Raw genomic sequence first — 57,671 nt, forward strand, 5'->3', positions numbered from 1 at the left:
GAAAATCGGGACTATAGCGAATGGAAGGACCTTCGCCTCCAATGAAATACTGAAATTGCTTTTCTAAAAAAGATTAGCCAAACTGACTACTGATACCTGCTTACTGACAACTTAAACAATCCCTTCGATATCGAAAAGGTGTTTTTCTGCGTGATAAGAAGAACGAACCAACGGACCGCTTTCTACGTATTTTAAGCCTTTTGCCTCGCCAACTTCCTTGTATTTCGCAAATTGGTCTGGGTGTATCCAATCTACCACAGGGTGATGTGCTTTTGTAGGTTGCAAATACTGACCTAAAGTTAAGATATGAACACCGTTAGCAACCAAGTCATCCATTGCTTCGAAAACATCTTCCTCAGTTTCGCCCAAACCAAGCATAATGCCAGTTTTGGTACGCAAACCAAATTCCGAAATGCGTTTCAAACACTCCAAACTTCTGTCGTATTTAGCCTGGATACGCACCTGACGAGTTAAACGGCGCACCGTTTCCATGTTATGAGAAACCACCTCAGGTCTTTCCTCCAAAACACGATATAAATTATCCCACTGACCTTTAAAATCGGGGATTAAAGTCTCTAAAGTAGTAATTGGACTTTCCCTTCTGATGGCCTGCAAAGTCTCTGCCCAGATGATAGAACCGCCATCTTTCAAGTCATCGCGGTCTACCGAAGTGATAACGCAATGCTTAACGCCCATCAATTTTACCGAGTTGGCCACACGGTTAGGTTCATCGGTATCAACCGCCAAAGGGCGACCCGTTGCAACCGCACAGAAAGAACAAGAACGGGTACAAATGTTACCCAAAATCATGAAAGTTGCCGTGCCAGCACCCCAACATTCGCCCATATTCGGACAGTTTCCGCTTTCGCAAATGGTGTGCAATTTGTGCTCGTCAACCAAGCTTCGCACCTGCGCATACTCCTTACCAACAGGTAGTTTAACCCTTAACCAATCGGGTTTACGAGCTTTTTCGGTAACGGCGGCAACAACTGGAAGTTCAATCATAGCACAAAGTTAAGCAATATTGCCGAAATGTTATAAGGTTGAAATGTTTGGAAGTTGTAATGTTTTGGTTTTAGTTTTTTGGATGGTTGGTTTTTAGGATTTGAAAAGCAGGGTCATTGGCTGCGGTCAATGTTAGTCCTTCTTTCCGCTACAATCTTTTTGTTGGCACTGCCATTAACGCTTGTCATGCTGAGCTTGTAGAAGCATTTATTGGCAACAATCCTTCGACAAGCTCAGGATGACATCAACAAAAAGTATTTCCGCTGCAATAAGGTTTAAAATGCAACGTCTGTGCAGGTAACGTCTAGCCACCGCCTTAAAGCACCACTTCCGCTAATTTTTTTGGACTTTGCTAACTAACTTAAATTAACCCACAAGATTTACCGAAGTACGCCGTCAATCCCAAGAACCAGGAAATCAAAAAAACAGTTGTAGTGCAGAAAGCATAGCAGTACCGAACCTAAAACGCAGTGGTTTTGTGATGATGTTTGCAAAAGCCCGCCAACTAGCAGAAACTAACAAAACGAAGTGCCGCTGTTTTTTTGATGTGCGAGAGCTTGTGCGTAGGTTCCTAGCTGGATTGACAAGCAGTTTTGGATACTTTTGATGCTTCAAAAGTATCAAAGAAAATTACATAAGGCGTGTGAGGACACCCGCCTTTAGATTGAAGAGGACCAGCATTAGCAAAAAACTACTTCAACAAGCCCTTCGCACCATCCAAAAGCTCATTCCCTTTCTTCTTCAACTCATTTTTACCTTTCTCAACCGTTGCTTCGCTAGTATAAGAACTAACCGCATTAGACATTTGGCGAACCTTACCAACTGTCGTAAAAATCTCATCAGTATGTGGCACTTTATTATCCTTCAATACCTTTTCCCAATCTATTTTAGCCAATACCGAAATCATGTACTTCGTAGCAATCTTGCTCAAAAATACCTTGTCGTAAACTCCATTTAGTGCTTTGCCAGCTTCGCGGTCATTTACGTAAACAATGGTTTTTTCTATCGCTTCCTTCTCGCTATTAGACAACAGCTGACTTTGTTTTAACTTACTCAGCGCTAGAGTAGCTTTTTCTTTGTCTTCGCGTTTTAGGTATAAGTAACTTTCTACAGCTAACGTCAGTTCAGTTTCTAGACCAAGTTTCTTAGTGTCTTCCAAAAATTTCTCAAAATCGTCTAAGTCTCTTTCTTCATCAATTTTTCTTTCCATCCTTAACCTATCAAAACCTCTAAACAAATAATTTAAGCCGTGAAAAGCGGTATGCGTCTGACTGTCGCTCAAATTTCTCCAGCCAAAAAAAGCTTTGGTGTAAGGCAATGGAACATTTTCATTTTTATCCAACCATTTAATATTTCTACTCAGCCCATCTTCCGATAGGTAAAATAAATTATTGCTGAAAAACAGGAAACCTCGTACAAATTCCAACAAAGTTTTAGTTTCGTGGTCTGGCAAAAGTTCTGGTTGAGTTTTCGAACATTCGTAAAGCGCAAAAGGTTGCCCCATATCTCTAGTCGCCAAAACAATCATACTCAAAACGGCATGTTCAATATTCTGTGCTTCTGTTTTAGCATTTCCCGTTAGCAGTGCAAATCGGTTCTTCTTATCGCCGTAAACATGGTTGAAACCTTCCACTAGGGTAGGGAAAATATCTTCTTCGGTTTCCTTTACAAAACCTTTTACTGCCCGGTAATCTTTGTACAACAGCAATGCATCTATAGGAGAAATGCTTTCGCCAGAGTCTACGTTTACTTTACTTAACGAGTTTAGTACATTGTTTAAATGCTTGCTAAACTTTTGGTATTCTGGTTTGGTAGTATCCTGTACCGCCGATGACCTCACTGCTATTTTCGCAAACTTATAGAAGGTAATTTTATCGTAATCTAAATGTTCGGTCAGTTTTTCCTTATCCAATGCTAACAGTTCTTCATCGGTAGGTACGCTAGAACATCCAAAAAAGAACAAAAAGAACAATAAAAAGGCTGGGTTGTATTTCATGGCAATGCTTAATAGAGAGAAATATTCAATTAAGTTAAGCCTAAAAATATCTATTTAAATTGAGGGATTTGATATTTAGAAACGATTATTCCGTTAGGGAATGTTATTTGGTATGGCCTTAATAAATTGCTAGCCTTTGTAGATGGGCAAGGTGATATAAAACGTAGTTCCTATTCCCAATTCACTTTCTACTTGTAATTCTCCCTTGTTCTGGGCAACCATGTCTTGGCACAAAATCAATCCAATGTGGAAACCCTTTTCGCCAGATGTACCAGTATTTGGCTTGTGTGTTAAATTGAAAAGATTTTCTTTATCCACATCGCTAATTCCTGCGCCTGTATCTTTAATGGTGCAGATGATATTTTCACTTTCTTTTCGAGCATTAAAACTAATGCTATCGCCTGCTTTACAAAACTTCACTGCATTAGAAAGTAGGTTTCTAATCACTACGTGAACCATATTTAAATCTGCCAAAACAGCCAAATCTTCACTAATATTGTTCTCTACTTCAATAGATTTTAGCTTAATCTGCGATTCTACTAATTTAACATTATGGGCCACTACCTGTTGCATATTTACAGCTACAGGATTTACAACCATACCACCAAGTTGGCTCTTAGACCATTCCAATAAATTATCTAGAAAAGAAGCAGTGGTGTAGGTAGTATCTTCTAGTTTTGAAAACAATGCTGTAAGCTCTTCTTCATTTAAATCTCCTTGTCGGTACATTTCGAAAAGCATTCTAAGGTTGTTGATCGGACCTCGTAAATCGTGAGAAACAATAGAGAAAAACTTATTTTTTACCTGGTTAAGTTTTTCGAGCTCCAAATTTTGTGCAAACACAATTTCCATTTGTGTTTTTAGCTCTTCGTTTAATGCGCTTAGTTCTTCGTTTACTTCAGCAATTTCTTTTGATTGCGTTAGTAGTAAATCGTTCGCCGCTTTTTTCTCCGCATTTCTTTTGTAATAAAGAGCTAAAAGTATAGCGACTATAATGAGCAAAATCGAAAAAATACCAATAGCAATTACGTAATCGTTATTTTTTGCTGCAATTTTTTGGTTATGCTTCTCTAGATTTTTATTGTCAGTATTTACTCGTTTCAAGTCGTCTAATATGACCTCTTTTTTTATTTTAGTATTATTTAGACTGTCATTTATCGCCATGTAGTGTGTTTGGTGCTGTAAAGCTTCCTCAAACTTACTTTGTGCTTTTTCTACCCTTACCAAATATTCCAAAGCCTGTACAACTAAAGTCTTAGAACTGGCTTGGTTAGCTTTGGCGAGTGCCATATTCGCACTTTCCTCAGCTTTTTTGTAATCGTTTAAATGTAGATAAGCATAAGACATCGACATTAAAACAACAGCTTCTTGATAAACATTTTTAGTTTTTTGATTGTTCTCTAGTGCTATTTTAAGATGAGGTAGTGCTTTCTTATATTGCTTTAGATTGTTGTAGACCAATCCGATGCCCCAGTTACTTAAGGCGATACCATTTAAATCTCCTAGTTTTTCTCTAATTGCTAAACTTTGTCGGTAGTAATTTAAAGCTACCTTCTGATCGCCGATTTTTCTATTTGAACCACCTAAAGAAAAAAGTGCTGTTGCTAGCCCTGTTTGATCATTTGGCGTTTGCTTTACATTTTCATAAACCTGTCTAAAATAAATATCGGCTGTTTTATATTCGCCCAAATCGAAATAAAGCGAACCTAAATTCATGATACATTGATTTATACCTCGCTTGCTATTAAGTTTTCTAAATATTTTAAGAGATTCTTCATAGTTTTTTACGGATTCTTGTTTCCTGTCGAGCCGATCATTAACAAAACCCATATTGACCAAACTTCTGCCAACTCCATAAATGTAATTTGCAGCACGTGCTTTTTCGTTTCCTATTTTGAAATAGTACAGCCCAGTGTCCAGGATACTTCTAACAGCATAGGCCATTCCCATGTCTATATAAGCATCAGCAACGTTAGAATCTATATTGTTTTTTTCTGCTAACTGAAGGTACTGTTTAGCATAATAGAATTTTTTGATAGGATCTACAGAGGTGTAGGCGGCAGATAGCTTCTTTAGAACTTTAATTTGTACCGTATCTGGGTCTGTTGATTTGAGTTGTCCCAATAAATCATCTATACGAGAAGTTTGAGCTACAGCCAAAAAACTAATACACCATAGCAGTATGCAGCACAGTATATACTTCGTAAAGCGTTCGATGGCGTTGAGCATAACTGGATGGTTTTTATTCGTTTGGTAAAACACCAGTTAAATATAAAATTATTCTTTTAAAGAGTGAAACGCTAAGTGATAAATAGGTTGTTATGATTTATACCCTTAAAGATCCTCTAAACCCTCTAGCTCCGTAATAAGATTGAGCCCCGTTATGATATAGGAAAACAGTGTTGTAGCGGCGGTCGCAGAATAAAGCTCCATCTAATTTGCGTATACGCTCTGGAGTTTGTATCCAGCTGGAGGTTTTAAGATCAAATTCACCAAGTTCTTGCAAAGCCCTGTATTCTTCTTCAGTAAGAAGCTCAATGCCCATTTCTGATGCCATATTTACAGCGCTATCGTTTGGTTTATGTTCTTTCCTGGCTTCCAAAGCTTCGTGGTCGTAGCAAGTACTTCTTCTACCTTTTGGGCTTTCGGCAGCGCAATCGTAAAACAGAAACTCGCCAGTTTTTTGATCAAAAGCTATTACATCGGGTTCACCACCAGTAATGTCCATTTCATTTAGCGACCATAATTTTTCCGGTTTCGCAGCTAATTTTTCCTGCACCTTAGCCCATTCTATTCCTTCGTGGCGCTTCATATTCTTCTCAAAGCGGATTTTTAAAATGCTCAATAATTCTTCGCTTTGCTGTGCTGATAATTTTTTGCTCATAATATTAGTCGTTTATGCCTTTGCCTTTTAAAATCTGTGGGATATATTTCTCTACTCTTGCTGCTCGTGTTTTAGTTTGTTTAGCATCGGAGAAATGAAATAGGTAAGCTCGTTGTCGGCCCGGAGTAAGTGCTTTGAAAGCTATGCTTAAAGCCGGAAATTCTTCGAGTTTTTGTTTAAATTCTTCTGCAACCTCAAAATCTGAAGTTTTCTTCATTTCAACTTTTAAGCCAGCCTTTTCTACCTCAACAGCTTCAAAAATATAGTTTTTAATTTGTTGTTTAACTTCCCAAATTTCTTTTGAATTGGTAAAGCGTAGTTGTCTGGCCGATTGTACATAGTCGGTTTGTTGAATAAGTAAACCGTCTGCATTGCTAAGTAACACACCTTTGAAAAATAATAAGGCGCAGTAATCTTTAAACCCCTGTATAATTGCGATATTACTTTTGTAGATTGTGTAACAAGGTTGACCCCATTTAAGTTCTTCGGTTAGTCCACATTCTAAAACGATACTGCGCAGCGCTTCAAATTCTTCTCGCCATTTATCGGTTATACTTAAAAATTGATCTACTTTGGGATTCATTCTAACTTTACTAGTATTTAGTAAAGTTATAAATAGATTATCTAAATGGAAAATCTCCATAAATTCAACTCAAAACCTTTGATGATTTTTCACGAATAGCCAAACTGTTTTGTTAAGGTATTAGCCTTTTTTGCTAGGAAATCAATTTTAACATCTTTTCTATAAAGTTAGCTAGAGGTTTTCTGTCCTTTAACCAGTTGAACGAAAATATGCCAATAATTGAAGTGGTAACGCCTGCGAGCACATCGGCAACGTAATGGTGACTGGTATAAACGGCAGCAAACCAAATGCCTATCATTACGGTAATAAAGAAAACATTCGCTTTGCGGAACTTACCTTTAGCACCATAATAAACCACAATTAGCGGATAAGCAGAGTGTAAAGAAGGCATTGCCGCAAATACATTTGAACCCTTGCTATAGATAGATTTGAAGAGTTCTATGCCAAAGAAGTTATCGAAACGAACCAAGCCCGCTGTATTTCCAGGGGTATTGGCAATAAAGTTAAAACCATGCTCTTGCACATACCAAGGTGGAGCAGCAGGGTACAGGTAGTATACTACAAAGCCGAGCAAATTTACCCATACAAAAGTGAGGAGGAAATTAAGGAAATTGCGTCTTTCCTTCACGAAAAACAAAAATGCTGCGAATGCCAAAGGCACTGGTACCCACATCAAATAGAAGAAGCCGGTAAGCACATCTAAAAACGAGTTATGATGCAACAGCCAGTATTCGTTTGGTGTAATTTTTTGTCCGCCTTTTTCTATTCCAAACACACTTTTTTCAAATTGGTACAGATCGGCAATGTGTACTGGGTTATAGTTGTAATTGGGAAAAGCCTTCATGTAATCATAAATGATCCAATACACAATGAAGATGGAAAAGCCTATGATGAATTTTCGAGTAGTAGAAGTTAGGTAATAAAGTGCATTAAAGATAGCAATCAGTACCAATTGGTCGGTTTTAAAGCCAACCAAAAAGTAGGAAAGAATGAGATAGATTGCAGAAATGCCGAGCGTTAATGGCAGGTCTTTTTTTACATTTATTTTTTTCTCCTCAGCAGGAATTTCTGATATCATTTTATTCAATTTTGGCTTAATCTCGTCATTGCGAGATATGAAGCAATCTTAAAAGTTTTTTCATTCCAACATTAGGAGAGAATCTATGAGTTTAGTGTTGTTTTACTTATAGATTCTTCGCTGCGCTCAGAATGACAGAATAGAAAGATCGTTTTTTCAAAAAATTGGACCAATCTGCGCTTCGCAATGACGAACCAATTATTTTATGTCGTTCTTCTTCTCAAAACCAGATCTAAATACACCATCCCAAAACATCCAGCTTACGCCAAAACCTTTAGTAGCATCTTGATAATGGTGCAACATGTGATGATGCTTCAACTTCTTCCACAATCCGCTTTTAAAATTGGCATGATGTAGTGCGTAATGTACCATGTCGTAAAATAAATATCCACCAATAAAACCTATAAAAAACGAATAGATTTTAGCCTCTGGTAAAAGCCAATCGAATAAAAACCAAAATGCCAGCGCCAAAGGAATACTAGCAGATGGTGGCATTACCAAGCGATTTGCATCATTAGGATAATCGTGGTGTACGCCATGAAAAATAAAATGGATACGCTTTGCCCAAGCAGCAGTAGGGTAAAAATGGAAAACCCAACGGTGCATGATATATTCTGTAATCGTCCACACGAAAAGCCCGAAAGCTAACCACCCAAAAAACTCTAAAACCGGGGTTTCTAGGTCAAAAAGAGCTTTCCATACTAAGAAAGCTATAAGTGGGACAAATATAACTAAGGGTACGTAATATTTAACTTTAGATAGTGGTTCTAACAAGTCGCTTTTAAACATCCTTGTAGACTCGCTAGAATTTGAAATAAAATTCTTTGCCATGGTATTATACTTTTATTCTTTCGGTTATTGCTTTACTTGGATTGCCAGCTTCATAACCTTTAATTTCTACATATTTTACGTTCGGTACCCAAAAACTACCCCCTTCAATTCTTAAGAAAATTCGGTCTAGTAATATCTTTTTGTTGTTTGCTGTAGCATAAACGTGATATTTTTTATCAGTTGGCGATTTGGTAAGCAACAAAGGAAATTTCTTGTACGATACGAAACGTAATTCGTAATTACCATTACCGATATCCTTTGTTTGTATGCCGTACGCAAATTTACGTTGGATATAGTTTAAATCCTTCTTGCCTTCTTTATCTGCGTAGCGCATCCAAAACACATTCACCGGTTGCGATTTATTTAAATCACCTTTTTCATCGATATTTAACTGACAAATAATGGTATTAATATTTGGATCTCTTTGTACGTAAAATAACTGATTACTGATATTTTTTGGTGTTGGAAAAGTAAGTGGTGAAGGGTCGTCGCCATTTTGAGCTTTTAACACAGTTGAATTCGAAAGCCCCAAACCAGCAAATAAAATTAAGCCTGCTATTACAGCCGCTTTGTTATTTGTCTTAGGAAATTCCTTCGCGTCAAGTGCTTTTTTGGCATCTCTCAATCTGTTTACTGCCGTGATGTTAGTCATAATAGCCATCAACGTAATAGGCAATGTGAAAATACTCATGGTTTCAAATACATGGAACTTGATACCCGGAACGAAGATTTTATAATCATCGCCTAAAAAATTGTGAGCAACACCACAAGCTATTGCAAAAACACCAATAGTAACTACACGTTCTGGTCTTTGCATTAAACCACCTTTACACTCTACGCCCAAACCTTCAGCACGGGCACGTGTGTAACTTACCATCATAGAACCTATCAGGGCAATAAACGCGAACAACGAACTCAAAAAGTAATGGTGCGCCACCAAATAATAGCAGATGCCCAAGAACATTACCATTTCACTGTATCTATCCAAAACAGAATCGTACATGGCTCCAAATTTCGAGCTCATATTGCCCAAGCGTGCAACTTGTCCGTCTAACATATCGAATAGCCCTGCAAATAAAACCAAAGCACCAGCCCAGCCTACATAATCAAGCTCACCACGGTTAGATTTTTCTGCACCCACAATAAAAATTACAGCCACGCCAATATTTAACAACAAACCTATGGTGGTGACCATGTTCGGTGTTAAGCCAATTTTAATCAACCCTTTTACAAATGGGTTGATTACTTTGTAAATGCCCAATTGTAGGCTATCTCTTAATTTCATTTTTCGTTTACACTTTTGTTTGTCACTCGGAGCTTGTTATCGAAGACTGTTTATAGCAATGTTTTGACAAGCTCAACATAACACTAGCAATTTGCGATTTCTTAAAAATCTAATTTAACTCTAGCTCTAATTCCCCATTCGCTTACTTCTGGATTGTTTAGATAGTTAAATCTTTTTACCAAATCTACCCTTAGCAGTTTAAAAATATTACCTAAACCAACGCTACCTTCCATGTACGGCTCTTTACTTAGCGAGTAAGTTCTTTGAGCACCGCTGTCGAAAGTTGGCATTTTAAATGTGCCATCAGTCGTTTTTTCTGGGTTGTTCTCATCTCTTAGTCCACCGTAAATAGCTTTAAATGATACAATTTCTCTCAGTTTCAATTTATTTAACAAAGGTATCTTATTTAAAAAGAAACCGTTAAAATTATGATCGATATTTATTGCAGCGTATCTGTCACTTACAAACTCTAAAAAGTTCATTAAGTTGTAAGAGTTTAACTGATAAGCATAGGTTTGGTTGGCACGATGGATGGCTAGCAACGGAAAAGGCACTTTGCCTGCAATGTAGCCACCTTCTACTCTTACATCACTAAAACCTAATTGCGATAGATAAAAGCGCTTATCTACGCTACCCATAATGTTGTGGTAATTGTACTGGCCACCAAAAAATCCTTTAATACCTGCGGTGTATCTCAAGTTATAGATAGGGTAACGATCTATAATTGGAGTACGATAGATTTTCCCTTGATAAAACTTCTCATTTTTGGCGTATCGTAAACCTAAACTAAGTTCTGTGGTATGGATTCTGTTGATATCCATATTATTTGCAGCGCTCGTAAATAACAAACCACCGGCCGGACTTTGAGACCATTTTTTAAATCCAACAGTATAAGAAAATCTGTTTTCAAACTCTCTCACATAATCTAATCGGTAAAAATCGTTGTACAACAACATGTCGTTTACACCACGTTTAAACGATAGTAAAAAATTGTCTTCCTGCACAAACTGTAATTCTTGTCCCGGAATTTTAGTATCCCTTTGGAAACTAGCCCTTACATAATGTTGCGGGAATTTATAGATAGATTTATTGTTGATGGAATAAGTTCCTGACAAGAAAAATTTCCACTTTTCGTCTCTAAAACCATAAGCCGCATAGTTTTCAAAATAAAACCGCTGACTTAACGCTGGGGTAGTTCTACCGCCAACACGTAAACGGAAACCTTCTACATTATTAAAACTATAAAATGTATTGGTAGGTCCAACTTCGTAGGGGCGGAAATCCCAGTAACCGGCAACTAAAAACGTCACTAACTTAATGGTTTTTCTGAATGAAGGAAGCTTTTGTAAAGTATCTATATTGCTGTAGATCTTCTGTTGTTGTTCTCGAAGCGTATCCAAACGGTTTTGCGACCAAAAAGCATCGGTTTTTTTAGCAGCATCAGCCAACACCTCTATCTTTTTGCCCGAAAATACAGTATCAGGAATTTCCACATTCGTTTTGTAGCTGTCGTAGCTCACGCTGCGTTCGCCGGTAAAACCAATTCCCTTATTTTTGCTGATCCCGAAATCGGCGATAAGGTTACTTTTGCTCAAATAGTACCTGTTATCTATGTTTTTCTGGAAATCTAATTCAATCTCCATCCCTCTAACAAAGTTGAGGTTGATGTTCTTGTTCACACCGAATGCCGCTTTTTGAACTGCGTAGTTGCCATCCATTGTGATATAGATTTTGCCTTCGAACAACATATCGCCTTTGTTGCGTGGTGTAAAAGAAAGCTCAATTACATTAGGCGTTTGATTTTTCAGGGTATCGGTAATGAAAAACTTGTAAAAAGTTGGGGCCGAGTTAGCAATTGGACTTAAAAACTCATTGCTAATTACCGATATGTTATTATCGTAGATATTGATGTTTTGGTACATCCTATCGAAATAGGATTTCATCCCTTGGTTATCGATAAACCTATTGTCGAATTCTACTTGTTTCTCGGCCAAAACAACAGTTTTACTTCTGGTAGGATCAAAACTCAAATATTGGTCTGTAAGCTTTTCTTGGATATAGATTGGTAATAAATTTTTACCTCCAATTTTTGTAGAATCCTGCTCTTGAAACAAGAATTGATAATTTCTAAAAATACGTTTGTTCTTGAACTTCTCCGAAACGTTGCTCATCGAAAACAACATCTTTTCGTATTCTTTATACTGTACGGTTTCGTATGCCTTCGGCTGATTTTTATCTTTATTTTCGATAACCTGTCTAATCAGTTCTACTGCCGGATTGTTCTTGTTCGAATACCTAACTTTTTTGCCTGCAATGATTGTAACCTCGTTTAAGGATTGTGCATTAGATTTTAGTAGGATATCCATTTTTTGGGTTTGGCCTACTACAATTGTTTTGTACAAAACCTCGTAACCAACATAGTTAAACTTCAGTTTGTTGTAGTCTTCGTTGGTGCTTATCCTAAAATTTCCGTCAATATCCGTTTGCGTTCCTAAACGAGTTTCGTTAAAGAAAATAGAAACGTAAGGAAGGGTTTCTTTAGTAACGGCATCCCTCACCGTTCCGGTGATTACCGTTTTTTGCGCAAACGCCGATGATATGCCTAAAATGCTAGCACCAATTAGTGTTAGCGTTAAAATTATTGTTCTATATGTGTGTCTCATTTTACTGTGTGAAAATGAATTGCTTCTGCATGAAGTAATTATAAATTGTCCCAATCAGTCCAGAAACCAAGATTTTCGAAAGCATGTAGTTAATGCTTAAAAAATGAGTGAGTATGTAAACTCCAGTTGTTACGATCAAAAGATTGCCGCACCACACCAAAATGTATTTTAAAATTTGGAGTTTGATGTCTTTCTCTTTCGAATTGAAGACCCAATTACGTCCCATATAAAAGTTTACACAGCCACCAGCAACGGTTCCTGTTACACTTCCCGCAACATACCAAAAACCTAAAAAGCTCACACAAAACCAAGTGACCAAGTAATCTACCAACGTTGCTGTTAGTGACGAAGCTTGTGCTTTTAAAAAGGTTAACATCTTCTTATAATATGTTGAAGAAAATTATTATTTGCATTACGATGTTGGCATAAATCCCAGCCAAAACATCATCTGCCATTACGCCCCAACCGCCGGGCCACTTTTCCAATCTGCGTATGCCCAAAGGTTTCAATATGTCAAAAAACCTAAAAAGCACTAAAGCCGCAATGATATATTTTATTTCTACCGGTACAAAAAGTAACGCGATACACATTCCGGCAACTTCATCTATCACCACTCGCTGGTGATCTTTTCCCCAAAGCACCTCTACTTGGTTTGCGCTTCTTACTCCCTGCATCGTGATTAATACAGTAAATAAAACTGGTGCCAGTGATGGCTCATAATTTCCCAGCTGTAAAAAGTACCATAGTAAGCAGGTGAAGATAGAAGCATACGTTCCTGCGCCCTTGCCTATATAGCCAATTCCTAAGCTAGTTGATATGATTTTGTGAAATATCACTGGTTAATCTATGTAGTTTCTTTCGTAAAAATTATGTCGCAAAACTATGGAAACTTTTTTTAAATCTAAAGTTTCCGATAGGTTGTTTCCGTGTATTTAATGCCATATTACATTTGTCAGACAAACACAGGAAAATGTTGCGGATTTATATTTTTTGTCAGCTAAATATTTGATAGCCTTTGTGTTATTCGTCGGTAGATGAATTTAAAATTGGCGGTATTAAACGGTTTGTTAATACCGCCAATAGTTTTATTACAAGGCTTTATGCACTTATGGAAATGAATTATTCTTCGTCGTAATAATCTAACCCTAAGTGAGTAATTAATTCTTCACCCATGAAATAACGCAAAGTGTTGTGTAATTTCTCTAATTGTTTGAAGATATCGTTCTCTGGACGTAATCCCTCTTTAGTTTGAGGAGATTTCAAGTAGAACGATAACCACTCTTGAATACCGCTCATGCCAGCACGTTTAGCTAAATCTGAGAATAAAGCTAAATCTAACACGATAGGAGCAGCTAAGATTGAGTCACGGCACAAGAAGTTAATCTTGATTTGCATTTTGTAACCCATCCATCCGAAGATATCGATGTTATCCCAGCTCTCTTTGTTATCACCGTGAGGCGGGTAGTAGTTGATACGGATTTTATGGTACATATCGCCATACAAATCAGGGTTTTGCTCTGGTTTGAAGATATCTTCCAATACACCTAATTTAGAAACTTCTTTAGTTTTGAAGTTATCAGGGTCATCCAATACTAAACCATCACGGTTACCTAAAATGTTGTCAGAGAACCAACCACGTACACCTAAAGAACGAGCCATTAAACCTGGTGCTAAAACTGTTTTCATTAACGTCTGACCAGTTTTGAAATCTTTACCAGCTACTGGAGTTTGAGTTTCTTTAGCCAACTCTAACATTGCAGGAATATCTACAGTTAAGTTTGGAGCTCCGTTTGCGTAAGCATAACCTAATTTCAATGCTGCATAAGCATAAATCATACTTGGTGCAATGTTTGCATCATTGTCTTTTAAACCTTGCTCAAAAGAAGCTACGGTTTGGTGAACTGCAGAAGGCTCTAAATAGATTTCTGTAGAACCGCACCATACCAATACGATACGCTCACAGTTGTTTTTAGCTTTAAAGTCTTTGATATCTTCAATTACTTGTTGTGCTAAATCCCATTTTGAAGCAGCTTCTTTAACGTAAGTTCCGTCTAAGTTTTTAACGTAGTTTTTGTCGAATGCAGCTTTGTAAGGCTTAATTGCTTCTAACTCGTCTTTGATATCATATAAAAGATGACCATCAATTACCTTAGCTTTCATTGCAGCATCATACACATTATCTTCATACACATCCCAACCACCAAATGCTAAGTCTTCTAATTTTGCTAATGGAACGAAATCTTTAATTAAAGGCTCGTTGTTGTCTGTTCTTTTACCTACACGAATGGTACCCATTTGTGTTAAAGAACCAATAGGTTTAGATAGACCTCTTCTAGCGGCAACTACACCAGCAATCATGGTGGTAGCTACAGCACCTAGGCCAGGCATCATGATACCTAATTTTCCATTGGCTCCTTCTACTTGCTTTTTCATTATTGTTTATTATTATGTGTTAATCCTATTATTTGTATTGTATTGGGCTTAGCGTATGGCGTATAGCGCCTTTCACCTTTTTACCTTTCAGTTTTACCCTTATTTCAGCCAGTTATTCACTTTGTACCATTTCACAGTTTCTTCTAGTCCTCGTTCTAAATTATATTGAGGTTCAAACTGCAAGTCTTTTTTTAAATTTTCGATGTTGCAGGCCCAATTTGGTGCCGTTAACTCTTTTATTTTTTCTTTGTTTAGCGTCGGTGTTTTGGTGCTTCTGGCATAAATTGTATCCATTAAACCTGCTAAACCTTTTATAATTCCCAAAGGGATATGCATTTTAAGCGTTTTCTTCTGCAATGCTTTCTTCAAACCATCCGCCAATGCGTACCTGTTGTAAGCTAAGCCGTCAGAAATGTTATAAGTTTTATGCTCAATCTCCGATGTTAAAAAACGGATGATAATTTCTGCTAAATCCCTCACATAAATGAAGCTTAACGTTTGATTAAACCTACCAATGTATGGCTCTAAACCTTGGTTAATGGTTTTGAAGAGGATAAAAATATCTTTCTCTCTTGGCCCATAAACCGCAGTTGGTCTAACAGTAACCAGTGGAAGGTTTTCGATTTTATTCAAATACTCTTCTGCTAGTTTCTTGCTCAAACCATAAAAAGTGATGGGCTGAGCAACAGCGTCGTCGTTAATGGCTGCATTAAAATCTGCGATAGGTCCAATAGCTGCCAAACTACTTACGAATACAAATTTTTCTAACTTATAGCTAACCAACGATGCCGCTAGTGCTAAATTTCTGCTGAATTCCGCATTAACCCTGTTGTATTCTTGCAAGGTTTTTGCTTTAGTGGTGCCAGCAGCATGTATAATATAAGCGTACTGTTTTTCTTCCAGTTCTGCTTTCAGTTCATCAACTGCGTTAAAATTTAAATTAACATAGTTGATGTTTAAGTCTTTTAAATGAGAGATATCACTATTTGGGCGAACTGCTGCGTAAACTTCTAAGCCATTTTCAATTGCCGTAACAATTAAATGATAACCCACAAATCCACTAGCTCCCGTAATTAATACCTTTTTGCTCATTTTATTTTAGCACATTGTTTTAAGCTTTGTGCTTTAGACTTTCAGCTTTATATCTTCTTTTCTAGTATTCTGTATTCTCTGTATAGCTTTCCGCCTATGTTTTCAATAGGGCGGTTCACCATATCGTTGTCTTCTAATGTCCAACTCGCTTCTGCGTATTGAAAATTTCTAGCTTTAAAAGCTTTGATAATTCTACCGTACAGGCAAGCTTCGATACCCATTTTTCTGTAGCCATCAATAACACCCAACAACATAATACGGATACCATTGATTTTCTTCTTACCAGTTAGTAATTTGATTAACCCAGTAGGAAAAAGCCTTCCACGTTTAATTTTAATTAGTATTTGGTTGATATCTGGAATAGCTAAAGCAAAGGCTACAATTTTACCTTCTTGTTCGGCGATGTAACAGAAATCAGTATCTAAAACCAACTTCAAATCATTGGCAGTGTAATCAAATTCTTTGTCGGTCATTGGGACAAAACCTAGGTTTTTGTCCCAAGCTTTGTTGTAAACTTCTCTCAAAGCAGCAGCTTCTTCCTTAAACTTCTTCAAGTTTATTTTTCTGATGATGATATTGCTTCTTTTTAGCCTGTTTTCTAAACCGTCTATCAAACCCACAGACCTGTCATCATAATTGCCTGCCGTGTATCTGTAGGCTCTTAAATCTACTTTTTTGGTAAAACCGAAATCTTCCAATAAGTCTAGATAATAAGGTGCATTGTAAGGCATCATCGCTACCGGCGGTCCATCAAAACCTGTAATTAATAAACCACAGATATCATTAGTAGAAAAATTTACCGGCCCCATTACTGAAGTCTGACCGTTTTCCTTTAACCAATTTTGAGCTGCGTTTAGCAATAAACTGCTTACCGCTTTATCATTAATAGTGTCGAAAAACCCAAAGAAACCTTCTGTTACATTTTTTGTAGCGTTATGATTTCCGTTGATAATCGCAGCAATTCTACCTACAATTTTCTCGCCTTCTACAGCTAAAAATAGCTGCAATTTAGCGTGGTCGTGAAAAGGGTGCTTGCCCGGGGTTAACATATCACGTTGTGCAATATGTAACTCAGGAACGTAATACGGGTCATTTTTATAAAGCTCGTGAGGGAAATCAACGAACTTTGCTAGTAACTTCTTGCCAGTAACGGCTACAATTTGTGCCATTTTTATACCGAAGCCTTAACTAAGTCAACACTTGCTTCCTTAAATGCCTGTTTCAATTCGTGGATAGCTTTTTCTATCTGCTCAAATGTATGCGTAGCCATTAACGAGAACCTGATTAAAGATGCGTCTGAAGGAACTGCCGGAGAAACCACCGGGTTTACAAAAATTCCGTTTTTCTGTAAAATGTTAGTAATGATGAACGTTTTTGCGTTATCTCTAATGTAAATCGGTAAAATTGGACTTTCTGGGTGTCCGATTTCGAAACCAGCATCTAACAATAATTTTTTAGCGTAGTTGGTATTTGCCCACAATTTATCAATACGTTCTGGTTCAGATTCGATGATATCTAAAGCAGCAAGAACGCTGGCTACAGAAGCAGGCGTCATACTCGCACTAAACATTAATGAGCGTGCTCTATGTTTAATAAATTCGATGGTATCTTCATCAGCAGCGATAAAACCACCTAAAGATGCCAGTGATTTACTGAAAGTACTCATGATTAAATCAACCTTGTCGGTTAAGTTAAAGTGAGAAGCAGTACCTGCACCATTAAAACCAATTACACCTAAACTGTGTGCATCGTCCATCATGATATTTGCACCAAACTCATCGGCAATTTTTACCATTTCTGGTAAGTTTACCATATCGCCTTCCATGCTGAAAATACCGTCAGAAACAATCAGCTTGGCAGCATCTTCCGGTAAGCGACTTAGTTTAGCACGCAAATCATTCATGTCATTGTGTGCGTATTTTATAGAACGAGAGAAAGATAATCTGCTGCCATCAATGATAGAAGCATGGTCATATTCGTCTAAAACCAGATAATCGTTTCTGTCTAACAAGCAAGAAATTACTCCCAAGTTTACCTGAAATCCTGTGCTGAATAAAACTGAAGCTGGTTTGCCAACGTAAGCAGCAAGCCTTTGCTCTAATTCTAAATGGATGTCTAATGTGCCATTCAAAAATCTAGAACCAGCACAACCAGTACCATATTTTTCAATTGCTTTTTGAGATGCTTCCTTTATTTTTGGATGATTGGTTAAACCTAAATATGAGTTAGAACCAAACATTAAAACTTCCTTCCCATCTATAATCACCTCCGTATCTTGTGCAGACGAAATAGAACGGAAATAAGGGTAAAGCCCTTGTTCCTTAATTCTTTTGGCGTCTTGAAATGAAGCTACTCTATCTTGTAATTTTTTACGCATATTTTTATGCAATTAGTCTTTGTGTGTTAGATATTAATTCCTTTTTGGTTTGATAAAGAATAACTTCGATGTGTCGTTAGACTAAGTCATCGTTAAACTTGTTACTCTTTTGATAACATAAATTTAACGATTTAATAAATGAGAATTAATAATTCTGGCAAATTTAACAAAAGTTTGCTCCGCTTGCTGTGGTTTAAAAGTACGGCTTATTGGTCAAAAAGTATTATTTTGTTAAATCTGACATTTTGTAAACAAAATGAAGGCTTAATTGTTTTCGCGTAATTTATTCCTGTTAGTGTGTTTAAACGTTCATTTTTTAGAAAATTTGATAAGATTGCCGCAAAAAGGTAATTGGTAATAATGTAATTCTTTTAGCTAGCACTATAGGTGTTAAAGTTATTTTAATGTGTAGTCTCTTGTTGCAACCTGCGATAGTCTGAAGTAACCCAGTGCATAATCCTTATTGTCTGTTTGATTTACAATATTGCCCCTAACTTTAGCTGGTGTCGAAGGAAATGGACCTGTATCAGCTCCCGAAGCCAATATTACTTTCCTGAAATAATCGAAAAACCTTTTTGAAACGCCATATAGTTTGATGTTCAACGTAGCTCCAGATTTTAAATCCTCATGCGAATAATATTGAAACATCTTTTTGCCTTGAAACATTTCATCAGCCTCTAGGGAATATTCTGGAAATGCAACATGGCTAGATTTAATCCCCGACATGTAGTAATTATCTTGACTACCATCATCCTGATAAGAAAACTGGATTTCCATTTCATCTCCAGTCATACCGCCAGCATTGGTTTGGGTAATTTCGCTATCAATATCGGGTACGGCAACTAACGTTTCTACTGCTGTATAGATTTTGCCGTTTAAGTTTACGGTTAATGCATAAGTTTCGCCAATTACTGGAACAAAATTGCTGCAAACGTATTCGCCAGCTTTAGCGCTTTCTGGGAAATTAAATACAGTATTTGCCGAATTGCTGATAGAAACAATTGCACCAGAAACAGTAGGGAACTCGGCATTGTAATAATCTGTTGTGGTAGAAAGCTTAATTTTCTGCTCGTTTCCAGCGCTGTTTTTTACCCAATCTATAGATGCATCAATCACTAATTTTGGTGCTGCTGTATTTAAGTCTACATCAATTGTCTTTTCGCAGCTTGCCAAAAACAAGGCTGCAATTGGTATTAGGAATATTCTCAATATTTTCATTTCTCGTATTTTTTGCTGATTAATTTTTTAGAATTTAAAGTTGTAGGTAACGCCAAGTACAACGCCGAAAATCGACATCTTTTTCGCCTCACTTAAACCAGTTGTGGCATTTTGACCAAAGGTGAAGGCAGCTGCGTTTGCTCGGTTGTAAACGTTGTAGATACTGAAAACCCATTCGCTTCTCCAACCTTGGTTTTTGTTTGGCTTGCGTTTGTAAGTTGCCGATAAGTCCAAGTGATGGTATGCAGAAAGTGAATTCTCGTTTCGTAAACCGTAATTCGCTACCGTTATGCCGTGGTATTCGTATTTGCCGTTTGGAAAGGTTGCAGCTCTGCCAGATTGGTAGGTGAATGTTCCGCCGAAACTCCATTTATTGCTAATATCATAAGCAGCATTGATGGAAAAGTTGTGTCGCTTGTCGTAGTTTGCACGATACCATTCACCATCATTAATGCCTGGTTCTTCTGCAGTTCTACCTGGTGTGCGTTGCTCTGCTTTTGACAGGGTGTAAGAAATCCAGCCGTTCAATTTTCCTGTGTTTTTCTTCAACATCAATTCTAATCCGTAAGAGCGAGCTTGGCCATTTAGCAGCACCTGCTCGATGTTTTTATGGGCAATTAATTCTGCGCCATCAATAAAATCAACTTTGTTTTTTACTGTTTTATAGAAAGTTTCTGCTTCGATCGAGTAATCTCCGTCTTTAAAATTTCGGAAATATCCCAATGCCACTTGGTCTAACACTTCTGGTTTAAGGAATTGGTCGCTCGGTGCCCAAATATCTAGCGGAGAAACAGAAGCCGTGTTAGAAATTAGGTGCACATACTGGCTCATTCGGTTGTAGCTGGCCTTAATAGATTGATTGTTGTTTAGCGAATACGCGATGCCAAGGCGAGGTTCTAGATTTCCATAGCTTTCAATTTTTTTGTTTTTAGCATAGTTTACGCTGCCGGTTGGTGTAGCTTCTTCGTAAATTTCTAATTCGGGATTAAAAACTACCGCTTGGTTGTTGGCGTAGGTATTAACCGTTTGCTGACCTAAACGTTGGAAATTGCTGTAGCGTAAACCATAGGTGATAGATATTTTGTCTGATATTTTTTGTTCTGCGCTAGCGTAAAGTGCATTTTCAAAGGCATATTTTCTGGCAATTTGGTCAGGGTTAAGGGTCGATTTTTCATCAAACGGCCTAATTGTTCCTGGATTAAATTGATAATAGATAGAGTTTGCGCCGTAGCTTAAGGTCAATTTGTTAGAAGCGTAGTGCTTAATATCGTATTTCAGGTTGTAGTTTTTGATGTCCGAAGTCCAGTCTATGCCCACCATTTTCAATTTCAGTCCGTAATTATAGTTGCTGTAAATTGCTGAAGCATTAGAGAAGATTTTGTCAGAAAAGATATGGTTCCAGCGTAAATTGAAGAGTTTGTTTCCGTAAGTGTTTACAAAAACATTGTTCATGTTGAAATTATCGTTCCCGAAATAGCCCGATGCATACAAACTGTTTTTATCGTTCAACCTGAAATTGAATTTTGCGTTTAAATCGTAGAAATAGGCAGAGTTGGGTTCATCCGCTAATTTCAAAAGCAAATGCGCATAAGAACCTCTTCCCGCAACCACAAACGAGCTTTTTTCTTTTACAATTGGTCCCTCTACCAATAATCTGCTAGAGAGCACGCCCAATCCGCCGTTGACATGAAATTCTTTATTGTTACCTTCTTTTTGGTAGATATCTAAAACCGACGAAATTCTACCGCCAAAGTTCGCTGGTATGCCGCCTTTGTAAAGTTTGAGGTCTTTAATCACATCAGAATTGAACACAGAAAAGAAGCCGAATAGGTGAGAAGTGTTGTAAACCACGGCTTCGTCTAGCAAAACTAAATTTCCATCTACCGAACCGCCACGCACATTAAAACCTGTAGCACCTTCTTGTGCATTGGTTACGCCGGGTAATTGTAATATCGATTTTAGCACATCTACTTCGCCCATCATTGGTGGCATTTTTCTAATAGTAGTAATAGAAAGCTTGTTAATACTCATTTCTGGCTTGCTAATATTCAGTTTATTAGGGTTCGATTTGATGGTGACACCTTCCAACGATTTGCTGTTTTCATTCATCACAAAGTTTCTTTTGGTAGTTTGTGTAAGCGAAATCTTTTCTTCCACATTATCAAAACCCATGTAACTAATTACGATAGTGTAATTTCCTTTTGGTAGAGTGATAGAATAAAAGCCGTAAGAATTGGTAGAAACCGAGATTTTAGGTTCCACAATGTGGATACTTACGCCAATAAGCGTTTCGTTGTTTAGCTTGTTGGCCACTGTTCCGCTAAGGGTAACTTTTTGTTTTGATGTTTCGCTAGTAATAATTTCTTGCGCATGTGCATTAAATACAACCGCAAAAAAGAAAATTAGGCAAGCACTGATTTTATAGCTCATTTGAAAATTTTGATTTGTTCCAATTGTGAGCTAAGCTATATTTTTAAGGTATTGCCGTTTTTCTATTTATACCAAAGGGATTGATTTTTATATCAAAATGTATTTGGCGACTACTAAAGTTTTAAGGGTTTAACCTAGTTTGCGAATGTAGGTAGCTTTGTCGAATATCTTGGTTAAGATTTAGGTTTTGTTTTCGTATAAAAACGAAGTGCTTTCGTATAATATATAATTTGCCCTTCGTTTAATATTTTACATTTGTTTACGTAATACAATTACAAAATGAGTGAAAATCTACACAATCAACTCCATGACGAAAATTGGGCGCTGCAATTCCTGATTGCTTCTAAATACAGAATATATAGACACCTGCTGCTAATAGTTTCTTTTAGTGCAGTGTTATTAAATAGTGGTCCAGAGGTTACAGCGCCAGCACTAACTTTGCTGCTTTTTCTGTTGCTTTTCTACATCAACATGTATTTGCTGGTGCCTAAATTGTTATTTAAAAACAAATACATTTTATACTGTCTTTCCATCCTGGGGATTATCGCGTTGTCGGCAAAAATTTATTCGCTGGCCGTTTATCTTTTCGATTTAGAAACGGACGAAAATGGTTTGAATATTCCGCTTTTTGCATCGCTAATTATTGTATTGGTTTGTGCTTCTTCATCCATTAAATTATTTCAAAAATGGATAACTGATAAGCAGTTGATTTACGAACTGGAAAAATCAAAAACTGTTGCCGAACTGGAACAACTGAAAAATCAAATCAATCCACATTTCTTGTTTAATATGCTGAATAATGCAAATGTGCTCACCAAAAAAGACCCAGAAAAGGCATCGCAGGTATTAATGAAATTGAGCGATTTGCTACGATATCAGTTATACGACAGCGCTAGAGATAAAGTGCTGTTAACTTCAGATATCCATTTTTTGGAAGACTTTTTAAACTTAGAAAAAGTACGGAGAGACAGCTTTGATTTTGTGATTTCTAAGGAAGGTAACCTGAGTGGAGTTCAAATTCCGCCATTGCTATTTATTTCTTTTGTAGAAAATGCCGTAAAACACAATAACGATGCTGCAAAATCTTCTTACGTAAACCTATTTTTTGATGTTAGGGGCGATGAACTTTTCTTCAAATGCTTAAACTCAAAACCGGCCACAAAGGCGGTAAATGCCAACGGCGGATTGGGCTTAACAAATATTAAACGTAGGTTAGAGTTGCTTTTTCCGCAGTTGCACCAATTAGAAGTTGAAGATGGCACAGAAACCTATACCATTAAATTAACCTTGAAACTATGAATTGCATTATTGTAGACGACGAACCTTTGGCAAGAGAAGCTATACAAATGCTGGTTGAACAAACGGAAGATTTGAATTTGGTGGGTTCTTTCAATAGTCCAGCTACTGCTTCTGAATTTTTGATGGATAATGCTGTAGACTTGATTTTCCTAGATATACAAATGCCGGGAATAAACGGAATTGAGTTTGCTAGAACCATCCCCAAAGAGACTTTTGTGATATTTACCACTGCGTTTTCCGAATTTGCCACTGACAGTTACGAAGTAGACGCAATTGACTATCTGATAAAACCAGTGAGGTTAGAGCGTTTCCAGAAGGCGGTTGAGAAAGCACAAATTTATTTCAGGTTATTCAAAGGAAACCTGACAGAAAACAACGTCGAAAACATTACCGACGATTATATTTTCATTAAGGCAGACCGCAAGATATTTAAAGTTTATTTTAACGATATTCTCTTTATTGAAGGTTTAAAAGATTACGTGGTTGTGCATACAGAAAGTCAAAAAGTCATAACGGCAATGAATATTAAAACCATAAATGACCAGTTACCAAAGGCGATGTTTGTTCGGGTAAGCAAATCTTACATCATCAATGCAAAACAGATAAACTCTGTGGATAACAATACCGTTTACATTGGTAATAGCGAAATCCCTATTGGTAATATTTACAGGGAGTTTTTCTTTGAAGAGTTTGTAACCAAAAGGATATTAAGTAGGTAAGTTGAATAAGATGACCTAAGTTTTATTATTATATTTTGTCTTTTAACCATCTTTGTAATCTTGATTCCTTAAATATAGTAAACTCATGAATGGCATGATAGAACAGCGATGTGTAGAAAAGGATTTGGTTAATGGCGGTAAGATGAATGTACTTGCCAGTGCAGAAATAAAGCCTTTGATGATATTTAACGAGCCTTTTCGCTCCAATTCGTTTGCTGTTATTGTAGTGCAGAAAGGATCTTTAGTGTTTCAAAATAACTTCGTTAAGAACACCATGAAAGCCAAAGATGTATATTTGGTTACTCCTGGTAGTTTGTGCGAATTGCATGAAATGTCTGATGATTTGGAGTTCATTAGCATGGGTTTTAAGAAAGAATATTTGAAGGAGCAAGGTGTTTTCTTAAATGGAGCCGAAATTGTACACCTCTTTTCATCAGATTTAGTTCACAAATTTTCACTAAATGATGAAGAGTTTGAAGATCTGGTGTATTCGCTCCGTTTGTTAAAAAAGAAAATTAACTTGCCAGCTACTACGCCTCATTTTAGAGATGTAATTCGACATAGCTTCATTTCGGTGCTTTACGAAGTACTGATTGTTTACAGTAAATATCGCGTATTTATTCCGGTAAAGTTAAATAGACAAGAGGAACTTACCACTAGTTTTTTAAATCTGCTAAGTGAGAATTTCAAGAGTGAAAAACGTGTGCAACATTATGCAAAGCATCTTTTTGTAACTTCTAGGCACCTGTCTCAAGTGGTAAAAACGGTAACAGGAAAAACGGCGGGCGAGATTATTGACGAGATGGTGATTAACGAAGCAAAGGTGTTGCTTTCGTCACATGTAATGAACGTATCTCAAGTTGCAGATGAATTGAGGTTTAGTGATCAATCATTCTTCGGCAAGTTTTTCAAGAAGTATACAGGAATTTCGCCATCAGTTTATAGATCTAACAGTACTGTAGCTATTAATCAGCCATTTTAGTGAAGAAATTATGTTTTTTATTTACTGATCGCTGCGAAATATTTCGATAACATCATTTAAAAAATCCGAACAATTTGTGGATTTATGAATTGATTGTAAAAACGTCAATAAAACTTCATTTTTTTTACATAATAATTTGATTTTAAGCGTTAAATTTGCGAAAATATCGAGAAATGGCGACATCAAAAATTACTTACACTGGAGATTTAAGAACCGAATCAGTACATCTTAAATCGGGTAAGGAGATAATTACCGATGCTCCTACAGATAATCAGGGTAAGGGAGAGGCATTTTCACCAACAGATTTACTAGCAACATCGTTAGGTAACTGTATGCTTACTATTGTAGGTATTGCCGCAAAAAACCATGGCTTTAATATAGATGGAACTACAGCGGAAATCACGAAGATAATGGCCGAAAATCCACGTAGGGTTAGTGAAATTATTGTAAACCTTCAATTCCCGGCAAATAGTTATACAGAAAAAGAAAAGGCAATTATAGAGAGAGTTGCCAAAACTTGTCCTGTGGCATATAGTTTGCACCCCGATATTAAACAAGAAATAAGCTTTAATTATTAGAATTTGTTACCTGCGGCTTAACCGTAGGATTTTATATTTGGTTTTATAAAATGAGTAGAAAAAAACAGACGGTTGTTGAAACCGACGCAGATGTGATATTGATTGGTGCTGGTATCATGAGCGCAACGCTTGGCGTATTGCTCAAAGAACTTAATCCTGATTTAAGTATCGAAATTTATGAGCGACTGGATGTGGCCGCTGCGGAAAGCTCTGATGCTTGGAATAACGCCGGAACGGGCCACTCGGCATTTTGTGAGCTAAACTACACGCCACAAAAAGCTAATGGTACGGTAGATGTGAAAAAAGCAGTTTCGATTGCAGAATCATTTGAAGTTTCTAAACAATTCTGGACATATCTGTTGGATAAAGGTATCCTAAAAGATCCAGCTTCTTTTATTAGAAATATTCCGCATTTGAGTTTTGTATGGGGAGCGAAGAACGTAGATTATCTTAAAACCCGCTACAACAACTTAAAATCGTGCAACTTATTTGCTGAAATGCAATACAGCGAAAATCCGAAGGAAATTAATGAATGGATTCCTTTGGTAATGGAAGGTAGGGATGAGAAAGAACCTATCGCTGCTACAAAAGTTGATTTGGGAACAGACGTAAACTTCGGTTCGTTAACCAGAGAAATGTTTAATTACTTGGCGAAACAAGATAAGGTTGCCCTTCACTTTCATCACGAAATTCGTGATTTGAATAAGCAGGATGATGGTAGCTGGGAAATTAAGGTGAAAAACCTTGATAGTGGCAAGAAGAAAAAACGCCTGGCGAAATTTGTATTTATTGGTGCGGGTGGTGGTTCTTTGCTTTTGTTAGAGAAAGCAAACATCAAAGAAGGCAAAGGTTTTGGCGGCTTCCCAGTAAGTGGACAATGGTTAAAATGTACCAACGAAGAAGTAATTGCTCGTCACCATGCTAAAGTTTACGGTAAAGCAGCTGTTGGCGCTCCACCAATGTCGGTACCACACTTAGATACAAGAATTATCAATGGTAAACAAGCTTTACTGTTCGGACCTTATGCTGGTTTTTCTACTAAATTTTTAAAGAACGGTTCTTACTTCGATTTAGCCGCGTCTATCAAATTGAGCAACATCCGCCCAATGATCTCAGCAGGTTTAAAAAGCATCGATTTAACAAAATATTTGATAGAGCAAGTGCGTCAATCACCAGAAGATAGGTTTGCTGCTTTAAAGGAATATATGCCTAATGCCGATATTAAAGACTGGGAATTAGAAATTGCAGGTCAGCGTGTACAGGTAATTAAGAAAAAACCTAGTGGAGGCGGTATTTTAGAGTTTGGTACAGAAGTAGTAAGTGCTGGCGATGGTTCTATTGCAGCTTTGTTAGGTGCTTCACCAGGTGCGTCAACCGCTGTTTCTATCATGATAGAATTGATGAACAGATGCTTTAAAAAGCAAATGCAGACGGCAGACTGGCAAAGTAAGATCAGGGAAATGATCCCTAGTTTTGGACAGAAGTTGGCTGAAGATGATGAGTTGTGCCAAGAAGTTCGTCAACGTACATCTGTAGCGTTAAAATTAAATGAAGAGGTAATAGCTTAATCCGGCTTACACCTTATAACAGAAAAGCTCCGAATTTACTTCGGAGCTTTTTTATTTTGATAAACCTAAGGAATGGACTGAGCTTAGATTTTTGTAAATTATCGTTTAAGATTTGGCAATCACTTCTGCCACTTCATCAGCGGAAATATCGCCGTGAGAAGCATCCAAAATACATTCTCCATCTTTAATCAATAATAATTGCGGCGATTCATGATGTACCTGAAAAGCCTCGGCAATATAGGCAGAAACATCGCGATGGCTAATGAGGTCTAAGAAATAAAACTTAACGTCAGAAGGTATCACATCCCAATCTCTCTCGAAAGTTCTTTTAGCCATTGAGCTGATAGAACAACGCGTACTGTGTTTAAAGATTAAACTGTAACCGTTGTTAGACTTAATGCCGTCAATTTGGGAAGTATCTTTTAAATCGGTCCAATTACTCATGATTACCTTCTTCTTCCTTTTGCTTCTGGGTAAGAGCCGTAAGCAGGACATAGGCGATTAGAGCATGATTCTAAAAGTGCAATAGCGCAGAACGCAAATAACAATAGAATAGCTATTTTCTTCATTTTTTTGATTTTGAACTACTAAAGTACCGAAAAAACCTAAAAGTCAAATATTAATTTTAAGTTTTAAGCGCTTTAATTGCTGAGAAGCTTTTATGAGTTTTTAATATTTTTACAGGTTTAACGAATATTCTACCATCTTTAATGCAGTAATCGCTGCTTCGTCACCTTTGTTGCCATGTTTGCCACCCGCTCTATCAATAGCTTGTTGCTCATCGTTAGTGGTTAGCACCCCAAAAATTACAGGTTTGCTATACTTAATACCTACATTGGTAATTCCTTGAGCAGCTGCTTCACAAATGAAATCGAAGTGCTTGGTATCACCTTGTATTACACAGCCAATGCAAATTACAGCATCAACATCTTTTCTTTTGTTAAGAAGGATATCTGCTGCGCCAGTAAGTTCAAATGTGCCTGGTACGCTTAATGAAAGGATGTCGCTTTCATCAACATTGTGTTTGATTAGCGTATCAAAAGCACCTTGATAAAGTGCGCCCGTTATTTTTGCATTCCATTCTGCTACAACGATAGCTATCTTGTAGCCTTTCCCAGAAGGAATAGTAGTATGTGAAAAGTCTGAAAGATTTTTAAGGTGTGTTGCCATAGTGCAAAGATATATTTTTTGTTGGGGCGATAATCTTTCTCTAATACTTTTTTAGAAACTAAATCGATAATTTCTATGGCAAATAGTTAAGCATAAAAAAAGCCCCGAATTTCTTCGAGGCTTTCCATCCGTTTTGTGGAAAATTATTTTGTTTGTGCACCAACTCTAGCGATATAAGAATCGATCATTTGAGCTTCTTGGCTTTCAGGGAACTGAGTTTTTATTTTAGTATAAGCTTCCTCAGCACCTTTAAAATCTTTCAAAGTTTCGTTTACCAAGCCTAATTTCTTAAGAAACATTGGAGAAGTGAACTTGTTGGTAGACTTGTCGATAGCTTTCTTGTAATAAGTTGAAGCTTGTTTGTAGTCTTTTAACTCGCTATAAGCATCGCCTAATAAACCTAAAGCTAGTGGATCTGCTACTGGGCTGCCAGTTGCACTGTATTTGCTTAAAGCATCAACTGCTTTTTTGTATTCGCCTTTACGCAAATAAATACCGCCCAAATATAAGTTAGCTAAGTTAGCCGATTTTGTATTTTCGTATTCTGCAGCAATTTTTTCTAGACCAGGGTAACCACCTTCGCCATTAATTGCTTTGTTAGCCAATGAATCTACCCCAACAAATTGCTCTACTTTGAACATTTGGCTAGCCGCTTCTTCTTGTCTGTTTGTAAGATACACGCCTTGATACCAAATAAAAATACCAATTAAAACAACAATTGCTCCAGCAATAAATGCTAAACTTTTAGTGTTTTCTTGTATAAATGAACCTTTTTTAATCGGTTGTGGTGTTTGTTGCTCTGTTGAAGACATTTGTAGTTTAAAATTAAAGGATTGCAAAAATACATTTTTCATTTAAAGTATCAACTCTTTTTAAATCATTTAATTAAGGATACTTAGAAAAATGTAACCACATAGGAGATATAGAAGCAAATTTCGATAACAATTATGTAATTTAATTCGAACTCATCCCTAAAAAGAAAGGGCTATGTTTTTATGTAGTTGATAACTTGTGCAAGTTAGATATTTGAGCTAGCGTAAAAATGGGTAACTTTGAAACTCTAGTATGTGGCTAAAAAATCTAACCCTTTTAAATTTTAAAAACTACAACGCTGCCGATTTGAGCTTTTCGAAAACGGTAAATGCTTTTGTGGGCAATAATGGAGCTGGTAAAACCAATCTGTTAGATGCCATACATTACCTGTGTTTGTGCAAAAGCTATTTTAATCCGATAGATAGCCAGCAAATTAAAACTGGAGAAGATTTGTTTTTGGTGCAGGGCGATTTTGATAGGGACGATAAAAAAGAAAAGATCTCTTGTGGCTTAAAGCGCAACCAGAAAAAATCTTTCAAGAGAAATAAAAAAGAATACGACAAACTGGCCGACCATATTGGTTTGTTCCCAGTAGTGATGATTTCGCCTTACGATATCAACCTTATTATGGATGGTAGCGAAGAACGCCGCAGGTTTATCGATAATGTAATCTCGCAAACAGACAGCAGGTATTTAGATCAACTGATTACCTATAACAAACATTTGCTCAATAGAAATGCGTTGCTGAAACAAGTTGCGGCAACTAGGACTTTAGACGTAGCTTTATTACAGATCTTAGATGAGCAGCTCATCAATTCTGGCAATGCAATATTCGAGAAGCGTAAACAGTTTTTACAAGATTTTATTCCGCTGTTTGACAAACATTATCGCTTTTTAACTAATGATGCTGAACAGGTATCATTAACTTATCAATCGCAATTAAACGAACAAAGTTTCGAAAATCTCTTAACGCAGTCAATAGAAAAAGATCGGATTTTAGAGCGTACCACAACGGGTATCCACAAAGACGAACTACAATTTGAAATTGCTGGTATGCCGATGAAGAAGTTTGGATCGCAAGGTCAGCAGAAATCTTTTCTAATCGCGTTAAAATTAGCGCAGTATAGCTATCTGCAGAAGTTTAAAGATTTTAAGCCTTTGTTGCTGCTCGATGATATTTTCGATAAACTCGATACCCATCGCATCCATAAATTAATGGAAATGGTATCTCACCACGATTTTGGGCAGATTTTTATCACAGATGCAAATAAAACAAGAGTAGAAGCCGTCTTTAAAGAAATCGCTGTAGAAATTGAACTGTTTGAAGTAAACGAGGGAGGGGTAGAGCATGCGTAAACCAAACGATATAACTTTAAAGCAAGCCATAGATAAGCTTTTAAATCATTACAAACTGCGAGGTAAATTTGATGAAACTGGCATTGTAGCTATGTGGCCCGAAATTATGGGAGCTGCAGTTGCTAACCGGACTAAGCAAATTTATATCCACCAGAAGAAACTATTTGTTAGAATAGAATCTTCGGTGGTAAAAAATGAGTTGTTGATTGTAAAAAGTGCTATCGTAGACAAGCTAAATGAGAAGTCTGGATCGCAGGTAATTACCGATATTGTTTTCTTGTAGACTAGCCTCTTCTGCCGCCAAAAAGTTTAGCTGCTAACCAAATTACTAGCGCAATAACTACAACTACAACAATAATCCCGGTCCATACGCCGGCTTTAAAAATTCCTTCTACTAATTCGCAGCTGCTAAGTGTAGTAGCTAACAACGCAACAAGCGTTAGGGGCATCAATTTTTTCATACGTTAAGCTATTTTTGATAACCTAACAGTGTGAGGATAGAATAGTTTTAGAAAAAATATTTTGATGGCGTCTTTATATTTTTTGAGCAAGACTTACGAAGTTTCCAAGACTTCGTAAGTCTAATTGAAAAGAATGTTACTGCTCCTTGTCGCCAACCTTAATCAGCTCTACTTCAAAAATAAGTGTGCTATAAGGAGGAATATCCTGCCCTGCACCTCTAGCGCCATAAGCCAATTGATATGGGATGAAAAACCTATACTTTCCACCTTCTTTCATTAAAGCAACGCCTTCGGTCCAACCTGGTATTACCTGGTTTAAACCAAAAGAAGTAGGTTCATTTCTCTTGTAAGAACTGTCAAACTCAAATCCGTTAAGTAAAGTGCCTTTGTAGTGAACGGTAACTTTATCAGTAGTTTTAGGTTGTGCGCCTGTGCCTTCTGTTAAAACTTCGTATTGTAAACCGCTAGCGGTAGTTTTAATGCCTGGCTTGGTTTTATTTTGTGCCAAGAAATCTTGACCTTCTTTAATAGCAGGTCCAAACTTTTCTTTTTCTTTTGCCTCGCGTACACCAGCTAAGCTCTCAAATAAGCTGTTTATCGCCGTTTGTGATGTCTGTTCATCCATCAAAGGTTTCGCATCTTTATTAAAAGCATCTTTTAAACCTTTATTCAGTAAGTCGTAATTTAAGCCAGTAAGGCCACCACTTTTTAAGTTATTTGCCATGGCTAAGCCAAAAGCATAGCTGGCAGAGTCTAATTTGGTTTTAAAAACAACAGGTTTTGCGGCAGTGCCAACGGTCTTTTTAACTGGTACTGTTTTTTTTGCAGTGGTAGTTTTAGGTTTGGTTTGTGCTGCGGCATTAAATGCAACCGCAGAAGCTAATGCTATAAAAAATATCTTCTTCATTATTTATGTTAAAAGGCGAAATATACGACAAAAAAATAAGCACCCGAAAAGGAGTGCTTATCTATAAATTTTTAGAATTTTCGTCTACTAGAACGCTCTTAGAAACGCTCGTCAGCAGTAAAGAAGAAATCACCTTCAATTTGTGCGTTCTCATCAGAATCAGAACCGTGAACAGCGTTCGCATCAATTGATTTAGCATATTTCTGACGGATAGTTCCTTCAGCAGCTTCAGCTGGGTTAGTAGCGCCAATTAAGTTTCTGAATTCTTCAATTGCGTTATCTTTTTCTAAGATTGCAGCAACGATAGGACCTGAAGACATGAAGCTTACTAAGTCGTTATAAAAAGGACGCTCTTTGTGCACAGCGTAAAATTCGCCAGCTTTTTCAGCAGAAAGTTTAGTGTATTTTAAAGCAATGATTTTGAAACCAGCTTTAGTGATATCATTTACGATTGAACCGATGTGACCATTTGCAACTGCATCTGGCTTAATCATGGTAAAAGTTCTATTTGTGCTCATTTTTATAAATTTTTTGCAAAAGTACGATTATTGACTTAAATAATTGATACTGAAATAGGAAAATTATCAGCTTCATTAGAAAAACAATGGTAGATGTCCTTTTGTTCCGTCAGTCCTGCTTTACGCTGTAATCTTTTTGGTTTTAGGCAACTTGTCATCCCGAGTTTCGGGGGATCTATTTCTGAACTACTTTATTTAACAACCTGCTTATAAAAACAAAAAGTATTTCCGCTGCAATCAGGTTTAATTAACAACTGAACAGTTTCTTCGCTCACAATAAAACAATCTAGCAATCAATTAAACAATTCTGCAAAACCACAGTTAACCAATAAATCAGTAACTTCGCCACTTATAGCAATTATGATATCAGTTCCAGAACTTAAGAAACTACTTTCTACGCCTCAGCAAATTGTAATCACTACGCACCATAAACCAGATGGCGATGCGATGGGTTCTTCGCTAGGTTTATATGCCTATTTAATTCAAAAAGGACATCACGTTAGTTTAATTACACCAACAGATTACCCAGAGTTTTTACACTGGTTGCCCAACAATTCTGACGTGATTATTTACACCGAGCAAGTAGAAAGATCAATTAAATTGGTTAATGAAGCAGCTTTAATTTTCTGTTTAGATTTTAATACTTTAAGCCGTATTAACGAGTTGGGCGAACATATCAGAAATACATCTGCTATTAAACTGATGATTGACCATCACTTGGAACCTGAGGATTTTGACGATTATCGCCATTGGGACATTAACGCTTGTGCCGCCGCTCAATTGGTCTATGATTTCATCGTAAACGTAATGGAAGAGCCAGAGAAAGTGAACAAAGATGTCGCTACTTGTCTCTACACAGGCATCATGACAGACTCGGGTTCTTTCCGTTTCCCATCGGCTACATCGCAAGTATATCGCATTGCCGCAGATTTGATTGATCTAGGTGCTGAACATTGGCGCATCCACCAGTTGGTGTATGATAACGTTTCTGAAAACAGATTGAAGTTTTTAGGTTACTGCCTTTCAAGTAAGTTAGAAATTTTGAGAGAGTACAATACGGCTATCATCAGTGCTACTAAAGAAGAATTGCAACAATACGACATTGTAACTGGCGACACGGAAGGCATTGTAAACTATGCACTTTCTATCAACGGAATTAAGTTGGCGGCTTTTATCATCGAAAGACCAGACAGAGTGAAACTTTCTTTACGTTCTACGGGTGATTTTCCGGCCAATGAAATCTGTAAAAAGTATTTCCAAGGCGGTGGACATAGAAATGCGGCAGGTGGTGCATCTGACAAAAGTTTGGAAGAAACAATTGCCGATTTTAAAGCTATATTGCCAGAATATAAAACGCAACTGCTACAATAGCCTAGAAAATAAAAATAAAATATAAAAAATAAGGAGAAAGCTCGTTAACTTAGCGGGCTTTTAAAACAAAGACAAAAAGGTAATTATAAAAAATAAATGAAGAAAAGTTTAGTAATTCTGTTTGCTGCTACTTTAGGTTTGGCAGCTTGTAACACAGAGAAAAAAGGTCCGGGTGGTTTATTGTATAAAATCCACAAGTCTGGCGGTAGCAAAGAAAAAATTGCAGAAGGTGATATCGTAAAATTGAATTTCATCCAAAAAAATGAAAAAGATTCAGTTTTAGGTAGTACTTATGATAATGAGCAAGCGCAAATTTTTCCAGTAGGTAAAAAACAATATGCTGGCGATATGCAAGATGTATTAACACTTTTCGGAGAAGGTGATAGTGCAACTTTCAAAATCAATTTAGATACTATGGCTGCGCAAACAAAACAGCCTAAGCCAGAGCAGTTTAAAAACGATAAATACATCGTATTTACTGTTAAAATTGAAAAAGTATTCAAAAAAGGTCCAAAAGAGGCAGATTCTACGTTCCAAAAACGTGCTGGCGATTTCTTCCAAGCAGATTTTAAAGCGGATATGGACAAAAAGAAAAATGCTGAAGAAGGTAAAATCAAAGCTTACATTGCTGACAACAACTTAAAAGTTCAGACTTCTGCAAGTGGTTTACAGTACGTAATTACTAACGCTGGTAGCGGTGTTAAGGCTGTTGATGGCGATACGGTAAACGTAAATTATACTGGTAAATTCACTAAGAAAGGTGATGATAAAAAATACAAGGTTTTCGATACTAGTGATGAAAAGGTAGCTAAAGAAGCTAATGTACACCAACCAGGAAGACCTTATGGTCCAACTAAGATGGTTGTTGGCGGCACTGTGCCAGGTTTCACTGAGGCATTAAAATTAGTAGGTAAAGGTGGTAAAATTACTGCAATTATCCCTTCTAAATTAGGCTATGGTGAACAAGGTGGCGGTCCAATCGCTCCTTACAGCCCTTTGGTTTTCGAAATCGAGATTGTTGATGTGATTAAACCAAAAGCAGGTTCTGCTCCAGTAGCGGCAACTCCAGCTGCTCCTGCAGGTCATTCTGCAAATGATGGTCACAACCACTAAGCAAAATATTTAAATTTTATAAAGCCATTCGCATAGCGGATGGCTTTTTTGTTTTAGACAAAACGGTGGCCTTTCAGTTAACCGATTAACCAGTTCCACGATTAACGAATTAAACAACTAACTTTGTAACCATGTTACTTACCGATACCCATACGCATCAATACTACGAGAAAGATTTAGCTAAAAGAGAAGAGCAAATGCAGCGTTGCTTCGATAATGGTGTAAAACGGTTGTTTTTGCCTAACGTAGATGTTGCTTCAATCGCCATGATTGATGAAATGGTGAAAAGTTATCCCGAAAATTGTTTTGCCATGGCGGGTTTGCATCCTTGCGATGTGAAGGAAGACTATCAATCAGTTTTACAAGACATATACAACAGCATAGCTGATAGAAAGATTTATGCCATTGGTGAAATTGGTGTCGATTTGTATTGGGATAAAACTACTTTGGATATTCAGCAAGATGCATTTAAACAACAAATTGAATGGGCAAAGCAACTCAATTTACCTTTTGTAATTCACTGCCGCGAAGCTTTCGACGAAGTTTTTGAAGTGCTAGAAGAAACCAAGCATGATAAGATGAGAGGGATTTTTCATTGTTTTACAGGTAGTCTAGAGCAAGGTAAAAGAGCAATAGATCTAGGGTTTTATCTTGGCATTGGCGGCGTAGTTACCTATAAAAAAGCAGGTTTAGATCAAGTGTTGTATGATATTCCATTAGAACATATTGTGTTAGAAACAGATTCTCCTTTTCTAGCGCCAGTACCATTTAGAGGTAAACCAAACGAAAGCAGCTACTTGTTACATATAGCTCAAAAAGTAGCAGATATTTACGTAAAAGATTTAGAAGAAATCGCTGAAGTGACTACAGAGAATTCGAGGAAGATTTTCGGAGTTTAGGTCTTCGTGTTCTTTGCGTTTCTTTTTATTCTTTGCGGTTAAATTTTGGAGATTTAATTTTGCCGCAAAGATTTTGAAGTTTTCGCAAAGTGTCGCAAAGTTTCCAGAACACATTTTGATGGAGGGGTAGGATTAACTTTTGCGTTCTTCGCGTATCTCTTTTTTTCTTTGCGGTGAAATTTATAAGTTTACTTACCTAACTATGAAATGCAATGGAAGTAAATGAATTATCTAATGTGGTAATTGGAATGGCTATTGAAGTCCATTCTGCCCTTGGCCCAGGATTATTAGAAAGCGCTTATAAAGAATGTCTGTTTTATAAGCTCCAGAAAGAAGGATTTTTTGTTGAGAAAGAAAAAGCTATGCCTTTAATATTTGAAGGTGTAAAGTTGGATTGTGGTTACAGGATAGATATTTTGGTCGAAAGCAGATTGGTGTTGGAATTAAAGAGTGTAGAAAAATTAACTGATTTACACTTAGCTCAAATGTTAACTTATCTAAAGCTTGGGAATTTTAGACTTGGTCTATTAATGAATTTTAATTCTTTTTTACTAAAGGATGGTCTAAGAAGAGTGGTAAATAGGCTTTAATCTTCGCGTTCTTCGCGGATCTTTCATTTGTCTTTGCGGTAATCAAACGTAAACAGCCTTTCACTTATCCTTTTCTTAACCTAATGCGCAAATCCTTAAATATTTGATAAAACTTTTCGGAGTTGTAAAAAGCTGTGTTAATGTTGTTTAATTTGCAGTCGTAATCCAAAGCTGTACTTTTTAATGACTAAAATACTCATCATCTATACTGGAGGCACCATCGGTATGGTAAATGATGCTAAAACTGGTGTTTTAATTCCTTTCGATTTCGAGCAGATTAAAGAAAATGTTCCAGAGCTAGCCCGTTTGAATTACGAGATGGTAGTGCATTCTTTCGTGCCCATTATCGATTCCTCGAATATGCACCCTGATCAGTGGAAAATTCTAGCAGAATTAATCGAAAGTAACTATGAAGAATTCGACGGTTTTGTGATCTTACACGGTTCAGACACCATGTCATTCACGGCATCGGCACTGAGTTTCATGTTGAAGAATTTGGCTAAACCAGTGGTTTTAACAGGCTCGCAACTGCCAATTGGTGAAATCCGCACAGATGCGAAGGAAAACTTGATTACAGCATTGGAAATTGCAGCTACAAAAAGTAAAGGTAAAGCGGTAGTGCCAGAAGTTTGCATCTACTTCGATAACCAATTGTTTAGAGGTAATCGTTCCATCAAATACAATACAGAAAAATTTGAAGCTTTTCGTTCGCCAAACTATCCAATCTTGGCAGAAGCAGGGGTTCAGCTATCTTTCTTTCATAATGATATTTTGCCTGTTCCTACAGAGAGTTTTTATATCCAAACAAAGTTTGATGCCAATATTGGAGTATTAAAAATATATCCCGGTATGACCGAAGAAGTAGTGTATGCCGTAACTAGATCAAAAGTAAAAGCTATTGTACTAGAAACCTTCGGATCTGGCAATGCTACCACAGCCAAATGGTTTACTGATGCGTTGGCAGAAGCAATTGAAAATGGAAAACACATTGTGGATATTTCTCAATGTCAACGTGGTTCGGTGCAATTAGGGATGTACGAAACAAGCAGCGAAATGAAGAACATGGGCGTAATTAGTGGTTACGATATGACTTTCGAAACTGCAGTTACCAAATTAATGTATCTTTTAGGTGCCGATTTAACAAAAGAAGAAATAAAAACACAAATGGAAGCGCCAATTGCCGGTGAGTTGACGAATTAGATCATGTCATTTTACATATTCACGTTTCTTATTCAAATTTTGGCAACACTTTGCGCTACGGCGGGGGCGGTGTTATTGTTTATTTATTTTTTTATAGATCATAATAATAAACAGTATAAGAAAAAAGGTCTTCTGCTGATGATTACAGGTTTTTCGGTCTGTCTATTGGTTTTTGGATTAGAAATGTTGCTTGCTTTTTAAAGATTATATCTTCAAACTTTCCGTCTATCCACTTTCGGACTTCCTTAAGTAAAACTTCTGCAATTATGACGGCCATCACGTGTTCATCAAAGCAATAATCTTAACTTTGTAAACGATGCGAGAGATCTATGTCTCAAATCTCAAATCTAAAGAACAATGAAGATAGAGCAAATATATACCGGATGTTTAGCCGAAGCTGCCTATTACATAGAAAGCAATGGCGAGGCTACTATTATCGACCCACTTCGCGAAGTGGGACCTTATCTTGCAAAGGCAGAACAAAATGGAGCGAAAATTAAGTATATCTTCGAAACTCATTTTCATGCAGATTTTGTTTCTGGTCACGTAGATCTAGCTGAAAAATCTGGTGCTACCATCGTTTACGGGCCAACTGCTACAACTGCTTTCGATGCACACATAGCCACAGATGGCGAGCAATTTAAAATCGGCGATTTAACCATCACAGCTTTACATACTCCGGGGCACACGCTAGAATCGACTACATATTTACTGACAGATGCGGAAGGTAGAAACCACTGCATTTTCTCTGGAGATACTTTGTTTATTGGTGACGTTGGTCGCCCAGATTTGGCGCAAAAAGGCACTTTAACGATGGACGATTTAGCTGGCTTACTTTATGATTCGCTAAATGAGAAAATAAAGCCATTGGCAGATGACGTAATCGTTTATCCTGGTCATGGCGCTGGTTCTGCTTGTGGCAAAAGTATGAGCAAGGAAACGTTCGATACCCTTGGTCACCAAAAGCAGGTGAACTACGCTTTAAAAGCTGAAACCAAAGAACAGTTCATTAAAGAAGTAACGGACGGAATTTTACCTCCGCCACAATATTTTGCTAAAAATGCAGCCATGAACAAAGGTGGCTATGAAAGTATCGACGAAGTTTTCGAGAAAGGTTTAAATCCTTTATTACCTCAAGCTTTTGAAGATTTAGCTAACCAAACAGATGCTTTGGTTCTAGACACTCGTGATCCGCAAGTTTTTGCAAAAGCTTTTATTCCTAACTCAATTAATATCGGTTTAAACGGACAGTTTGCGCCTTGGGTTGGTGCTTTAATTACAGATTTAAAGCAGAATATTTTGCTGGTAACCGAAGGCGACAAGGCTGAAGAAACCATTACTCGTTTAGCTCGTGTAGGTTACGATAATACCATTGGTTATTTAGAAGGTGGCATCGAAGCTTGGCAAAAAGCAGGTAAGCAAACAGATCAAATTACTTCAGTTTCTGCTGAAGAGTTTGAGAAAGAATTTCATAAAAACGAAAATATTTTAACTTTAGATGTGCGCAAACCAGGCGAATACGAAGCAGAACATTTAGAATTTACACACCCTCGTCCTTTAGATTATATTAACGAATGGACGCACGAGGTAGAAAGCGATAAAACTTATTATATCCATTGCGCAGGCGGATATCGTTCTATGATTGCGGCTTCCATTTTAAAAGCACGTGGAATTGATAACGTAATTGATGTAGCTGGCGGTTACGGTGCTATTAAAAACACCAACTTAAAGCGCACTGATTTTATTTGCCCGAGCAAATTGGTTAAAGTTTAGGTTTCTCTCCTTTTTAGGGAGAGATGTCCAAAGGACAGAGAGGGTTATTTGAAAAACCATGCTTTTACTAATCGGCAATTTCAGTGCCGCTTTGCGCTTTATTCCCGAATAAAAATCGGGATATAACGCTTTCAATCGGGTTTAAACATTAAAGCAACCAAAGCGTGGCAACAACAGAGAAACAACATTTCGATGTCTTAATTATCGGAGCTGGTCCCATCGGTTTAGCCTGTGGTATCGAAGCGCAAAAAGCAGGCAAAAGTTACGTCATTATTGATAAAGGTACCTTGGTAAATAGCTTGTACAATTATCCCGTATTCATGACTTTCTTCTCTACTTCCGAACGTCTGGAAATTGGTGGCGTGCCTTTCGTGAGCATTAATCCAAAACCGAACCGCAATGAAGCGTTGGAGTATTACCGTCGTGTAACGGAGAAATTTCAGCTTAATGTGCGATTGTTTGAGAAAGTGCATAGCTGCCGAAAACAAGAAAGTGGTTTATTTCATGTAGAAACTTCTAAAGCAAATTACGAAGCCGAAAATGTAATTATTGCTACAGGTTTTTACGATGTTCCTAACTTGATGAACATTCCTGGAGAGGATTTGCCGAAAGTTATTCATTATTACAAAGATCCACACTATTATGCTTTTAGCAAGGTTTTGGTTGTTGGAGCTAACAATTCATCGGTAGATGTGGCACTAGAAACTTTCAGAAAAGGTGCAGAAGTAACGATGGTAATTCGTGGTAATGATATGGGACCAAATGTGAAATATTGGGTTCGTCCAGATATTGAAAATCGTATTAAGGAAGGTTCGATCAAAGCTTATTTCGAAAGTAATCTAAAAGAAATTAAAGAGCATACCGTTGTAATTACTACTCCAGAAGGCGAAGTGGAAATTGAGAACGATTTCGTTGCGGCGATGACGGGCTACCAACCTAATTTTGAGTTTTTAGAAAAGCTTGGAGTTACTTTAGATGAAAATAAAGTGCCCAATTACAATCCAGAAACCATGGAAACTAATCTTGCAGGTTTGTATTTAGCAGGTGTGGTTTGCGGTGGAATGGATACGCACAAATGGTTCATCGAAAACTCTCGTGTGCATGCAGAGCAGATTATGAAGGATATTGTAGCTAGTTAACTTGAACTGTACGTCATTGCGAGGCACGAAGCAATCTTAAAGCGATAGCCTTATGTTTTTGTTAAAACTAAAAGTTTGTAAGTTTTGGTGTAAATTGAAATAAGGATGTGTTAGTTCAGCAAGAGATGATTGGTATATTTAGTTTTAGTTAAAGATGGGGTTAAGTATTCATTATAGCGGGCAATTAAGAAATGCAAGTTTATTGCCAGATTTAGTTGAGGAAGTATTGGATGTAGCGAAAGCGCATGGTTGGAAAACTCATAGCTATGATGCAACTTTTCCGAGCAATAAATTTAGTGACAAAGCTTCCTTTGAGAAAATTTACGGAATTAATTTTACGCCGTTAGGTAGCGAAACAGTTTCTATTACATTTCTTTCTAATGGGGCATTGGTTTGTCCCTTGAAATTGGACTTTTTTGGTGATGCCGATGGAAAGGAGGAAGGAAAAGCTGCCTATACAATATCTGTGAAAACACAATACGCTGGTGTTAAGATACATCAGTTTCTTATTCTGTTTTTTAAATATTTGAAGGAGAAGTATTTTAGCGATTTTGCATTGTCTGATGAAAGTGGTTATTGGGAAACAAATGATGAAGAAGAAATGAAAACTCAATTTAGAAATTATGAAGCATTGTTAGATAATTTCGCACTTGCAATTGAAACTTTTCCAGTTCTAGAAAATGAAAATTTAATTAACTACTTTGAAAGATTGATGAATAAGGTTGGAAATTTGAAAAGGTAGTTGATTTTTAGTGTTGTTCATTTTGCTGCGCTGTATGGCAACGAAAGATAGTAGCACAATCTTTGTTCAATAAACGGGATTGCAGCGGAAATACTTTTTGGAGCGTCATTTCGAACGCAGAGAGAAATCTCAAAGTAAATTGCTTCTATGTAACAGATTTCTCTCTGCGTTCGGAATGACGGCAACAGCACACAAAAAGATTTTAGCGTAAAGCCCGGTTTTCGGGATTGCCATGTACAAGCTTTGCTTTTCTGAAAAATATCGACGTTTTTGCCTAACTTTGCGGCTCGAAAATGGTTTAAGTTAAAAGGTTAGGATTACTCAAATCTAAAAATATGAGCAAAGTAAAAGTAGGGATGGTGCAAATGACTTGCACTGCCAATAAGCAAGAAAATTTAGATAAAGCGATTGCGCAAGTGAGAGAGGCAGCTGCAAAAGGTGCTCAAATTGTATGTTTGCAAGAGCTTTTTACATCGCTATATTTCTGCGATGTAGAAGATTACGATAATTTCGATTTGGCGGAGAAAATCCCTGGTCCATCAACAGATGCTTTACAAGCCGTAGCTAAAGAATTGGGTGTGGTGATTATTGCTTCGTTGTTCGAGAAAAGAGCAGAAGGTTTATACCACAATACTACTGCAGTTTTAGATGCAGATGGTAGCTATTTAGGTAAATATCGCAAAATGCACATCCCCGATGATCCTGCTTACTACGAGAAATTTTACTTCACACCAGGCGATTTAGGTTACAAAGTTTTCAAAACTAAGTTTGCTACTATTGGCATTCTGATTTGTTGGGATCAGTGGTATCCAGAGGCGTCTCGTATAACAGCGTTAATGGGTGCTGATATCATGTTTTATCCAACTGCAATTGGTTGGGATACTACACAAGACGAAGAAACCAATCAAGACCAATACAATGCTTGGCAGACGATCCAACGTTCGCATTCGGTGGCTAATGGCTTACCGGTAATTAGCGTTAACCGTGTAGGTTTTGAGCAAGAAGGCCGTATGAAATTCTGGGGCGGAAGTTTTGCAACCAACGCTCAAGGTAAATTATTGTACTTGGCATCTCACGATAAAGAGGAAACCACTGTGGTAGATATTGACTTGAAACAAAGTGATTATATCCGTAAACACTGGCCATTCTTAAGAGATAGAAGAATTGATTCGTACCAGCCAATTACGAAGAGGTATATAGACGAGGACTAAGCCGAAAGGTAAAAGCCTAAAGCTTAAAGCGAAAAGATTAACTACTGTCGTCCTGTCTCGTATGTACGGGATAGAAGGAACTGTTTAACGAAATATAATGTCAATTAAAGTGATAAAAACTTCTGAGCAACCAGAGTTTGATAATTCTCCAAAAAAACAAGGCTATGCGTTTCCAGCAGAGTGGGCAAAGCACGAAGCAACTTGGTTAAGCTGGCCGCACAAAGAAGCTTCTTGGCCTGGTAAAATCGAAACCATTTACCAACCTTATTGCGAGTTCATCAAGCTAGTTGCTACTGGCGAGAAGGTTCGCATCAATGTGAAAGATGAGGCAATGAAAGCTTTTGCTACTGCCGAGTTGGAAAAAGTAGATGCTGATTTAAGTCAGATAGAGTTCTATTTTAACGAAACTAACGATGCTTGGTGCCGCGATCACGGACCTGCGTTTGTAGTGAAAGGCAATGAAAAAGCGGTAGTAGATTGGGGTTACAATGCTTGGGGCGATAAATATCCTCCCTACGATTTAGACGATGTAGTGCCGACGAAAATTGCGCAACATTTTAACTTACCGTTGTTTACGCCAGAAATTGTAATGGAAGGTGGTTCGGTAGAATTTAACGGCGCAGGAACGATTTTGACTAGCGAAGCTTGCTTGCTGAACGAAAATAGAAATCCGCATTTAAACAGAGAGCAGATAGAAACCTATTTGAAAGAGTTTTACGGTGCTGAGCAGATTTTATGGGTAGGAGATGGCATTGTTGGCGATGACACTGATGGACACATTGACGACATCACTCGTTTTATAAACGAAGACACTGTTTTAACGGTGGTAGAAAGTAATCCGTTAGATGAAAACTATTTACTGCTAAAAGAAAACTTGGAGCGTTTAAAAGAAATGACTTTACTAGACGGGAGAAAGTTGAACATCGTTGAGCTGCCAATGCCTTCGCCTGTTATTTACGAAGATACTCGCTTGCCAGCATCTTACGCTAATTTTTATATTGCCAATGCTGCGGTAATTGTGCCAATTTTTAACGATGTAAACGACGAAAAAGCTTTGGATATCATTCAGGGTTGCTTCCCTGATAGACCTGTAGTTGGTATCAACTCGGTAGATATCATTTGGGGATTGGGCAGTTTCCATTGTTTAAGTCAGCAGGAACCAGCGGTGTAGTTGGCAGTTTTCAGTTTACAATACAACAATTGAACAATTTGTTAACTTTACGATATTAATATTACAACCATACATATTTCTCAATGAAATTACTAGAAGGAAAAACAGCACTAATCACTGGTGCATCAAAAGGAATAGGAAGAAAAATTGCAGAAGAATTTGCAAAACAAGGCGCTAAAGTAGCATTCACTTATCTATCATCGGTAGAAAAAGGACAAGCTTTAGAGCAAGAATTACAAGCTTTCGGTACACAAGTTAAAGGTTACCGTTCTGATGCTTCGAAATTTGATGAAGCCGAGCAATTAATCAACGATATCGTTGCTGATTTCGGTGCTTTGGATATCGTAGTGAACAACGCAGGTATCACAAAAGACGGTTTATTGATGCGTATGAGCGAAGAAAACTGGGATGACGTTATCAACGTAAACCTGAAATCTATCTTTAACGTAACCAAAGCTGCTTCTAAAGTGATGATGAAAGCTCGTAAAGGCGTTTTCATTAACATGAGTTCTGTTGTTGGTGTGCAAGGAAATGCTGGTCAGGCTAATTATGCGGCTTCAAAAGCAGGCATCATCGGTTTCACCAAATCGGTAGCTAAAGAATTGGGTTCTCGTAATATCCGTGCTAACGTGGTTGCTCCAGGTTTCATTAAAACTGAAATGACTGAGGTGTTAGACCCTGCGGTAGTAGCTGGATGGGAAAAAGATATTCCATTGAAACGTGCTGGCGAAACAGAAGACATTGCCAATGTATGCGTCTTTTTGGCATCAGATATGAGCGCTTACGTAACTGGACAAACACTTTCTGTTTGCGGTGGTATGCTATAAGAGAGGGATAAGGTATTAGGTAAAAGGTGTAAGGTTTAGGTTGTAGCTTAAACTTTGCACCTTTTTTATGATTATTAAAATTTGAAAGCGAAAGCCAATAGTTCTTAGCTTCTGTAGTCCCGCTTTCCATTACAACAAATTCTTTAATCCCGAAATCGGGAAGAATTTGTTTCCATTACAATCGGGCTTATTTAATAAAAGTTTGTTGCCTAATTAAGCTGCCCAGTTTTAGGAAATCTATTAATGATTTTTTCAATTTGCCTTATTACATTCGGGATATAAGTTTGGTCAAAATCTATTTCAAATTGTAATTTGCTGCCTAAACCGGGACTGTCCATAACATAGCATTCTGCTTTTAAATGTCCAATCCCATCTCCAATAATTTTAATATTGACCTGGTCTTCTAAAGTTGAAAATGTTGCAGTACCGGTTAGTTTGCTGTAAAGCTCTTCCAGTTCATTTCTAAAGCTAGCAAAATCAGTCGTCATTAAATCCGCGTCAAATTCTCCAGAAAATGCGCCAGCTTTAACTTCAACAAATCCCTTCACCCAATTTTTATCCCAGTCTAGTTCCGCATTAGGGTGGCTAAAACCAATTAAACTTATTTTAATAGAATCTCCGTCGCCCGATATTTCAAAAAATAATGTTTCTTCATCTATCTTTTTATCAAACATAACTTCAAAATTGTAATTTACTTTATAACATACTTCCCACCAACCTGCGTCACTTTTGCCATCATCTTGTTCTTCTCAAAATAATCGAAGCCAGGCTGCAAGGCATTCCAAAAAGCAATATGCTGTGGGAATTGCTTAGCATAATTGTCAAAATTTGCCTTAGTCATCTTAAAAGGAAAAATATTCACAGGAATTTCTTTTTGCCCATTATTTCTAGCTTCTACCTCTAAAACATACACCTCCCTAATTTTATCATCCGTTAAAGGAATACAACCAATCGTTACACAATCCCCATGAATGTAGATGTCTCCACCTGTTTTTCTATTCTTTCCAGTTCTCGCTTTATCTATTGCATTAGGGTAATCTACGCCTAAAGAAAGATGGTACAAACTCATCGGATTAAATACATTGATTTTGTAAAAACCTTCAGGAGTTTGTAAATCACCCTCAACCACTTTCGGTCCCAAAGTACCAGATTTTGCGCAGGCATTGTAAGTTTTGAAAAGAGTAAATTTAGTTTGCTTAGTATTTTTTAACCAGATTTCTACTTTCCCTTCGGCTTTGTAAGCATTTATGAGCATTTCGAAGCCATTACCAAAACCAGCTTTTTCTAAATCCTTTTCTAAGGATGCCCATTTTAAGTCATAAGCCGTTCTTACACGTTCAAACTTTAGTTGTTGCTGCTTAAAGCCTTTTTGTGCACTTACTGTTAAGGTCATTGTAATAAATGAGATGAGGTAGATTAAATATTTCATTTTGGTAGTTTGTTGTATGCAATTTACAATTTTAGTTGTTTAGTTGAATTGTTGTTTGGTTTTTTAGATTGGTCAGACTTTTTACGTTTTACTTTCAATTTTTAACTTATTGTAGCATCTTTACAATTACACGTATGGCTAGTTTCTTTTCGTTTGCTACAATTCTAACTCTTTTGGGCTGCTTGGCTTTAGGCGCTGCCTATGCTTGGGTTTTGTATGCCGCAAATAAAAATCTCGACAAAAAATTAAGAAATACATTAGCTGCGGTTCGAACTTTAGCCGTTGCTATTTTAGCGTTCTTACTGTTCGCACCCCTGGTTCGTCGCATTAGTCATACACCAGAAAAACCTGTGATTATTATTGCTAATGATAATTCTATTTCGGTAAAAGCCATACAACCATCAGGATTTGATGCCAAAAAATACCAACAAGATTTAAAGCAGCTGGCAGATAAACTGAGCGAGAGATACGAAGTAAAAACTTACAGTTTCGGCGATAGTGTGAAGCAAGGTTTTTCGTTTACCGGCAACGACCAAATTAGTAACGGAACAGCATTGGTCAGTCAGTTGAATGACGAATTACTGAACAGAAATGTCGGTGCTATCATCATGGCTAGCGATGGAATTTTCAATCGTGGAGGAAACCCAATTTACGAACTCAATAAAATTAAAGCACCGGTTTACACCATTGCCATGGGCGATACAATCCCGAAACGAGATGTGCTGGTAGCCAATGTGAATTACAACAACATCGTTTATCTCGATAATGAATTCACTTTAGATGTGCAGGTGCAAGCTTTCGAAAGTAAAGGCGAAAACATCAGGCTATCTGTATTAGAAAACGGTAAGCAAGTAACCGAACAATCTCTAAATATTGGCAGTGCTAGTTTCGTAAAAGATACTCAAATCAAATTGAAAGCTACCAAAGTCGGAGTTCATCGTTATACAGTAAATGTATCGAAAGTTAAAAACGAAATCACTACCAAAAACAACAGCCAAACCATTTTTGTAGAAATAATTGACGGCAGGCAGAAAGTATTGCTAGCTGCAGCTGGGCCACATCCAGATTTAGCAACATTTAAGCAGGCTATCGAACTGAATAAGCACTACGAAGTAAGTACATCCATCGCTGAAGAATTAGAAAGCGTAGACGTCTCTAAATTTAGTTTAGTGGTTTTATATCAATTGCCGTCCTTAAATTATTCGGCGATTGCCTTAATTAACAAGTTAAAGCAGCAGAAAATAGCGACCTGGTTTGTAGTAGGTGCACAGACTAATTTGCAAGGTTTCAATCAAGCGCAAACGCAGTTAAATTTTACTAGGCCAAATGGTAGTTTGCAAGATGTATTTCCATATTATGAGAACAACTTTACTGCTTACAATTTAAATACAGATGCATTAAAGCAACTGGAAGGCTATGACCCGCTGCAAATTCCTTTTGCTAATATGATGATTAAAGGCAGCCATACTGCAGTGCTCAATCAGCGTATTGGAAAAGTGAATACGCAAAGTCCAATGTTGTTTTTTGCGGAAGACAATGGTAAAAAGTTTGGCTTCTTAATAGGAGAGGGGATTTGGAAGTGGAAACTGGAAGAAGCGAAAAATGAAAATGCTTATCCTTTGGTAGCAGAGCTGATTTCAAAAACGGTACAATATCTTTCCGTAAAAGATGATAAGCGAAAGTTCAAAGTTTATACAAGTAAAAGCACTTTCGAAGAGAACGAAAATGTGATGCTCAACGCAACTTTGTATAACGATGCTTTTGAGCCTGTTAATGCTTCCGAAGTAAAGATACAAATCAAAAACTCGGAGGGCAAAGCATACAATTATACTTTTTCAAAGGTTGGGAACGCTTATCAATTAGATGCTGGTGCTTTGCCGCAAGGCAATTATACTTACACAGCTTCTACCAATTTAGGCGATAAGAAATACACCGCCAATGGTGCGTTCTACATCAACGCCGTGATTACAGAATATCAGCAAACTACAGCAAATCATCAATTATTAAATACCATAGCGCAACAAACGCTGGGTAAAATGTATATGCCAGCTAACTTATTAAGCATATCCGATGATTTGGAAAAGAGCGGTCAGGTAAAAACGATTACCTACGAAGACAGACGGTACGAGGAAATGATTAATCTAAAATGGATTTTTGCTGCTATCTTAGTATTGCTAAGTATCGAATGGTTCTTTAGAAAACGTAATGGCGAAGCATAATGGATGTTAACACCACCGAAATTATTGAGGTACTAGGAACCATTTCCTTTGCTATTTCTGGTACTTTTGCGGCCGTGCAAAAGCGTTTAGACCCTTTCGGTGTACTAATTATTGCTTTTGTAACTTCTATTGGTGGTGGTACAGTGCGTGATTTGCTTTTAGGAGATACTCCTGTAGCTTGGATGCGAGATGTTAATTACTGTCTTTTAATTTTGGTCACATCTATTCTTACGCTATTCTTCAAGCATCAAATTAAAAAGTTTAAAGTAACCCTTTTTCTCTTCGACTCGCTAGGTCTAGGTTTGTTTACCTTGGTTGGTGTACAAAAAGGAATAGTGTTTGGTTTAGAGCCTGGTATCTGTGTTGCTTTGGGTACCATTACTGGTTGCTTCGGGGGTATTATTCGAGATACCTTGCTCAATACAATTCCGCTGATTTTTAGAAAGGAAATTTATGCTACTGCTTGCATTGCTGGTGGCATTCTGTACTTCGGATTATTAGAGATGAACCTTAAAGCCGACATTGCTAAAATTATAGTCATCACTTTTATTGTAACATTAAGAATTATCGTAGTGCGTTATAAGTTGGCACTGCCGAGGTTTGGGTATTAAGTTTAACAAGCCGTCATTGCGAGGCACGAAGCAATCCTAAAGCGCTTGTAATAACTCATAATGTTGTAAGATTGCTTCGTGCCTCGCAATGACGTAGTGAGAAACAGCTTCAGACATTATGGATAAACAAACTCTTTCAATTTTCCATTCTTCGAAGCATCATAAAGTTGCCATAACTCTTTCGTCCAAGTTTTTTTATCGCTTTGCTGGTACAAGTAGGGCAGCAATAAATTCATCGCTCCTAAGGCCTGTTCTTGCTTTTCTTTTATTGTAGGGTTTTCCAGCGAAAATTTAGTTAACGCAGCCATGTACATCAACAACAAATCAGAATCTGTATTGAAGAAACTGGTTTCCCGCTCTTCCATATAAAAAATATAATCTGGTGTGCCATTCATCCAGTCTACCAAAAATTGGCCAGCATTATTTCTAGATTTATTTTTCTTGTTAATTGGGGTTTGAAAAAGATAATCAACCACTTTTAAAATAGTCGGTTCGGCATGTTTGTAGCTTGCCTTTTTGTTTAGCTTAACATTTTTAAGATTGGGAAGTTCTTGCCCGTAAGATGTTAACGAGAATGATGCTAGAAAAAGGAAAATGACAAGAAGGGTTTTCCTCATTTGATGAATTTATATCCAACTAAAATAATAAAAAGAAACTATTTTTTTTCCTCTTCCCTTACAACAACAAAAACATCTTCGTTTGCTTTTTTCATGAAATATTTTTCGCGAGCAAACTTTTCGGCACTGTTTAAGTTGCTATCCAATTCTTTTAAATCTTTCTTTACCGAAGCAATTTCTTTGGTGTAGAAATCTTTTTCTTGTTGCAATTTCTTCACCTGAGCACTGTATTCATATTGTGCAATAATGTCGTTTTTATCGAAAAACAGCATCCATACGCCAAATGCAGCGATAGCCAGAAAATATTTATTGCGGAAAAGATCTATTAATCGCTTCATGGGTTTTGAAAATCGTCATTGCTTGGTGCCTCGAAATGACGTGTAAATATAAAAAAACATCCGAAGGTTTTAAATCTTCGGATGTTCTACAAATGTATTTATTAACTTATCAACACCGTAATGGTGTCTGATTTTTTATTTTTTCGCAAACTTGAAGTTTTTACCGATGAACTTTGCAGCTTCACCTAATTCTTCTTCAATACGCAACAACTGATTGTATTTTGCAATCCTATCTGAACGCGAAGCTGAACCAGTTTTGATTTGACCACAGTTTAATGCTACCGCTAAGTCAGCAATAGTAACATCTTCAGTTTCGCCAGAACGGTGGCTCATTACAGAAGTGTAACCGTTGGTTTGTGCTAAGCTTACCGCATCAATAGTTTCAGTTAAAGAACCAATTTGGTTTACTTTTACTAAGATTGAGTTTGCAGTATTGGTATCGATGCCTTGTTGTAAGCGCTTAACGTTAGTTACAAATAAATCATCACCTACTAATTGTACGGTTGCACCAACTTTGTCAGTTAAGCTTTTCCAGCCATCCCAGTCGTTCTCGTCCATACCATCTTCAATAGAAATGATTGGATATTTAACTGTTAAGTCTGCTAAGTACTGCGCTTGCTCTTCACTAGAACGAATTACGCCTGTAGCACCTTCAAATTTAGTATAGTCGTATTTTCCGTCTTTGTAAAACTCAGAAGCTGCGCAATCTAACGCTAAACAAATTTCTGAACCTGGCTTGTAGCCCGCTTTTTCAATCGCTTTCAATACAGTTTCAATTGCATCTTCAGTACCATCAAAAGTTGGAGCGAAACCACCTTCGTCACCCACTGCAGTAGATAAACCTCTATCGTGTAAAATTGCTTTTAAGCTATGAAAAACTTCTGTTCCCCAACGTAAAGCCTCAGAGAAAGAAGGTGCGCCAACAGGCATGATCATAAACTCTTGGAATGCGATAGGGGCATCAGAGTGAGAACCACCGTTAATGATGTTCATCATCGGGATTGGTAATGTATTTGCATTTACGCCACCCACATAGCGATATAAAGGCTGACGGCTTTCTTGTGCCGCGGCTTTAGCCACTGCCAATGAAACACCTAGTATAGCGTTAGCTCCTAGGTTACCTTTGTTTTCGGTACCATCTAGGTCTATCATCAATTTGTCAATCAGTTTTTGGTTAAAAACATCAACACCTTGCAAAGCTTGTGCAATTTTAGTATTTACGTTTTCTACTGCTTTTAAAACACCCTTGCCTAAGTATGTTTTTTTATCTCCATCGCGTAATTCAACAGCTTCATACTGACCCGTACTTGCTCCAGATGGAACAGCTGCACGGCCCATAAAACCATTTTCTGTCATTACTTCTACTTCAATAGTAGGATTGCCTCTCGAATCGAGGATTTGTCTTGCGTGGACATCGAAAATTAAACTCATTTTATACTTGTTTTGATTAAAAATCCCCTTAGTGTAAAAAATACAATTAGTAGTGGGTTTTTCAAAGTTATAATATTTTTTAAACTTACGTAATCAATCGATTAATTTTTATTGACTAGAACTAAGCTAATTAGAAATAAAAAAAGGCAGCTACTATTTTAGTAAACTGCCTATTCATAGGTAAATGAAAAGTTTTTTGGATTTAAAACGTTAATTACTAAAATTTTAGCGTTTACTACGATTATACTTCTTAATCTAATCCTTAAACAATAGTTTGAGACTATCTTCAACAAAAGTCGTTTATCACAAAAAAATATAGTCGGATAATAACCATTTATAAACGTTTATTATCGGATAAACTGGCTCCAGTTCTTTTAAAATGAAATTTATTTGTAGTTTTAGTAGGTACAAACCGATAATAAACCTATGAATCGATTTTGCTTAGACTGCCATTCCCAGATTAAAGGGCGTGCAGATAAAAAGTTTTGTGATGACCAATGTAGGAACAACTACAATAATAAACGTAAGAGTGAAGATGGTGAATCTATCAGAAGGATTAACCAAATTTTAAACCGAAACAGAAAGTTTTTACGGGAAGAAATCGATAATGGAAGGGCTAGGGTCAGCAAAGAAAGCCTCAGCAAAAAGGGTTTCGATTTCGACTACCATACGCACTATTACCTTGCGCCAACGGGCAGCGTTTATGTATTTTGTTATGAGTATGGCTATACTTTAGTTGAAAACGACGAAGTTTTATTATTAAAAAGAGAATAGCTGTTTGATGGTGATTTTCTAACTTTGATAGAAATACATCATATATGTTAGATTTTTTTAAGCAACCTTGGCCTTGGTACATTGCCGGACCATTGATTGGGCTCACTGTGCCTGCACTTTTACTTTTGGGAAATAAGTCCTTCGGTATAAGTTCATCTTTAAGGCATATCTGTGCTGCTTGTATCCCAGCCAATATCTCTTTCTTTAAATACGATTGGCGAAAGGAAGCCTGGAACTTATTTTTTGTTTTTGGAATTTTCGTCGGGGGTGTGCTAGCTTCATGGTTGTTGGCAAATCCACAACCGTTACAAGTAAATGAAAAATTGGCTGACGAGCTTGCTGGCTATGGGATAGTTGATTATTCCAATTTAGTGCCGATAGAAATTATGAATTGGTCTTCACTCTTTTCGATGAAAGGCTTCCTGATTATGATATTTGGTGGTTTTTTGGTGGGCTTCGGTACGCGGTACGCTGGCGGCTGCACCAGTGGTCATGCCATAATGGGGCTGTCTAACCTACAATGGCCATCTTTAGTTGCTACTATTTGTTTTATGGTGGGTGGATTTTTGGCCGCTAATCTATTGTTGCCACTTATTTTAGCTCTTTAAGTTATGGAACAGAGAAGTTTTAATCTTGCTAACCTTAAATATTTGTTGGTTGGCACATTGTTCGGAATCGTTTTTGTAAAAGCCGAAATTATAAGTTGGTTCCGCATTCAAGAAATGTTCAGATTGCAGTCATTTCACATGTACGGAGTTATAGGAAGCGCAGTTGTGGTAGGTATGCTTTCGGTTTGGATAATTAAAAAGTTCAAGATAAAAGCACTAAGTGGCGAACCGATCGTGATACAGCCTAAGCAGTTTAACAAAGGACAAATTTATGGCGGTTTGCTATTTGGATTTGGTTGGGCGCTCACGGGTGCTTGCCCGGGACCGTTATTTGCACAAATTGGAAACGGAGCTACGGTAATTGTTGTTACTTTATTAAGTGCCATAACTGGTACTTGGTTTTATGGTTTAATTAGAGATAAATTACCACGTTAATGGAAGAAGTATTAATTATTACAGGAGGAAGCAAGGGGATTGGTAAAGGGATTATAAACGCCTATCTAGCGAATGGTACTAGAGTTTTCTCAATATCGAGAACGGTAAACGCCGAACTGAGCAAGAATGGTGTAACGCAAATTGAGCTAGATTTAACGCGAACCGACTTGATAGAAGCAGAACTGAATAAAGTTTTGAAATTATTGGCTAAAGACAAAGTGAGTAAAATTACCCTAATTAATAATGCTGGTACGCTGGGTAAAATCGATCCTTTGGATAAAATTGATATAGATACAATAGAAAAAACTATTAGATTGAATACAACCGTACCTTTTATTTTAAGTTCGATTTTTATTAAATACTTAGAAAGCTGGACTGCTAAAAAGTCGATTATTAATATTACTTCTGGCGCAGCATTGAAGCCTTACTTTGGCTGGGCCGCCTATTGTAGCACTAAAGCGGCCATAAATATGCTTACGCAAACAATTGCTGTAGAACAAGCTGAAGTACAAAATGGTGTGAAAACATTGGCAATAGCACCTGGAGTGGTAGATACCGATATGCAGTCGGAAATTCGCCAAAGCGATAAAAACAGTTTTAAAGATATTGAGCGATTTATTGCTTTGAAAGAAGATGGTGCTTTGAATGATGCAGCAACAGTTGGGGCAAAAATATTTGAAATGGATTATGATGATAGTTTAGAAAATGGCTCTATTTTAAGGGTAGATGGTAATTAAAACTGTTACTGAAACATTTTTGAAGTTTTGATGTTCTGTTATTCAAAACTATAAGTGGTAAAAAACATGAGAATCATTTGCTTATCATTGTTGACAGTATGTTTGTTTGCCTGTCAGCAAAGAACTAGAATTACCGGAGAAAAAGAGAAAACAGATACATCAGGTACCATTCCATTAGAAGAGCAATCCTGTTACACCTACGTTAAAGACAGAGATACAGCAAAGCTTACCTTAATAACTACGGGTATCGTTTCTACTGGCGAGCTTCAGTACAAATGGTTCGAGAAAGATCGTAACATGGGTAGTATCGAAGGTGAGATGCGTGGAGATACTTTGGTGGCCAATTACACCTTTAATTCTGAAGGAAAACAATCGGTTAGACAAGTGGTGTTTCTTAGAAAAGGGAATCAATTTTTAGAAGGTTTTGGAGAAGTAGAGGAAAGGGATGGAAAAATGCAATTCAAAGATTTAAAGCGGGTTGATTTTAGCAATCCAATAGTTTTTGAAAAGGTAGCTTGTAAATAGCCATAACAGAAATGTAATTTTAACCGATATTGGAGTAGGCAAGGATACTTTGCGTATTTTTGCCATGCTTCCTAAAAATATGGTTAGAATAATCTCGTGCTTCTATCTTTTACTTCTAATTATTTGCTACATACCTTCGTCAGCGCAAAAGGTTGTTAACGTAAATGATGGTATTGATCAGCATATTTTCAACTTTTCCGAAATTGAAGTTTTAGTAGATAGTAAACGCCAGTTTACTTTCGAGCAGATAAGTAGCGCTGCTTTTGAACAGCGTTTCAAACCGAGTGTAAAGAGTACACCGCAAACTTCTAATTTCAACACCGTTTACTGGTATCGAGTAAAAATTAGGCACAACGCCGAGGCGAGCAACAAATTTCTGTTGGAGTTTTTTGATCAGACTATCGACCATTTGACGGTCTATGTCCCTCAAAGCGATGGTTCTTACCAAGTTGAGCAATTGGGCGATCGGCTAAGGTTTAAAGATCGAAAACTGATGCACAAAAACTTCGAATTTTACCTCGATAATGATGATAATGAAGTTCGTATCTACTATTTCAAAATCCAATCATCGCAAATAGCCGACGTAATTATCGTATTGCGTTCTGTAAATTGGTTCATAGCGTATGCTTTAGACGAATATTTCTACTTCGGTATATTCTACGGGATGATTTTGGTCTTCAGTTTCTACAACCTGATCATGTATATCGCCATTAGGCAAAAACAATACTTATTTTATGTACTGTATAATTTAAGTGTAGGCTTGTTTGAGATGAGCTCAGACGGTATCGCTTATCAATACCTATGGCCAAATGCACCTAACTGGAATCAGATTGCTTATGCGGTTTTTCTCTACGCAACCAGCGTTTTTGCCTTGCTTTTTACTCGAGAGCTACTTTTCGTAAAAGCTAAAGCACCAAAAATCGATAAATTGATTATCAGTGTTATTTTGGTAAGATCTGTATTTTTTATTTACTGTTTACTATTTGATCAAGAGTTATTTAGTTACAAGTTTATAGAATTCGTACCGCTTACCGTAGCATTTTTTACCGGTATTTATATTTTTAGAAAAGGTTATCAACCGGCCCGTTTCTTCGTGTTGGGATATAGCTTCCTGTTCTTCGGATTCACGCTGAAATTCCTAATCATGTTAGGCATATCTTGGTTGAATTTTGGTGTGATTACCTATTATAGTTTAAGCTTTTGTTTTGTGCTAGAAATGATCTTCCTGTCTTTTGCTATTGGCGATAAGGTTCGCATTTTAAAGAAGAAAAAAGATAAAGCACAGCGACAAATGATCCAACAGATGAGCGTAAATGCGAAGCTAAAGGATAAATTAAACCAAGAGCTGGAGGCACAGGTGCAGGAGCGCACAAAGGAGGTTTTCAATAAATCGATGATTATTGAAGCGCAAAATGACGAGCTGGTGAAAGCCAATGAACAACTTAAACAGCAGGCAGAAGAAATTTCTAGGATGAACGTGCTTTTGGAACAGGATAACCAAGAGCTGCAAACCAATGTAGAGAAAATCTCGATAGCTAGGGTAATGTCTGCCGATGTTGACTTTGAGGAGTTTAGCAAGATTTACCCCGACAAAGAAAGTTGTGACCGCTTTTTAGCAGAGCTGAAATGGAAGAACGGTTATGCCTGCAAAAAATGTAAAAATGCGCATTACTTTGCTGGACATACGCCGTATAGCAGGCGTTGTAGCAAATGCGATTACGACGAGTCGGTAACGAGCTACACTATTTTTCAAAATACCCGAATACCTATCAACAAAGCATTCTACATTGTGTTTTTGGTATATTCTACCAAAGGAAAAATATCCTCACACAAGCTTTCTGAGCTTTTAAATATTAGGCAAAGTACTTGTTGGACTTACGGCACACGCATTAAAGCCGTAATGGAAGAACGAAAATCGATCCTAAAAAAGGCAAACAAAAACGGTTGGAGCCTCCTCGTGTTAGATTAATTGCGGAAAATCCACTCTCCAGCAGAAAAAATCAAAAAAAAATGCTCACGGTGCTGAAGCGTATCGGGCTACTAAGATCAATTCTACTTATTGTAGCATTACGTACTGTAAATCAATATGAACTACAGTTTTGCGTTGCGGTGTTTTAGCGTATCAAAAACATTGTAAGTATTTGTTTATCAATTATTTATGTAATTTTTTATTTGCTTTTAAAGTTGTAATCGCTTTAACTTTACCATTGCTAAATATTAACTGTATTAAATATGAACAAAAAAATTACCTTACTTACGGTATTACTTTTTAGTTTCATGAGTTACGTCATGGGGCAGGAGGTCACCATTTCCGGTCAAGTAAAAGATCAAAAAGGTTTGCCCCTTCCAGGGGTTTCAGTGAGAGTAAAAGGTACCAACACTGGTGCATCAACAGAATCTAATGGTACTTTTAGATTAAAGGCTAATGCAGATGCTGTGCTTACTTTTTCATTCATAGGTTTTAAAACTATTGAAGAACCTATCAGCAGTAGAACAACTATTAACATTACACTTTCTGAAGAGGACAACAAGCTGAACGAAGTTGTGGTGGTGGGTTATGGAACTACAATGAAGAAGGATTTAACTACGGCTGTAGTATCCGTATCTTCTAAAGAATTAGAAAACCAACCTATTACCAACCCTTTACAAGCTATACAAGGCAGGGCAGCGGGTGTTCAGGTAACATCGCAGTCGGGTAAACCTGGCGCTGGTGTGGCGGTAAGTATTCGTGGTAACACGTCTATCACGGCGTCTAATAGTCCGCTTTATGTTATTGATGGTGTTGTTTCTCGCGATGCAAGTTTCCTTAACGCCAACGATATAGAAACGATGACCATCCTTAAAGATGCATCTGCGGCAGCAATTTATGGTTCTAGTGGTGCAAATGGTGTAGTTTTAATCACCACTAAAAAAGGTTCGGCTAATAAACTACAAATTGGTTTTAATGCGTTTACTGGCTTCTCTAATTTCTGGCGTAGCCAAGATGTGTTAAACAGAGATCAGTACATCTCTTTAATGACTGAACTTGGCTATACCACTTTTGGCGGCGACATGAACACGGATTGGCAAAAAGAAACTTTTGGTACAGGTACACAAAACCAATATCAAGCTTCTATTTCTGGTGGCGTAAAGGGCGGTCAGTACTATTTCTCAGCAGGATATCAACGCGATAAAGGGGTTGTAGCCCCTGCAGAATTGAACCGAGTTACGGCTAATTTTAACGGATCGCAAAACATCACCACATGGTTAAAATTAACTGGTAATGCAGTATTAACTTCTAGCAGATCTGTAGATGTTGGCGATAATAGCAGTGTTTCTCGTGGAGGCGTGATCTTGGGTGCATTAACAACACCACCTACCATCGGCATTTTTGCACCAAACGGACAATATACCACTATTCCAAACGCAGGTGGCTGGGATAACCCTTTGGCATTGGCCTTTGGTAACGATAATAAAACTAAAAACTTGAGATTTATAGGAGCTTTCTCTGCTCAGGCCAATATCACCAAAGATTTATATTTCAAATCAAGTATCAGTACCAACGTTAACAGAAACGATTACAGCTACTATACTGATAACTTTCTAACTACGTACGGTCGTCAAGAGCGTGGGGTAGAACGTGCAAACGAAACCAGAGATAACGTGTGGTTAAACGAAAATATCTT

The 57,671-nt window shown here is 37.3% G+C and carries 55 protein-coding genes (1 of these 55 cut by a window edge); 27 read left to right on the forward strand and 28 right to left on the reverse strand.

Annotated elements, in window-relative coordinates; genetic code table 11:
- Positions 1-111: 111 nt before the first annotated feature.
- The 17 genes from lipA to AC23ME_RS04575 all read right to left on the reverse strand — a co-directional run bounded on the left by lipA (position 112) and on the right by AC23ME_RS04575 (position 21,875).
- A complete protein-coding gene (gene lipA / locus AC23ME_RS04495) occupies positions 112-1,005 on the reverse strand; it encodes a lipoyl synthase (RefSeq protein ID WP_487726548.1) in 894 nt (297 codons plus the stop codon).
- A gap of 691 nt (positions 1,006-1,696) precedes the next feature.
- A complete protein-coding gene (locus AC23ME_RS04500) occupies positions 1,697-3,001 on the reverse strand; it encodes a hypothetical protein (protein ID WP_487726549.1) in 1,305 nt (434 codons plus the stop codon).
- Positions 3,002-3,130: 129 nt separating this feature from the next.
- Entirely contained in the window at positions 3,131-5,230 is a 2,100-nt protein-coding gene (locus tag AC23ME_RS04505; RefSeq protein WP_487726550.1) for a tetratricopeptide repeat-containing sensor histidine kinase, read from the reverse strand.
- A 97-nt stretch (positions 5,231-5,327) separates the two neighbouring features.
- A complete protein-coding gene (locus AC23ME_RS04510; RefSeq protein ID WP_487726551.1) occupies positions 5,328-5,885 on the reverse strand; it encodes a DUF4256 domain-containing protein in 558 nt (185 codons plus the stop codon).
- Between the two features lie 4 nt (positions 5,886-5,889).
- Positions 5,890-6,468 (reverse strand): YdeI/OmpD-associated family protein, encoded by a 579-nt coding sequence (locus AC23ME_RS04515; protein ID WP_487726552.1) that lies wholly within the window; start codon positions 6,466-6,468, stop codon positions 5,890-5,892.
- Between the two features lie 133 nt (positions 6,469-6,601).
- Complete coding sequence (locus AC23ME_RS04520; protein WP_487726553.1) at positions 6,602-7,546, reverse strand: phosphatase PAP2 family protein; 945 nt, start codon at positions 7,544-7,546, stop codon at positions 6,602-6,604.
- A 198-nt stretch (positions 7,547-7,744) separates the two neighbouring features.
- A complete protein-coding gene (locus AC23ME_RS04525) occupies positions 7,745-8,377 on the reverse strand; it encodes a sterol desaturase family protein (RefSeq protein WP_487726554.1) in 633 nt (210 codons plus the stop codon).
- A 4-nt stretch (positions 8,378-8,381) separates the two neighbouring features.
- A complete protein-coding gene (locus AC23ME_RS04530) occupies positions 8,382-9,662 on the reverse strand; it encodes a DUF4833 domain-containing protein (RefSeq protein WP_487726555.1) in 1,281 nt (426 codons plus the stop codon).
- A gap of 101 nt (positions 9,663-9,763) precedes the next feature.
- Positions 9,764-12,325, reverse strand: a complete 2,562-nt coding sequence (locus tag AC23ME_RS04535; protein WP_487726556.1) for a DUF5686 and carboxypeptidase-like regulatory domain-containing protein — start codon at positions 12,323-12,325, stop codon at positions 9,764-9,766.
- Between the two features lies 1 nt (position 12,326).
- Positions 12,327-12,701 (reverse strand): GtrA family protein, encoded by a 375-nt coding sequence (locus AC23ME_RS04540; protein WP_487726557.1) that lies wholly within the window; start codon positions 12,699-12,701, stop codon positions 12,327-12,329.
- A gap of 4 nt (positions 12,702-12,705) precedes the next feature.
- A complete protein-coding gene (locus AC23ME_RS04545) occupies positions 12,706-13,161 on the reverse strand; it encodes a phosphatidylglycerophosphatase A family protein (protein ID WP_487726558.1) in 456 nt (151 codons plus the stop codon).
- Positions 13,162-13,444: 283 nt separating this feature from the next.
- Positions 13,445-14,758 carry an inositol-3-phosphate synthase gene (locus tag AC23ME_RS04550; RefSeq protein WP_487726559.1) on the reverse strand — a complete coding sequence of 438 codons (1,314 nt, stop codon included), beginning with the start codon at positions 14,756-14,758 and terminating at the stop codon, positions 13,445-13,447.
- Between the two features lie 99 nt (positions 14,759-14,857).
- The gene (locus AC23ME_RS04555; RefSeq protein WP_487726560.1) at positions 14,858-15,850 is read right to left on the reverse strand and encodes an NAD-dependent epimerase/dehydratase family protein; all 993 of its coding nucleotides are present in this window, start codon (positions 15,848-15,850) and stop codon (positions 14,858-14,860) included.
- A 47-nt stretch (positions 15,851-15,897) separates the two neighbouring features.
- Complete coding sequence (locus AC23ME_RS04560; protein WP_487726561.1) at positions 15,898-17,019, reverse strand: hypothetical protein; 1,122 nt, start codon at positions 17,017-17,019, stop codon at positions 15,898-15,900.
- A 2-nt stretch (positions 17,020-17,021) separates the two neighbouring features.
- Complete coding sequence (gene spt / locus AC23ME_RS04565) at positions 17,022-18,227, reverse strand: serine palmitoyltransferase (protein WP_487726562.1); 1,206 nt, start codon at positions 18,225-18,227, stop codon at positions 17,022-17,024.
- A gap of 396 nt (positions 18,228-18,623) precedes the next feature.
- A complete protein-coding gene (locus tag AC23ME_RS04570) occupies positions 18,624-19,445 on the reverse strand; it encodes a DUF4249 domain-containing protein (protein ID WP_487726563.1) in 822 nt (273 codons plus the stop codon).
- 27 nt (positions 19,446-19,472) lie between these two features.
- The gene (locus AC23ME_RS04575; protein ID WP_487726564.1) at positions 19,473-21,875 is read right to left on the reverse strand and encodes a TonB-dependent receptor; all 2,403 of its coding nucleotides are present in this window, start codon (positions 21,873-21,875) and stop codon (positions 19,473-19,475) included.
- Positions 21,876-22,154: 279 nt separating this feature from the next.
- On the opposite strand from AC23ME_RS04575, the gene AC23ME_RS04580 reads away from it, so the two are divergent.
- The 5 genes from AC23ME_RS04580 to AC23ME_RS04600 all read left to right on the forward strand — a co-directional run bounded on the left by AC23ME_RS04580 (position 22,155) and on the right by AC23ME_RS04600 (position 27,021).
- The gene (locus tag AC23ME_RS04580) at positions 22,155-23,174 is read left to right on the forward strand and encodes a sensor histidine kinase (RefSeq protein ID WP_487726565.1); all 1,020 of its coding nucleotides are present in this window, start codon (positions 22,155-22,157) and stop codon (positions 23,172-23,174) included.
- The gene (locus tag AC23ME_RS04585) at positions 23,171-23,893 is read left to right on the forward strand and encodes a LytR/AlgR family response regulator transcription factor (RefSeq protein WP_487726566.1); all 723 of its coding nucleotides are present in this window, start codon (positions 23,171-23,173) and stop codon (positions 23,891-23,893) included. The genes AC23ME_RS04580 and AC23ME_RS04585 overlap by 4 nt, the downstream gene beginning before the upstream one ends.
- An 85-nt stretch (positions 23,894-23,978) precedes the next feature.
- Positions 23,979-24,875, forward strand: coding sequence for a helix-turn-helix domain-containing protein (locus AC23ME_RS04590; protein WP_487726567.1), 897 nt, complete (start codon positions 23,979-23,981; stop codon positions 24,873-24,875).
- Between the two features lie 173 nt (positions 24,876-25,048).
- Entirely contained in the window at positions 25,049-25,453 is a 405-nt protein-coding gene (locus tag AC23ME_RS04595) for an OsmC family protein (RefSeq protein ID WP_487726568.1), read from the forward strand.
- 35 nt (positions 25,454-25,488) lie between these two features.
- Positions 25,489-27,021 carry a malate:quinone oxidoreductase gene (locus AC23ME_RS04600; RefSeq protein ID WP_487726742.1) on the forward strand — a complete coding sequence of 511 codons (1,533 nt, stop codon included), beginning with the start codon at positions 25,489-25,491 and terminating at the stop codon, positions 27,019-27,021.
- Between the two features lie 105 nt (positions 27,022-27,126).
- On the opposite strand, the gene ytxJ is transcribed toward AC23ME_RS04600, so the two are convergent.
- The 3 genes from ytxJ to AC23ME_RS04615 all read right to left on the reverse strand — a co-directional run bounded on the left by ytxJ (position 27,127) and on the right by AC23ME_RS04615 (position 29,003).
- On the reverse strand, positions 27,127-27,465 hold the full coding sequence (ytxJ, locus tag AC23ME_RS04605; RefSeq protein ID WP_487726569.1) for a bacillithiol system redox-active protein YtxJ: 339 nt from the start codon (positions 27,463-27,465) through the stop codon (positions 27,127-27,129).
- A gap of 234 nt (positions 27,466-27,699) precedes the next feature.
- Positions 27,700-28,191 (reverse strand): 6,7-dimethyl-8-ribityllumazine synthase, encoded by a 492-nt coding sequence (gene ribH / locus AC23ME_RS04610; RefSeq protein ID WP_487726570.1) that lies wholly within the window; start codon positions 28,189-28,191, stop codon positions 27,700-27,702.
- Positions 28,192-28,334: 143 nt separating this feature from the next.
- Entirely contained in the window at positions 28,335-29,003 is a 669-nt protein-coding gene (locus AC23ME_RS04615) for a tetratricopeptide repeat protein (protein ID WP_487726571.1), read from the reverse strand.
- A 253-nt stretch (positions 29,004-29,256) separates the two neighbouring features.
- On the opposite strand from AC23ME_RS04615, the gene recF reads away from it, so the two are divergent.
- Both recF and AC23ME_RS04625 read left to right on the forward strand, forming a co-directional pair.
- Positions 29,257-30,360, forward strand: a complete 1,104-nt coding sequence (gene recF / locus AC23ME_RS04620; protein ID WP_487726572.1) for a DNA replication/repair protein RecF — start codon at positions 29,257-29,259, stop codon at positions 30,358-30,360.
- A complete protein-coding gene (locus tag AC23ME_RS04625; protein ID WP_487726573.1) occupies positions 30,353-30,643 on the forward strand; it encodes a DciA family protein in 291 nt (96 codons plus the stop codon). Before recF ends, AC23ME_RS04625 begins: the two co-directional genes overlap by 8 nt.
- A 1-nt stretch (position 30,644) precedes the next feature.
- Here the strand turns inward: AC23ME_RS04625 and AC23ME_RS04630 are convergent, their stop codons facing one another.
- The 3 genes from AC23ME_RS04630 to AC23ME_RS04640 all read right to left on the reverse strand — a co-directional run bounded on the left by AC23ME_RS04630 (position 30,645) and on the right by AC23ME_RS04640 (position 32,246).
- Positions 30,645-30,821, reverse strand: a complete 177-nt coding sequence (locus tag AC23ME_RS04630) for a hypothetical protein (RefSeq protein ID WP_487726574.1) — start codon at positions 30,819-30,821, stop codon at positions 30,645-30,647.
- 136 nt (positions 30,822-30,957) lie between these two features.
- Positions 30,958-31,728: a BamJ family beta-barrel-assembly machinery protein gene (gene bamJ / locus AC23ME_RS04635; protein WP_487726575.1), complete on the reverse strand. Its 771-nt coding sequence runs from the start codon at positions 31,726-31,728 to the stop codon at positions 30,958-30,960.
- Between the two features lie 98 nt (positions 31,729-31,826).
- Positions 31,827-32,246, reverse strand: a complete 420-nt coding sequence (locus tag AC23ME_RS04640; protein ID WP_308849220.1) for a nucleoside-diphosphate kinase — start codon at positions 32,244-32,246, stop codon at positions 31,827-31,829.
- 360 nt (positions 32,247-32,606) lie between these two features.
- On the opposite strand from AC23ME_RS04640, the gene AC23ME_RS04645 reads away from it, so the two are divergent.
- The 11 genes from AC23ME_RS04645 to fabG all read left to right on the forward strand — a co-directional run bounded on the left by AC23ME_RS04645 (position 32,607) and on the right by fabG (position 44,282).
- Positions 32,607-33,617 carry a DHH family phosphoesterase gene (locus AC23ME_RS04645; protein ID WP_487726576.1) on the forward strand — a complete coding sequence of 337 codons (1,011 nt, stop codon included), beginning with the start codon at positions 32,607-32,609 and terminating at the stop codon, positions 33,615-33,617.
- A 96-nt stretch (positions 33,618-33,713) separates the two neighbouring features.
- Positions 33,714-34,730 carry an FKBP-type peptidyl-prolyl cis-trans isomerase gene (locus AC23ME_RS04650; protein ID WP_487726577.1) on the forward strand — a complete coding sequence of 339 codons (1,017 nt, stop codon included), beginning with the start codon at positions 33,714-33,716 and terminating at the stop codon, positions 34,728-34,730.
- A 131-nt stretch (positions 34,731-34,861) separates the two neighbouring features.
- Complete coding sequence (locus AC23ME_RS04655; RefSeq protein WP_487726578.1) at positions 34,862-35,629, forward strand: TatD family hydrolase; 768 nt, start codon at positions 34,862-34,864, stop codon at positions 35,627-35,629.
- 212 nt (positions 35,630-35,841) lie between these two features.
- Positions 35,842-36,219, forward strand: coding sequence for a GxxExxY protein (locus AC23ME_RS04660; RefSeq protein ID WP_487726579.1), 378 nt, complete (start codon positions 35,842-35,844; stop codon positions 36,217-36,219).
- A gap of 183 nt (positions 36,220-36,402) precedes the next feature.
- Positions 36,403-37,419 carry an asparaginase gene (locus tag AC23ME_RS04665; protein WP_487726580.1) on the forward strand — a complete coding sequence of 339 codons (1,017 nt, stop codon included), beginning with the start codon at positions 36,403-36,405 and terminating at the stop codon, positions 37,417-37,419.
- A 357-nt stretch (positions 37,420-37,776) separates the two neighbouring features.
- Positions 37,777-39,192 (forward strand): MBL fold metallo-hydrolase, encoded by a 1,416-nt coding sequence (locus AC23ME_RS04670; protein WP_487726581.1) that lies wholly within the window; start codon positions 37,777-37,779, stop codon positions 39,190-39,192.
- 164 nt (positions 39,193-39,356) lie between these two features.
- Positions 39,357-40,331, forward strand: a complete 975-nt coding sequence (locus tag AC23ME_RS04675; protein WP_487726582.1) for a YpdA family putative bacillithiol disulfide reductase — start codon at positions 39,357-39,359, stop codon at positions 40,329-40,331.
- Between the two features lie 154 nt (positions 40,332-40,485).
- The gene (locus AC23ME_RS04680; protein WP_487726583.1) at positions 40,486-41,073 is read left to right on the forward strand and encodes a hypothetical protein; all 588 of its coding nucleotides are present in this window, start codon (positions 40,486-40,488) and stop codon (positions 41,071-41,073) included.
- A gap of 335 nt (positions 41,074-41,408) precedes the next feature.
- A complete protein-coding gene (locus AC23ME_RS04685) occupies positions 41,409-42,284 on the forward strand; it encodes a carbon-nitrogen hydrolase (protein ID WP_487726584.1) in 876 nt (291 codons plus the stop codon).
- Positions 42,285-42,381: 97 nt separating this feature from the next.
- On the forward strand, positions 42,382-43,455 hold the full coding sequence (locus AC23ME_RS04690) for an agmatine deiminase family protein (RefSeq protein ID WP_487726585.1): 1,074 nt from the start codon (positions 42,382-42,384) through the stop codon (positions 43,453-43,455).
- A gap of 83 nt (positions 43,456-43,538) precedes the next feature.
- Positions 43,539-44,282 carry a 3-oxoacyl-[acyl-carrier-protein] reductase gene (gene fabG / locus AC23ME_RS04695; protein ID WP_308849582.1) on the forward strand — a complete coding sequence of 248 codons (744 nt, stop codon included), beginning with the start codon at positions 43,539-43,541 and terminating at the stop codon, positions 44,280-44,282.
- 209 nt (positions 44,283-44,491) lie between these two features.
- Here fabG and AC23ME_RS04700 read toward each other — a convergent pair whose 3' ends face one another.
- Both AC23ME_RS04700 and AC23ME_RS04705 read right to left on the reverse strand, forming a co-directional pair.
- Positions 44,492-44,956 (reverse strand): WapI family immunity protein, encoded by a 465-nt coding sequence (locus AC23ME_RS04700; protein ID WP_487726586.1) that lies wholly within the window; start codon positions 44,954-44,956, stop codon positions 44,492-44,494.
- Between the two features lie 17 nt (positions 44,957-44,973).
- The gene (locus AC23ME_RS04705) at positions 44,974-45,711 is read right to left on the reverse strand and encodes a L,D-transpeptidase family protein (protein WP_487726587.1); all 738 of its coding nucleotides are present in this window, start codon (positions 45,709-45,711) and stop codon (positions 44,974-44,976) included.
- A gap of 134 nt (positions 45,712-45,845) precedes the next feature.
- Here AC23ME_RS04705 and AC23ME_RS04710 point away from each other — a divergent pair, with 134 nt between their 5' ends.
- Together AC23ME_RS04710 and AC23ME_RS04715 are read left to right on the forward strand one after the other, a co-directional pair.
- A complete protein-coding gene (locus tag AC23ME_RS04710) occupies positions 45,846-47,930 on the forward strand; it encodes a hypothetical protein (RefSeq protein ID WP_487726588.1) in 2,085 nt (694 codons plus the stop codon).
- Positions 47,930-48,541, forward strand: coding sequence for a trimeric intracellular cation channel family protein (locus AC23ME_RS04715; RefSeq protein ID WP_487726589.1), 612 nt, complete (start codon positions 47,930-47,932; stop codon positions 48,539-48,541). Before AC23ME_RS04710 ends, AC23ME_RS04715 begins: the two co-directional genes overlap by 1 nt.
- A gap of 116 nt (positions 48,542-48,657) precedes the next feature.
- Here the strand turns inward: AC23ME_RS04715 and AC23ME_RS04720 are convergent, their stop codons facing one another.
- The 3 genes from AC23ME_RS04720 to eno all read right to left on the reverse strand — a co-directional run bounded on the left by AC23ME_RS04720 (position 48,658) and on the right by eno (position 50,927).
- Positions 48,658-49,158, reverse strand: coding sequence for a hypothetical protein (locus tag AC23ME_RS04720; protein ID WP_487726590.1), 501 nt, complete (start codon positions 49,156-49,158; stop codon positions 48,658-48,660).
- 38 nt (positions 49,159-49,196) lie between these two features.
- On the reverse strand, positions 49,197-49,496 hold the full coding sequence (locus tag AC23ME_RS04725) for an FtsB family cell division protein (protein WP_487726591.1): 300 nt from the start codon (positions 49,494-49,496) through the stop codon (positions 49,197-49,199).
- Positions 49,497-49,631: 135 nt separating this feature from the next.
- A complete protein-coding gene (gene eno, locus AC23ME_RS04730; protein ID WP_487726592.1) occupies positions 49,632-50,927 on the reverse strand; it encodes a phosphopyruvate hydratase in 1,296 nt (431 codons plus the stop codon).
- A 426-nt stretch (positions 50,928-51,353) separates the two neighbouring features.
- Between eno and AC23ME_RS04735 the strand changes: the two genes are divergently transcribed.
- From AC23ME_RS04735 to AC23ME_RS04765, 7 genes are all read left to right on the forward strand, one after another.
- Positions 51,354-51,701 carry a hypothetical protein gene (locus AC23ME_RS04735; RefSeq protein ID WP_487726593.1) on the forward strand — a complete coding sequence of 116 codons (348 nt, stop codon included), beginning with the start codon at positions 51,354-51,356 and terminating at the stop codon, positions 51,699-51,701.
- A 44-nt stretch (positions 51,702-51,745) separates the two neighbouring features.
- Complete coding sequence (locus AC23ME_RS04740; protein ID WP_487726594.1) at positions 51,746-52,309, forward strand: YeeE/YedE family protein; 564 nt, start codon at positions 51,746-51,748, stop codon at positions 52,307-52,309.
- A gap of 3 nt (positions 52,310-52,312) precedes the next feature.
- Positions 52,313-52,744, forward strand: a complete 432-nt coding sequence (locus tag AC23ME_RS04745) for a DUF6691 family protein (RefSeq protein ID WP_487726595.1) — start codon at positions 52,313-52,315, stop codon at positions 52,742-52,744.
- Complete coding sequence (locus AC23ME_RS04750; protein ID WP_487726596.1) at positions 52,744-53,481, forward strand: (S)-benzoin forming benzil reductase; 738 nt, start codon at positions 52,744-52,746, stop codon at positions 53,479-53,481. The genes AC23ME_RS04745 and AC23ME_RS04750 overlap by 1 nt, the downstream gene beginning before the upstream one ends.
- Positions 53,482-53,547: 66 nt before the next feature.
- Positions 53,548-54,006 carry a hypothetical protein gene (locus AC23ME_RS04755; protein WP_487726597.1) on the forward strand — a complete coding sequence of 153 codons (459 nt, stop codon included), beginning with the start codon at positions 53,548-53,550 and terminating at the stop codon, positions 54,004-54,006.
- A 79-nt stretch (positions 54,007-54,085) separates the two neighbouring features.
- Positions 54,086-55,975 (forward strand): 7TM diverse intracellular signaling domain-containing protein, encoded by a 1,890-nt coding sequence (locus AC23ME_RS04760; protein WP_487726598.1) that lies wholly within the window; start codon positions 54,086-54,088, stop codon positions 55,973-55,975.
- Positions 55,976-56,238: 263 nt separating this feature from the next.
- Positions 56,239-57,671: the beginning of a SusC/RagA family TonB-linked outer membrane protein gene (locus AC23ME_RS04765; RefSeq protein WP_487726599.1), read on the forward strand. It continues 1,471 nt past the right edge of the window; the window shows 1,433 of its 2,904 coding nt (coding positions 1-1,433); it begins with the start codon at positions 56,239-56,241; its stop codon lies beyond the right edge, outside the window.

This window comes from Pedobacter sp. T50_32 (assembly GCF_057652195.1).

Excerpts from the sequence above, each read along its gene's own strand:
- AC23ME_RS04715 (WP_487726589.1), top strand. The coding sequence starts at position 47,930 with ATGGATGTTAACACCACCGAAATTATTGAGGTACTAGGAACCATTTCC.
- AC23ME_RS04720 (WP_487726590.1), bottom strand. The coding sequence starts at position 49,158 with ATGAGGAAAACCCTTCTTGTCATTTTCCTTTTTCTAGCATCATTCTCG.
- AC23ME_RS04590 (WP_487726567.1), top strand. The coding sequence starts at position 23,979 with ATGAATGGCATGATAGAACAGCGATGTGTAGAAAAGGATTTGGTTAAT.
- AC23ME_RS04725 (WP_487726591.1), bottom strand. The coding sequence starts at position 49,496 with ATGAAGCGATTAATAGATCTTTTCCGCAATAAATATTTTCTGGCTATC.
- ytxJ (WP_487726569.1), bottom strand. The coding sequence starts at position 27,465 with ATGAGTAATTGGACCGATTTAAAAGATACTTCCCAAATTGACGGCATT.
- AC23ME_RS04500 (WP_487726549.1), bottom strand. The coding sequence starts at position 3,001 with ATGAAATACAACCCAGCCTTTTTATTGTTCTTTTTGTTCTTTTTTGGA.
- AC23ME_RS04710 (WP_487726588.1), top strand. The coding sequence starts at position 45,846 with ATGGCTAGTTTCTTTTCGTTTGCTACAATTCTAACTCTTTTGGGCTGC.
- AC23ME_RS04555 (WP_487726560.1), bottom strand. The coding sequence starts at position 15,850 with ATGAGCAAAAAGGTATTAATTACGGGAGCTAGTGGATTTGTGGGTTAT.
- recF (WP_487726572.1), top strand. The coding sequence starts at position 29,257 with ATGTGGCTAAAAAATCTAACCCTTTTAAATTTTAAAAACTACAACGCT.
- AC23ME_RS04745 (WP_487726595.1), top strand. The coding sequence starts at position 52,313 with ATGGAACAGAGAAGTTTTAATCTTGCTAACCTTAAATATTTGTTGGTT.
- AC23ME_RS04535 (WP_487726556.1), bottom strand. The coding sequence starts at position 12,325 with ATGAGACACACATATAGAACAATAATTTTAACGCTAACACTAATTGGT.
- AC23ME_RS04625 (WP_487726573.1), top strand. The coding sequence starts at position 30,353 with ATGCGTAAACCAAACGATATAACTTTAAAGCAAGCCATAGATAAGCTT.
- AC23ME_RS04515 (WP_487726552.1), bottom strand. The coding sequence starts at position 6,468 with ATGAATCCCAAAGTAGATCAATTTTTAAGTATAACCGATAAATGGCGA.
- AC23ME_RS04700 (WP_487726586.1), bottom strand. The coding sequence starts at position 44,956 with ATGTTTGATAAAAAGATAGATGAAGAAACATTATTTTTTGAAATATCG.
- AC23ME_RS04550 (WP_487726559.1), bottom strand. The coding sequence starts at position 14,758 with ATGAAAAAGCAAGTAGAAGGAGCCAATGGAAAATTAGGTATCATGATG.
- AC23ME_RS04520 (WP_487726553.1), bottom strand. The coding sequence starts at position 7,546 with ATGATATCAGAAATTCCTGCTGAGGAGAAAAAAATAAATGTAAAAAAA.
- AC23ME_RS04650 (WP_487726577.1), top strand. The coding sequence starts at position 33,714 with ATGAAGAAAAGTTTAGTAATTCTGTTTGCTGCTACTTTAGGTTTGGCA.
- ribH (WP_487726570.1), bottom strand. The coding sequence starts at position 28,191 with ATGGCAACACACCTTAAAAATCTTTCAGACTTTTCACATACTACTATT.
- AC23ME_RS04530 (WP_487726555.1), bottom strand. The coding sequence starts at position 9,662 with ATGAAATTAAGAGATAGCCTACAATTGGGCATTTACAAAGTAATCAAC.
- AC23ME_RS04640 (WP_308849220.1), bottom strand. The coding sequence starts at position 32,246 with ATGAGCACAAATAGAACTTTTACCATGATTAAGCCAGATGCAGTTGCA.
- AC23ME_RS04560 (WP_487726561.1), bottom strand. The coding sequence starts at position 17,019 with ATGGCACAAATTGTAGCCGTTACTGGCAAGAAGTTACTAGCAAAGTTC.
- AC23ME_RS04665 (WP_487726580.1), top strand. The coding sequence starts at position 36,403 with ATGACTAAAATACTCATCATCTATACTGGAGGCACCATCGGTATGGTA.
- AC23ME_RS04690 (WP_487726585.1), top strand. The coding sequence starts at position 42,382 with ATGTCAATTAAAGTGATAAAAACTTCTGAGCAACCAGAGTTTGATAAT.
- AC23ME_RS04680 (WP_487726583.1), top strand. The coding sequence starts at position 40,486 with ATGGGGTTAAGTATTCATTATAGCGGGCAATTAAGAAATGCAAGTTTA.
- lipA (WP_487726548.1), bottom strand. The coding sequence starts at position 1,005 with ATGATTGAACTTCCAGTTGTTGCCGCCGTTACCGAAAAAGCTCGTAAA.
- AC23ME_RS04735 (WP_487726593.1), top strand. The coding sequence starts at position 51,354 with ATGAATCGATTTTGCTTAGACTGCCATTCCCAGATTAAAGGGCGTGCA.
- AC23ME_RS04595 (WP_487726568.1), top strand. The coding sequence starts at position 25,049 with ATGGCGACATCAAAAATTACTTACACTGGAGATTTAAGAACCGAATCA.
- AC23ME_RS04750 (WP_487726596.1), top strand. The coding sequence starts at position 52,744 with ATGGAAGAAGTATTAATTATTACAGGAGGAAGCAAGGGGATTGGTAAA.
- AC23ME_RS04585 (WP_487726566.1), top strand. The coding sequence starts at position 23,171 with ATGAATTGCATTATTGTAGACGACGAACCTTTGGCAAGAGAAGCTATA.
- AC23ME_RS04740 (WP_487726594.1), top strand. The coding sequence starts at position 51,746 with ATGTTAGATTTTTTTAAGCAACCTTGGCCTTGGTACATTGCCGGACCA.
- AC23ME_RS04575 (WP_487726564.1), bottom strand. The coding sequence starts at position 21,875 with ATGAGCTATAAAATCAGTGCTTGCCTAATTTTCTTTTTTGCGGTTGTA.
- AC23ME_RS04570 (WP_487726563.1), bottom strand. The coding sequence starts at position 19,445 with ATGAAAATATTGAGAATATTCCTAATACCAATTGCAGCCTTGTTTTTG.
- spt (WP_487726562.1), bottom strand. The coding sequence starts at position 18,227 with ATGCGTAAAAAATTACAAGATAGAGTAGCTTCATTTCAAGACGCCAAA.
- AC23ME_RS04670 (WP_487726581.1), top strand. The coding sequence starts at position 37,777 with ATGAAGATAGAGCAAATATATACCGGATGTTTAGCCGAAGCTGCCTAT.
- AC23ME_RS04505 (WP_487726550.1), bottom strand. The coding sequence starts at position 5,230 with ATGCTCAACGCCATCGAACGCTTTACGAAGTATATACTGTGCTGCATA.
- AC23ME_RS04760 (WP_487726598.1), top strand. The coding sequence starts at position 54,086 with ATGGTTAGAATAATCTCGTGCTTCTATCTTTTACTTCTAATTATTTGC.
- AC23ME_RS04630 (WP_487726574.1), bottom strand. The coding sequence starts at position 30,821 with ATGAAAAAATTGATGCCCCTAACGCTTGTTGCGTTGTTAGCTACTACA.
- AC23ME_RS04540 (WP_487726557.1), bottom strand. The coding sequence starts at position 12,701 with ATGTTAACCTTTTTAAAAGCACAAGCTTCGTCACTAACAGCAACGTTG.
- AC23ME_RS04615 (WP_487726571.1), bottom strand. The coding sequence starts at position 29,003 with ATGTCTTCAACAGAGCAACAAACACCACAACCGATTAAAAAAGGTTCA.
- AC23ME_RS04655 (WP_487726578.1), top strand. The coding sequence starts at position 34,862 with ATGTTACTTACCGATACCCATACGCATCAATACTACGAGAAAGATTTA.
- AC23ME_RS04645 (WP_487726576.1), top strand. The coding sequence starts at position 32,607 with ATGATATCAGTTCCAGAACTTAAGAAACTACTTTCTACGCCTCAGCAA.
- AC23ME_RS04510 (WP_487726551.1), bottom strand. The coding sequence starts at position 5,885 with ATGAGCAAAAAATTATCAGCACAGCAAAGCGAAGAATTATTGAGCATT.
- AC23ME_RS04685 (WP_487726584.1), top strand. The coding sequence starts at position 41,409 with ATGAGCAAAGTAAAAGTAGGGATGGTGCAAATGACTTGCACTGCCAAT.
- eno (WP_487726592.1), bottom strand. The coding sequence starts at position 50,927 with ATGAGTTTAATTTTCGATGTCCACGCAAGACAAATCCTCGATTCGAGA.
- AC23ME_RS04705 (WP_487726587.1), bottom strand. The coding sequence starts at position 45,711 with ATGAAATATTTAATCTACCTCATCTCATTTATTACAATGACCTTAACA.
- AC23ME_RS04755 (WP_487726597.1), top strand. The coding sequence starts at position 53,548 with ATGAGAATCATTTGCTTATCATTGTTGACAGTATGTTTGTTTGCCTGT.
- bamJ (WP_487726575.1), bottom strand. The coding sequence starts at position 31,728 with ATGAAGAAGATATTTTTTATAGCATTAGCTTCTGCGGTTGCATTTAAT.
- AC23ME_RS04660 (WP_487726579.1), top strand. The coding sequence starts at position 35,842 with ATGGAAGTAAATGAATTATCTAATGTGGTAATTGGAATGGCTATTGAA.
- fabG (WP_308849582.1), top strand. The coding sequence starts at position 43,539 with ATGAAATTACTAGAAGGAAAAACAGCACTAATCACTGGTGCATCAAAA.
- AC23ME_RS04580 (WP_487726565.1), top strand. The coding sequence starts at position 22,155 with ATGAGTGAAAATCTACACAATCAACTCCATGACGAAAATTGGGCGCTG.
- AC23ME_RS04525 (WP_487726554.1), bottom strand. The coding sequence starts at position 8,377 with ATGGCAAAGAATTTTATTTCAAATTCTAGCGAGTCTACAAGGATGTTT.